Source organism: Pseudokineococcus sp. 5B2Z-1 (genome assembly GCF_037482305.1).
In the GTDB taxonomy this organism is placed as follows: Bacteria; Actinomycetota; Actinomycetes; order Actinomycetales; family Quadrisphaeraceae; genus Pseudokineococcus.
Genome location: NZ_JBBHZG010000002.1, coordinates 808,162 through 864,012, shown reverse-complemented (window position 1 = coordinate 864,012; position 55,851 = coordinate 808,162). Strand labels below are relative to the sequence as shown.

The window sequence follows — 55,851 nt, the reverse complement described above, 5'->3', positions numbered from 1 at the left end:
TCGTCGATGACGGTCCGCAGCGTGGACGGGTCCACGGGGCCCAGGAACCGCGCGGCGACGCGGCCCTGCGGGTCGAGGACGAGCGTCGTCGGGGTGGCCGACGGCGGCAGCTGGCCGCGCAGCGCGAGGACGCCCTCGCCGTCGCGGTCGAGCAGCGAGGGGTAGGTGATGCCGAACTGCTCCTCGAAGGCGATGCCCTGGGCGGCCCCGTCGCTCGTGTTGAGGCCGAGGAAGCGCACGCCCTCGTCGGCCGTCTCGGCGGAGACCTTCGCGAGGTCGGGCGCCTCGAGGCGGCAGGGGCCGCAGGCGGCGAACCACGTGTTGAGGACCACGGGGGCGCCGCGCCAGTCCGCGACGTCGACCGCCTCGCCCTGCAGCGTCGTGCCCGCGAGCTCGACCGGCTCGCCGCGCTCGTCCGGCGCGAGCTGGACGAGGCTGCCGTCGCCCGCCACGTAGCCCTGGTCGACGACGGACGGCTGGGCGTCGCTCGTCGTGCACCCCGCGAGACCGGCCGCGCCGACGAGCGCGGCGGCCGCGAGGGCGCCCCGGGCCGCGCGCCCCGCGCGCGCCCGGCTGCCCGTGCTGGCCTGTGCTCCCACAGCCTCCAGGGTTCCACACCGAGCCTGGCAGGAGGCTGGGAGCCGGACGCGGCCCGTGGACCGGTGGTGGAGCCCCGCTCAGGCCCCCGGGACGGGGTTCGCCCCCGGCAGCAGGTCGGCGGCCGGCTCGCGGTAGGTGACGCCCTCGAGGCGGTGGCCCACGAAGTGCAGCGACGTCAGGCTCGCCAGCGAGCACTCGCGGCGGCGGGGGTCGTGGACGTAGCGACGCCCCTCGACGGACAGCCGGGTGACCCAGATGGGCAGCTGGTGGCTGACGAGGAGCGCGTGGCGGCCCTCCGCGCGCACCCGGGCCTCGTCGGCGGCGGCCCGCATGCGGGCGGCCTGCTCGACGTACGGCTCGCCCCAGCTGGGCGTGAACGGGTTGCGCAGCTTCCACCAGTGCTCGGGCCGGCGCAGGGCGCCGTCCCCCACGCCCACGGTGAGGCCCTGGAACTGGTTGCCGGCCTCGACGAGCCGCTCGTCGACGCCGACCTCGAGGCCGAGGGCGTCCGCCGAGGCGCGCGCCGTCTCCTGGGCCCGCTCCAGCGGCGAGGCGACGACGAGGGCGACGTCGTGGCCCGCGTCGACGAGGTGCTCGGCGACCCGCTGCGCCATCGCCCGCCCGCGCTCGGACAGGTGGTAGCCCGGCAGCCGTCCGTAGAGCACGCCCTCGGGGTTGTGGACCTCGCCGTGGCGCAGGAGGTGCACCACCGTCCGCACCGACGGGTCGGGCAGGCGGGCGGGGTCGCGGGGCCCGGGAGAGGACGCGGAGGANTCCACCTGCCGCCGAGCGCGTTCGAGGCGTGGTTCGTCTCCGCCGCGCTCGACGACGAGGCGGTCGGCCGCGTCCTCGAGGCCCTGCCGCGCGCGGCGCAGGCGGCGGCGCGGTCCCAGAGCAGCGTCGCCGGCCAGACCGGCACCTGATCCGTCGGAGCGCGGGCGCTCGACGACCGACGAGCGACCTGTTCGTCGGAGGTGACCGTGCACGGTCACCTCCGACGAACAGGTCGCTCGTCGGTCGTCGAGCGCCCGCGCTCCGACGGATCAGGTGCCGGTCTGGCCGGCGACGCTGCTCTGGGACCGCGCCGCCGCCTGCGCCGCGCGCGGCAGGGCCTCGAGGACGCGGCCGACCGCCTCGTCGTCGAGCGCGGCGGAGACGAACCACGCCTCGAACGCGCTCGGCGGCAGGTGGACGCCGGAGGCGAGCATCGACTGGAAGAAGGCCGCGTAGGCCTGCACGTCCTGGCTGCGGGCGCCCGCGTAGTCGTGGACGACGTCGGGGCCGAAGAAGACGGTGAACATCGACCCGGCGTTCGAGACGGTGTGCGGCACACCGGCGTCGGCCAGGGCCGCGGACGCCGCGGACGACAGGCGCTCCGCCGTCGCGTCGAGGTGGGCGTAGACCTCGGGCGTGCAGCGCTGCAGGGTGGCGAGCCCGGCCGCCGTCGCCACGGGGTTCCCGGACAGCGTGCCCGCCTGGTAGACGGGGCCGTTCGGGGCGAGCTGGGCCATGACGTCGGCGCGGCCGCCGAAGGCCGCGGCCGGGAAGCCGCCGCCCATGACCTTGCCGAAGGTCATGAGGTCCGGGGCGCCGGCGTGCACGCCCTCGGCGCCGTCGGCCCCCTCCCCCGCTCCCTGGGGGCCCTCGAGCCCGTACCAGCCCGCCGCGGTGAGGCGGAAGCCCGTCATCACCTCGTCGCTGACGAGCAGGGCGCCGTGCTCGCGCGTGAGCCGGCGCATGAGCGCGGTGAAGCCGGGGCGCGGCGGGACGACGCCCATGTTGCCGGCAGCGGCCTCGGTGACGAGGGCGGCGACGCGGTCGCCGTGCTCGGCGAAGACGGCCTCGAGCGCCTCCGGGTCGTTGTAGGGCACGACGAGCGTGTCGGCGGTGGTCGCGCCGGTGACGCCCGGGGTGTCGGGCAGCGCGAAGGTCGCGAGGCCCGAGCCCGCCGAGGCCAGCAGCGCGTCGACGTGGCCGTGGTAGTGGCCGGCGAACTTCACGACGAGCGGCCGCCCGGTCGCGCCGCGCGCCAGCCGGACGGCGCTCATGACGGCCTCGGTGCCCGAGCTGACCAGCCGCACCTGCTCCACGGGCTCGACGCGCCGCACGATCTCCTCGGCGAGCTCGACCTCGCGCGGGGTGGGCGTGCCGTAGGAGAAGCCCTGCGACGCCGCCGCGGTGACGGCCTCGAGGACCTCCGGGTGGGCGTGCCCGAGGATCATCGGCCCCCAGGAGCAGACGAGGTCGACGTACTCGCGGCCGTCGGCGTCCACGAGGTAGGGCCCGTGGGCCGACGTCATGAAGCGCGGCGTCCCGCCGACGGCGCCGAAGGCGCGCACGGGCGAGTTGACGCCGCCGGGGGTGACGGCGCGGGCCCGGGCGAAGAGCTCCTCGGACGCCGGGGCCTCGAAGGGGTAGGGCGTCCGGGGGCGGTCCGTCGCGGGGACGTCGGGCGGCGTCGCGGCAGTGCTCATGCCGCCATCCTGCCGCCCGCCGCGCCCGGCAGCCCGAGGGGGACGGCGCAGGCCGCCTCACCCGCGGAGGTTCGCCGCCACCTTCTCCAGCGCGCTGCCCAGCGCGTCGACCTCGGCGGGCTCGAGGAGGTCGAAGAGCGCGGCCCGGACGCTCGCGACGTGCGCGGGCGCGTGCCGCTCGAGGGCCGCCCGCCCCTCGTCGGTGACGACGCACAGGACGCCGCGACCGTCGTCGGGGCAGGCACGCCGCTCGACGAGCCCGCGCGCCTCCATGCGCCCCACCGTGTGCGTGAGGCGGCTGCGGGAGTGCACGAGGGCGTGCGCGAGCTCGGACATCCGCAGGGACCCGCCGGGCGTCTCCGACAGGCGCACGAGGACCTCGTACTCCTGCAGGGGCACGTCCCCGTCGGCGTCGAGGACGGCGCCCAGGTGCTCCCAGAGCCGCTGCGTCCCCTCGAGGTAGCTGCGCCAGACCCGCTGCTCGTGCTCGTCGAGCCAGGGCGCGCCCCCGGGCCGGCCGTCCCGCGCCGGTCCCCCGTCGACGTCGGCAGCTGCAGACATGGGCGGACCCTACTGCGCGTGCGCGCCCGCCACGGTCCGTCCGGCCCGTCGGCCACCCGGTCGGCGGCCCTCCGGACGCCGTCCGCCCGGTCGGCGGCCGCTCAGCCCTCGCGCAGCCAGCGGGCGGCCTCGACGGCCCAGTAGGTGAGGACGGCGTCGGCGCCGGCGCGCTGCACCGACGCCAGCGTCTCGAGGATCGTCCGCTCGCGGTCCAGCCACCCGCGCGCGGCCGCGGCCTCGACCATCGCCAGCTCGCCGGAGACCTGGTAGGCCCACACCGGCACGTCGACCGCCTGCGCGACGTCGGACAGGACGTCGAGGTAGGGCAGCGCCGGCTTCACCATGACGACGTCGGCGCCCTCCTCGACGTCGAGGCGCACCTCCCGCAGCGCCTCGCGGCGGTTGGCCGAGTCCTGCTGATAGGCGCGCCGGTCCCCGACGAGCGTGGACTCGACGGCCTCGCGGAAGGGCCCGTAGAAGGCCGAGGCGTACTTCGCCGCGTAGGCGAGGAGCACGACGTCGTCGCGGCCCGCCTCGTCGAGGGCGGCGCGCACGACGCCGACCTGGCCGTCCATCATCCCCGAGAGCCCGAGCACGGTGGCCCCCGCGTCGGCCTGGGCCAGCGCCATGGAGACGTAGCGGGCGAGCGTGGCGTCGTTGTCGACCGTCCCGGCGCGGGGCCCGTCGGGGACGAGGACGCCGCAGTGGCCGTGGTCGGTGAACTCGTCGAGGCACAGGTCGGCCATGACGACCGTCCGGTTCCCCACCGCCTCCGCCAGGTCGCGCAGCCCGAGGTTGAGGATCCCGTCCGGGTCGTCGGCGCCGCTGCCCCGCGCGTCCCGCTCGGCCGGGACGCCGAAGAGCATGAGCCCGCCGACGCCCGCCTCGACGGCCTCGTGGGCGGCGTCGACGAGCGAGGCCCGCGAGTGCTGGACGACGCCGGGCAGGCTCGTCACCTCGCGCGGGGCGTCGAGGCCCTCCTTGACGAACATCGGCAGGACGAGCTGCGAGGGGTGCAGGCGCTGCTCGCGCACGAGCGCGCGCAGGGCGGGGGTGGCGCGCAGGCGGCGCGGGCGCTCGATGGGGAAGGGCACGGCGGGTCCTCTCGGGCGGGCCCGCCGGCGCCTGGCCGGGCGGGCCCTCGGGCGCGTCGGCCGGCCCTCCCCGCAGGGGCGGGCCGGCCGACGGCGGTGGGTGGGTCAGCGCGCCCGTCGGCGCGCCGGGACGCGGCGCTCGCTCGGGCGCTGGAGCGGCTCGCCGGCCTCGGCGGCCGCCGCGGCGAGCGCCGCGCCGTGGTCGGCGAGCGCCGCCACGAGCGAGGCCGCGCTGGGCTCGGGCGCCAGCACGTCGACGCGCAGCCCGTGCTCGACGGCCGTCTGCGCCGTCGCCGGGCCGATGCACGCCACGACGGTGCTCGGGTTCGGCTTGCCGGCGATCCCGACGAGGTTGCGGACCGTGGAGGACGACGTGAAGACGACGGCGTCGAAGGCGCCGTTCTTGATGGCGTCCCGCACGTCGGCGGCCGGCGGCGCGGCCCGGACGGTGCGGTAGGCCGTGACGTCGTCCACCTCCCAGCCGAGCTCGGTGAGCCCCGCGACGAGGGTGTCCGTGGCGATGTCGGCGCGCGGGAGCAGGACCCGGTTGATCGGGTCCAGCACGTCGTCGTAGGCCGGCCAGTCGGCGAGCAGCCCCTTGGCGGACTCCTCGCCCGTGGGCACGAGGTCGGGCTCGATGCCCCAGTCGCGCAGGGCCTGCGCCGTCACGCCGCCGACCGCGGCCACCTTGAGCCCCGCGAAGGCGCGGGCGTCGAGCCCGTACTCGGCGAACTTCTCGCGGACGGCCCGCACCGCGTTGGCGGACGTGAAGCCGATCCACTCGTAGCGGCCGGTGACGAGGCCGGTGACGGCCTTCTCCATCTGGTGCGGGGTCCGCGGCGGCTCCACGGAGATCGTCGGGACGACCTCGCCGGTGGCGCCCGCCTCGGCGAGCAGGGCGCTCATGCCCCCCGCCTGCGCCTGCGTGCGCGGCACCAGCACGCGCCAGCCGAAGAGCGGCCGGTTCTCGTACCAGGAGGTGCGCTCGCGCAGCGCGACGCCGGGGCCGGTGACGGCCACGAGCGGGCTCGGCCAGGCGTCCTCCCCGCTGCTCTCGAGGAGGCCGGGCAGCTCGGCGAGCGAGGCCGTGGCGGTGCGCTGGGACGTCGTCGTGCCGCCGGAGGTGACGGCGACGGGCGACGAGGCGCTGCGCCCCGCCGCGACGAGGGCCCGCGCGGCGGCCGCGAGGCCCTCGCGCCCGCCGAGGAGCACGACGGTCTCCTTGGCCGCGGCGAGGCCCGCCGCGTCCGGGGGCTCGGTCGTCGTGTCGACGACGTGCACCCGGTCGACGCCCGCCGTCGTGACGGGCACGCCCGCGTAGACGGGGACGGCGACGGCGGGTGAGACCCCGGGCACGACCTCGAAGGGCACCGACGCGCGGTGGCACGCCAGCAGCTCCTCCGCCAGCCCCTCGAACGTCGCCGCGTCGCCCGGCAGCACGCGCACGACGCGGCGCCCGGCCCGCGCGGCGCGCGTGATGAGCCGGGTGGTGGCCCGCGCCCGCGCCGACGGCGTCGGGTCGCTGGCCTCCTGGACCGCCCGGGCGTCGAGCACCTCGGCGCCGCCGGGCGAGAGCCGGCCGACGAGCGCGGCGCCGACCGGGCCGTCGACCACGACGACCTCGGCCCGGTCCACCAGCTCGGCGGCGCGGACGGTGAGGAGCCCCGGGTCGCCCGGGCCGGCGCCCACGAAGGACACCGAGCCCAGGGGGGCGGCGGGGCGGCGGCGGGAGCCCGCGCTGGCGGCGGGGGCCTCCCCCGCGCGGGGGGAGGCCGGGCCGGCGTCGGGCAGGGCGCCGTCGGGCAGGGCGCCGTCGGGCAGGGCCGTGCCGTCGACGGGAGCGGTGGTGTCCACCCCGCCCGCGGCGGGGCGCTCGTCGAGCTGGAGGTCGGTGCGCGCGGTCACGCTTCACTCTCCTGGGAGCTGGCCGGCCGCCGGTGGGCGGACGGACCGGTCGGTGCGGTCACGGGGGACGTCCGGGCGTCCTCGGACGGCTGCGCCCCGGGCGTCGGCCCCGCGCCGGGCGCGGGGCGGTCCGAGGACGGGGAGCCGGCGGGGGGCAGGGCCGGGGACGGCGCCGGGGTCGACGCGGTGGGGTCCGGGACGTCGGGCCGGGGGCTCGACGGGGAGCCCGCGGACGGGGTCGAGGAGGGGGACGCGGCGCCCGGCCCGGTGGGGTCGGCGCCGGGCAGGGGCAGCTGCTCGTCGCGCGGGCCCGCGCCGGGGGCGGCGGGGCCGACGTCGGCGAGGTCGGCCGCCCCCTGCGCCAGGAGGTCGGCCGCGAGGCGGCGCCCCAGGCCGACGGGGTCGGCGTCGTCGCCGCGGGCGGAGCAGCGCAGCACCCGCGAGCCGTCGTGCGAGGCCGCGACGGCGGTCAGCACCATCTCGCCCCCGCCCTCGCCGCCGTCGGTCCGCGCGAGCGCCCCGACGGGGGCGCTGCAGCCGGCCTCGAGGGCGCCGAGGAGGGCGCGCTCGGCCGTGGTGGCCGACCGGGCCAGCGGGTCGTCGAGCGCCGCGCAGGCCAGCGCCGTCGCCTCGTCGTCGGCGCGGCACTCGAGCGCCAGGGCCCCCTGCGCGGGGGCGGGCAGCACCTGCTCGACGTCGAGGACGTCGGTGACCTCGCCGGAGCGGCCCAGGCGGGCGAGCCCGGCCGCCGCGAGGACGACGGCGTCGAGGCGCCCGGAGGTGACCATGCCGACGCGGGTGTCCACGTTGCCGCGGACGTCGACGACGTCGAGCCCGAGCCCGAGGGCCCGCAGCTGCGCGGCCCGGCGCGGCGACCCGGTGCCCACCCGCGCGCCGGGCGGGAGGTCGGCGAGACCCGCTCCCCCGGAGGCCACGAGGACGTCGCGCGGGTCCTCGCGCGGGGGGACCGCCGCGAGGACGAGCCCGTCGGCGGGGGCGGTGGGCAGGTCCTTCATCGAGTGCACGGCGAGGTCGACGCGGCCCTCGAGCAGGGCCTCGCGCAGGGCGGTGACGAACACGCCGGTGCCGCCGATCTGGCGCAGCGGGGCGCGGTCGACGTCGCCGCGCGTGGTGACCTCGACGAGGACGACCTCGCGCCCGCTCGTCTCCCGCAGCCGCTCGGCGACCATCTCGGACTGCGCGCGCGCCAGGGCGCTGCGGCGGGTCCCCAGGCGCAGCGGGGTCGCGCCGACGGCCGGCGCCGCGACGGCGCTCACCGCGGGCCCCCGTCGTCGTGGCCCGCCGCGGGGTCCGGGAGGCCCGGGAGGTGGCTCGGCACGGCCCGAGGCGCGCCGGCGAGCAGCGCGCGCAGGGCGTCCGCCCCCGCGCGCTCGGGCGCCGCCTCGGCGCGCGCCTCCGGGACCGCGCGCAGCGCCTGCGCCGCGGCGCCCGGCTCGCGGGTGCCGGCGGCGTCGAGGTCGAAGAGCTCGCGCACCGCCTCGACGTAGGCGGGGCCGCTCGAGGCGTCGGCCGCCAGGTGCTTCATGCGGACGGTCGGCGTGTGGAGGAGCGTGGAGACGACGCGGTGGAGGGTCTGGGCGACCTCGGCGCCCACGCGCTCGTCCATCGCCGGGCCGAGGCGGTGGCGCAGCCGCGCGAGCTCGGCGTCCGCGACCTCGCGCGCCTGGGTGCGCAGGGCCACCACGGTGGGGGCCACGGCGGCGGCGCGGCGCTCGGCGAGGTAGGACGACGCCTCCTCGGCGACGATGGCCCGCGCGTCGCGCAGGTCGGCGGCGACGCCGGTGCCCGCGCCGTCGGCCTCGGCGGCCAGCTGGGCGCCGAGCTCGGCGAGGCCGAGGACGACCACGCCGGGCAGGCGGCCCACCTCGGGCGCCACGTCGCGGGGCAGGGCCAGGTCTACGACGAGCTGGGGCGCGGCGGCGCCGGAGCAGCCCGGGGCGCCGCCGCCGCGGACGGCGCGCGCGGCGCCGACCGTCGCGGCGTCGACGACGTGCCCGACGGCGCCGGTGCAGGACAGCACGACGTCGGCCTCGGCGAGGGCGCGCTCGAGGGCGCCCTCCTCGCCGAGCGCGCCCCAGCTCCCGCCGACCGCCTCGGCGAGGCGCTGGGCGCGCGCCCGCGTGCGGTTGAGCACGGTGATGTCGCGGGCGCCGAGCCGGTGGGCCGTCGTCGCCGCGAGCGCGCTCATGGCGCCGGCGCCGACGACGAGCACTCTCGCTCCGGCCAGCGGCCCGACGACCTCGTCGGCGTGCGCGAGGCCCGCCTCCACGAGGGAGTGCCCGGCGTGGTCGAGGCCCGTCTCGGAGTGGGCGCGCTTACCGACCCGCAGGGCGCGCTGCAGCAGCCCGTCGAGGGCGGTGCCGACGCTGCCGTCCTCCTGCCCGCGGCGCAGCGCCGAGCGCACCTGCCCGAGCACCTGCGACTCCCCCACGGCCATGGAGTCGAGGCCGCAGACGACGGTGAAGAGGTGCTCGACGGCCCGGTCCGCGTAGTGCACGTAGAGGTGGTCGGTGAGCTCGACGAGCGGCACGCCGGTGGCCTCGACGAGCGCCGCGCCCACCTGAGCGAGCCCGCCGTGGAACGTGGCGACCTCGCTGTAGACCTCGAGCCGGTTGCACGTCGAGAGCACGACGGCCTCGGCGACGTCTTCCGCCCCGCACGCGCGGACGGCGAGGGCGCGGGCGGCGCCCGCGTCGAGGGTCGCGCGCTCGAGGACGGCGAGGGGCGCGGTGCGGTGGGACAGGCCCACGACGAGGGCGGTCACCGGGCCGCCCCCACCCGGCGGCGCGCGGACCGGGCGACGGCGCGCGCGCCCCCGCCCGACGGCGCGGCGGCGCGGACGGCGTCGGCCGCCTTGCGCTGCTCGTGGAACGCCAGGATCTGCAGCTCGCTGGCCAGGTCGACCTTGCGCACGTCCACTCCCTCGGGCACCGACAGCACGGCCGGCGCGAACGTCAGGACCCCGGTCACGCCGGCGGCGACGAGCTCGTCGCAGGCGCCCTGGGCGGCGGCCGCCGGGGTGGCGAGGACGCCGATGACGACCCCCTCGGCCCGCACCACGGCGGCGAGCTCGGACATCGGGCGGACCACGAGGCCCGCCACCTCGCGGCCGACGACGGCGGGGTCGGCGTCGAAGAGGGCCGCCACGCCCATGCCGCGCTCGGCGAAGCCGCCGTAGCTGGCGAGCGCCCGCCCGAGGTTGCCGAGGCCCACGATGACGACGCGCCACGCCTGGGTCAGGCCGAGCTCGCGCGAGATGTGCGCCACGAGGGGGCTGACCTCGTAGCCGACGCCGCGGACGCCGTAGGAGCCCAGGTGGCTGAGGTCCTTGCGCAGCTTGGCCGACCCGACACCCGCCGCGGCCGCGAGCTCCTCGGAGGAGACGGTGGGGACGCCGCGCTCGACGAGGGCCGTGAGCGCCCGGAGGTAGACGGGCAGCCGGCCGACGGTCGCCTCGGGGATGCCGCGCTCGGAGATGAGCCGCGCGGCCGCGGGGCCCGGGTCGCCGGCCGGCCCGGTCGCCACCAGCGGGTCGCCCACCGGGCGCGCGGGGCCCGCGGCGCGCTCGGGCGCGCGGCCCGGGGGGCGCCCGGTGTCGTGTCGGGAGGTGCTCACGGCGTCGGCCGGCTCCTTCGCGTGCGACGGCGGTGGGTGCGCGCGCGGGGGCCAGGGCGCTGCGAACTGCCTCCAGCGTAGGCGCTTGTGAAGGCGCGCACAAAGTCGAGCGGACCGCACCCGCGGCCGGAGCGGGCCCTCAGGCGGGCGGTCGGCGCAGGGCCGCCTCGAGGCGACCCGCGTCCACGTGGTAGACGGCGTGCTGGACGCCGTCGACGACGACGACCGGGACGAGCTCGCCGTAGCGCTCGGCGAGGGCGCCGGGGCGCCCGCCGGGCTCGTCGGCCGGCTCGGGCGCGTCGACGTCGACCTCCCGCACGCCGGCGCCGACGCGGCCGGCGACGGCCGTGACGACGGCGCGGGCGTCCGCGCACAGGTGGCAGCCGGCCCGGCCGTAGAGGACGACCCGCTCCTCGCCGGGGCCGAGCGCACCGGGACCGGGCGCACCTAGACCGGGCGCACCAGGGCCGGTCGGGGCCTCCTCGCGTCCGCGGCGCCCGCCGAGGGCGCGCAGGAGCCCTCGCGCACTCCCCCGCGACGCCCGCCGGCTCACCGCCACACCGACCGCCGGTGCAGCAGGAGCTCGTGCAGGCTCGCCTGGATGGTCTCGCGCACCTGGTCGGCGAGGTCGAGGACGGCGGCGGGGTCGTCGGCCGTGGCGGGCGGCGCGAGGTCGGTCCGCACGGGCTCGCCGAGCTCGACGACCCAGCGGCTCGGCAGCGGCACGAGCCCGAGGGGCCCGAGCAGGGGGAAGAAGGGCGTCACCGGCACGTAGGGCAGGCCGAGGAGGCGGGCGAGCGGTGCGACGTCGCCGATCTTCGGGTAGACCTCCTCGGCTCCGACGATGGCGCACGGCACGATCGGCACGCCGGCGCGCAGCGCCGAGGCCACGAAGCCCCCGCGGCCGAAGCGCTGCAGGCGGTAGCGGTCGCGGAAGTGCTTGCCGACGCCCTTGTAGCCCTCGGGCCAGACCCCGACGAGCTCGCCGGCCCGGAGCAGCCGCTCGGCGTCGTCGGGCGAGGCCAGCGTGATGCCGGCGCGGCGCGCCAGGTCGCCGAGCACGGGCGCGGCGAGCACGAGGTCGGCGGCGAGGACGCGCAGGTGGCGCCCGCCCGGTGCGTCGTCGTGGACGGCGACCATCGTCATGAGGGCGTCGATGCCCACCGTCCCCGAGTGGTTGGCCACGAGGAGGGCGCCGCCGCGCCGCGGCAGGTGCTCGGCGCCGCGCAGCTCGACCCGGAACCACCGCCGGTGCAGCGGCCGCAGGAGGTCCAGCAGGACGGCCTCGGTGAGCTCGCGGTCGAAGCCGAGCTCGTCGACCTCGTAGTCCCCGGTGACGCGGCGCGCGAGGACGTCGGTGGCGCGGCGGGCCCGCCGGCCGAGGTCGGCCGCGGGGCCCCGTGCCGCGCGAGCGGCGTCCCGAGCGGCCCGCACCGCGGCCCGGGCGGCCTCGAGGGCGGCGTCCCGGGCGGACGACGCCGGGTCGGCGCGTCCCTCCCCCGTCGCGGCGCCGCCCCCTTCGCCGGAGCTCCCCGGCGCGGGCCCGGCCGTGGACCCGGACGGGCGCCCGGGCCGTCGCAGCGGCACGACGACGCCGTCCTCCCGCGCCGCTCCCCCGCCGCTCACGTCCGCCTCCGCACCGCTCGCCCGTCCTGCTGCCCGCCCGACCTGCTGCCCGCCCGACCGGTCGCTTGGTCGCCCGCCCGGTCCAGTGTGCCGCCGGTCGGGGTGCGCCGGGAGGCCCCGCGAGCCCCGCCGGCGCTCACGGCGCCACGAGGCCGCGCAGCCGCTGCCACGCCCCGGCCGCCGTCCCCGCGACGGCGCGGCGCACGTCGGGCGAGAGCGGGCCGACGAGGCCGCGGCCCCGCGCCAGGTCCTCGACGGCGGCCCGGCTCGACCACCGCGGCTCGAGGCCGAGCTCCTCGCGCATGCGGCGCAGGTCGACCACGCGGCCGGAGCGCAGGACGCGGTCGGCGTCGCCCCACGGCGCCGCGACGGCACGGCCGACGAGGGCCCGGGCGCTGGCCCCCAGGGCGGCCGCCGGCACGGGCAGCAGCGGGCGCCCGCAGAGGGCCGCCGCCTGCGAGAGGGCGAGCACCCCGTCGCCCGCCACGTTGACGACCCCGTCGGCGCGGCCCCGGGCGGCGAGCAGCAGCGCGGCGACGGCGTCGTCGGCGTGCAGCACCTGCAGGCGGGGGTCGTGGCCCCACAGGCAGGGCACGGCGGGCAGCTCGAGCCAGTCGCCGAGGGGCGTGCGCAGCCCGGGGCCGACGACCTCGGCGAGGCGCAGGACGAGGACGGCGACGTCCTCGCGGCGGCGGGCGAGCGCCCGCACGGCCGCCTCGGCCTCGGCGGCGGCCCGCTCGGCCCCGCCGGCGGGCGTCGCCAGCTCCGAGCCCTCGGTGCGGACCGACGGCGCCCGCGGGCTCGCGCCGTAGACCCCCGTCGAGCTCGCGAGCACGAGCCGCCGGACGGCCGGGCAGCGCTGCACGGCGGAGGCGACGTCGAGCGACGCCGGCGGCCCGGCGTCGCGCCCCGGCCGGGCCCCGGCGAGGGACCCGCCGGGCAGGAGGGTGGCGTCGACGACGACCCGCACGCCCTCGGCCGCGAGCACGCGCGCCAGCGAGGGGCCCCGCAGGTCGACCCGCAACCGGCGCGCGGCGCCGAGGTCCTCGGCCGGCGTGCGCGGGTCCAGGGCCAGGACGAGCGGCGGCTCCGGACGTCCGCCCTGGCCGACCCCCTCCTCGGCCCCCTCCTCGCCCGCGGCCAGACGGCGGGCGAGCGCGGCGGCCAGCGGGTGGGCCGCGCCGACGACGGCGACGACGTCGCGGCCCGGTGCCGGGCCCGCGCCGGGGCCCTCCGTCACGACGACGTCCCGTGCAGCAGGTCGCCCCGGGACGCACGACGCCCGCCACCGCGGGGCGGGGCGGGCGTCGTGGGGCGGTCGGTGCCGGCGCGGGGCGCGCGGGACCGGCCGCCGGTGCTCATGTGCTCAGCGGTCCTGCTGGGTCACTTCTTGTTGCGGCGCTGGTGGCGCGTCTTGCGGAGGAGCTTGCGGTGCTTCTTCTTCGCCATCCGCTTGCGGCGCTTCTTGATGACCGAACCCATGGGGCCTGCCTGTCGTCTCGGGTGCTGCGACCGCGTCCGGTGCGAGCCGACGTGGTCCTGGTCCGGGGGTGAGCCTACCGGGGCGCTCAGGCGCCGTCGGCTCGCCGCTGCTCGGCGGCCGCGGGGGGCGCGGTGCGCGCCGCGGCGAGGAAGGCCGACGCGGCGCCCTCGGGCACGCGGTAGGAGCGCCCGACGCGCACGGCGGGGAGCTCGCCGGAGTGCACGAGGCGGTAGACGGTCATGCGCGAGACGCGCAGCGCCTCGGCCACCTCGGCGACCGTGAGCAGGCGCCCGTCGGTGAGCCCGCCGCCCGCGGCGCCCGTGCCGGGGCCGCCGCTCCCGGCGTCCCCGCCGGCCGCGTCCGCCGCTGCTCGCCCGTCCGTCGGCACGCCGGCCCCCTCGTCCTGGTGGCGGCCCAGCGGCCGCCGCGTCGGGCGCTGCGGCCCCTCGGGGCAGACCCTAGGGGAACCCGGGCCTCCGCGTCCCCGCCCTCGCCCGGCCGGACCACGGTCCCCCGGCGCCCGGTCTCCGTCGAACCACTGGTCTCAGTCGAACCAGGGGTCGAGGCCCTGCGCGGGGAAGACGGCGCTGCGGGTGGCGAGCACGGCGCGGTCGACGGCGTCCTCGGGGTCGTGGCCGCTGGACCAGGGGCGGTACCAGGGCGGGCGGTCGCCCTCCGGCTCGCCGGGCCCGGCGTCGCCCATGAGCAGCGGCGCCTCGCGGCGGTAGGTGCGGCGCACGTGGTCGCGCCACGGCTCGGGCACCGGCGTCGACGGGCGGATGGGCGCGTGCGCCGCGACGGCGACGACGTGGGACCAGGTGCGCGGGACGACGTCGACGACGGCGTACCCGCCGCCGCCCGTGGCGAGCCACCGGCCGTCGCAGACCTCGTGCGCCAGCTCGTGGAGGCTGTCCGCGGCGGCGCGCTGGGCGTCGACGGAGACGGCGAGGTCGGCCAGCGGGTCGAGCTGGTGGCTGTCGCAGCCGTGCTGGGTGACGAGCACGTCGGGCTCGAAGGCCCGCACCAGCGGGTGCGCCACGGCGTGCAGCGCCCGCAGCCAGGCGGCGTCCCGCGTGCCGGGCGGCAGCGCGACGTTGGCCGCGGAGCCCTCGGCGCCCGGCCCGCCGACCTCGTCGGGGAAGCCGGTGCCGGGGAAGAGGGTCCGGCCGCTCTGGTGGAGGGAGACGGTGAGGACGCGCGGGTCGTCCCAGAAGGCGGCCTGGACGCCGTCGCCGTGGTGGACGTCGACGTCGACGTAGGCGACCCGCCGGGCGCCGGCGTCGAGCAGGCGGCGGATCGCGGCGGCGACGTCGTTGTAGACGCAGAAGCCGCTGGCGCGCCCGGCCATGGCGTGGTGGAGCCCGCCGGTGAAGTTGACGGCGTGGGCGGCGTCGCCGCGCCAGACCTCCTCGGCGCACTCGACGCTGGCCGCGAGGATGCGCGCGCTCGCCTCGTGCATGCCGGCGAAGGCCGGGTCGTCCTCGGTGCCGAGGCCGCGCTCGACGTCGACGCGCCGGGGGTCCTCCGAGACGCGGCGCACGGCCTCGACGTACTCGGGCAGGTGGACGGTGTGCAGGAGGGCGTCGTCGGCGACGCCGGAGCCGCGCACGTCGAGCCCCGGGCGGTCGAGCACGCCGAGCTCGCGCAGCAGGCGCACCGTCAGCTCCAGGCGCATCGGGCTCATCGGGTGGTCCGGGCCGAAGTCGTACGCCGTGAAGACCGGGTCCCACACGACCCGGGTGCTGCTGGTCATGCCGCGACGCTAGCGTCCCCCCTGCGCCGCCCGGTCGGGCGCGCAGGCCGGCGCCCCCGCCGGGCCGCCCCGCCGGGGGGCGCCGGGGCCCGGCGGACCGGGAGCCGTACCCGGTCCGGGAGGGCGCGCGGTGGACCTGGAGACGCCCCCGCGCACGCGGGGCGCCGTCCGCGGCGGCCTCGCCGGCTTCGTCCGCCGCTCCCCCGCCCGGCTCGCCGTCCTGGCGTTCGTGTCGGTGATCGGCGTCTTCACGGCGCTCCTCAGCCTCCCCGGGGCCACGAGCTCGGGCGAGCGAGCCCCCTTCGCCGACGCCCTCTTCACCGCCGTCTCCGCGGTGTGCGTGACGGGCCTCGTGACGGTGGACACGGCCACCTTCTGGTCCGACCTCGGCGAGGCGATCATCCTCGCGGGCATCGCCGTGGGCGGCTTCGGCGTCCTCGTCCTCGCGAGCCTGCTGGGCCTGCTCGTGTCCCGGCGGCTCGGGCTGTCCCAGCGCCTGCTCGCGCAGAACGAGACGAAGGCGCTGCGGCTCGGCGAGGTGGGCCTGCTGGTCCGCACCGTCATCCTCGCGTCGGTGGCCGTCGAGGTGGTCCTCGCCCTCGTGCTGCTGCCGCGCTTCCTCGTCGCGGGCGAGTCGCTGCCCGCCGCGGCCTGGCACGCCCTCTTCTACGGCGTCTCGTCCTTCAACAACGCCGGCTTCGTCTCGCACGCCGGCGGCCTGCCCGCGCTCGACGGGACGTCGCCCGCCGGCGACTGGTGGCTCTGCCTGCCGATCATGGTCGGCGTCGTCCTCGGCAGCCTCGGCTTCCCCGTGCTCCTCGTGCTGCGCGACCGCTGGCGCCACCCGCGCCGGTGGGGCCTGCACGCGCAGATGACCGTGGCCGGCACGGCCGTGCTGCTCGTCGTCGGCGCCGTCCTCATCGGGGCGATGGAGTGGGGCAACGCGCGCACGCTCGGCGCCCTGCCGTGGCCCGACCGCCTCCTCGCCACGGGCTTCGCCTCGGTGATGCCGCGCTCGGGCGGCTTCTCGACGCTCGACCTCACGGAGATGTCGACGGCGACCTGGCTCGTGCAGGACGCGCTCATGTTCGTCGGCGGCGGCAGCGCGTCGACGGCGGGCGGCATCCGCGTGACCACGCTGCTCGTCCTCGTCCTGGCCGTCGTCGCCGAGGCCCGCGGCGACCGCGACGCCGAGGTCTTCGGGCGCCGCGTGCCGCAGGCCTCCCTGCGCCTCGCCGTCGCCGTCGGCCTCGTCGGCACCTCGACCGTCCTCGTCGGCACGGTGGCGATGCTCGCCATCACCGGTGACAGCCTCGACGTCGTGCTCTTCGAGGTGATCTCGGCGTTCGCGACCGTCGGCCTGTCCGTCGGCGGCACCGCCGACCTGCCCGACGCCGGCAAGTACGTCCTCTCGGCGCTCATGGTCGTCGGGCGCACGGGCACCATGACCCTGGCCGCCGCCCTCGCCCTGCGCGAGAGCGGCCGGCTGTTCCGTCTCCCGGAGGAGAGGCCCATCGTTGGCTGACAGGACACGCGACGACGCCGTGCTCGTCATCGGGCTCGGCCGCTTCGGCAGCGCCATGGCCGCGGGCCTGGACCGCATGGGCCACGACGTGCTCGCCGTCGAGCGCGACCCCGAGCTCGTGCAGGAGTGGTCCGGCCGCCTCACGCACGTCGTCGAGGCCGACGCGACGAACGGCGACGCCCTCGCCCAGCTCGGCGCCCAGGACTTCCGCGTCGCGGTCGTCGGCATCGGAACCTCGCTCGAGGCGAGCGTGCTGACGACGTCGACCCTCGTGGACATGGGCGTGCCGCAGATCTGGGCGAAGGCCATCACGCCCTCCCACGGGCGGATCCTCACGCGCCTGGGCGCCCACCACGTCGTCTACCCGGAGGCGGACGCCGGCGAGCGCGTCGCCCACCTCGTCGGCGGGCGGCTGCTGGACTTCATCGAGTTCGACGACGGCTTCGCCATCGTCAAGATGCGCCCGCCGCGCGAGTGCCAGGGCTTCACCCTCGGGCAGAGCAAGGTGCGCGAGAAGTACGGCGTCACCGTCGTCGGGGTGAAGAGCCCCGGCGAGGACTTCCACTACGCCCAGCCCGACACGCGGGTGCGCGAGCGCGACCTCCTCATCGTCTCGGGGCGCACGAGCCTCATCGAGAAGTTCGCGGGGCGGCCGTGAGCGAGGGCGCCCCCGACCGGGCGACCGACCGGGCGACCGAGCGCGAGCTCGGCTACATCGCCATGCGGCTGCACGTGCTCGAGGCGCTGGCCCTCGCCGTCGAGCGGCGCGCCGAGCTCGTCGACCTCGTGGCCGACGCCCCCGACGTCACCGCGGCCGCCGACGCGCTGGGCGCGTGGGGGCTGGACGACGCCCAGGCGCGCGCGGTCCTCGACCTCCAGGTGCGCCGCCTCGCCGGGCGCGAGCGCGAGCGGCTGGACGCCGAGCGCGAGCGGCTGGTGGCGCGGCGCGCCGAGCTCGGCGGCTGAGACCGGCTCAGAGCCCTGCGGCGAAGGCGACCAGCAGCTGCCGGCCCTGGTCCCAGGCCCCCAGGCCGCTGTCGGCGTTGACGTGCCCCAGCCCGTCCAGCGCCACTGCGCCGGCGCCCCACGCCGTCGCCAGCGAGGCCGACGACGACGGGCTGGTGTGCGGGTCGTCGTCGCTGCTGACGAGCAGCACCGGGACTCCCGGTCGGACGGCGTCGGCGTGGTCGAAGCCGACGACGCCCGCGCGCGCCCTCCCCGCGCGGTCCGGCGGCGCGACGCAGAAGAGGCCCGCCACGCGCTCGGGAGCCCGCGCGGCCCACAGCACCGCGGCGTGGCACCCGAGGCTGTGGGCGACCACCAGCACCCGGTGCGCGCCCACCTCCCCCGCGGCGAGGACGCCGCCCGCCGCCCGGTCGGCGGCCCGGTCGAGGGCCTCGACCCAGTCGTCGGGCTCCGGCTCGTCCCACGAGCCGGGGGCGGTGCGGACGGCGCCGGCCAGCTCGCGCTCCCACAGGCTCTGCCAGTGGGACGGGCCCGAGCCTCCCAGCCCGGGCGCGACCACCACGGGAGCGGTCCTGACGTCCACGACACCCCCCGTCCGGCGGTGCACCGCGCACCGTGCAGGGCGGACGGTAGACCCGGGCTCAGCCGAGGACGGCCGTGGCCTCGAGCTCGACGAGCACGTCGGGCTCGAAGAGCAGGGAGACGCCGACGAGGGACGCTGGTGGCATCGGCGTCGGCAGCCCCACCTCCTCGGCCGCTGCCTCGACCCCGGCGGCGCGTCGTCGTCCGGACGGCGACTCGACGCCCGCGTGTCCCCGACGCTCCGTACCCTCGCGCCGGCGAAGCGGGTGCTGGTCCTCGGCCGCGGGGCAGCTGGCAAGTCGACCACGGCGCGGGCCCTGGCCGAGGTCACCGGCCTGCCGCTCCTCGAGCTCGACCAGCACTTCTGGGTCGACGGGGCGCGACCGCTGCGCGGCGAGGAGTGGATCAGCGTCCAGGAACGCCTGGCCAGCTGCGACCGGTGGGTCATGGACGGAGACCTCGGGCCCTACGACGTCCCAGGGCCTCGACTGCGCCGAGCCGACACCGTCGTCGTCCTCGACCTGCCCCTGGCCCGCTGCGCCTGGCGTGCCGCGCGTCGCTCCCGCGAGCGGGCCGACTTCTGGTGGTGGGTCATCACCTGGCGCCGCCTCAGCCGCCCCCGCGTGATGGACGCCATCACCGTCCACGCCCCTCGAGCGCAGGTCCACCTGCTGCGCAGCCCGGCCCAGGTGCGCCGCTTCCTCGCTGCCGCCTCGACCGACGCCCGCTGACGACTCCCGGTCGACGACCGCTCGACCCTCACCGTCCCCGCAAGGCGTCGCTGCGCTCACCGGGCCGTCGGCGACCGGTCCTGCCGGGGCTCCATGTACGCCACGGCGATGCCGTGACGCTCGGCGTGCTTGATCTCGCTCCGCGTGCTCCGGCCGACGTGACCACCCACGTTCACGACGTGGATCCGCTGGCTCAGGTCGATCTCGCGCTTGTGCAGCTCTCCGAGGTCGACGCCGTCGGCCGCCGGCGCGGCCGCGCCCCTCGGTTGCTCGAAGAAGCCGAGGCTGATGACGATGCGGCCTTCCAGGGTCAGGCGGCGCTGCTCCCGCTCGAAGACGTCGCGGAGGCGGCTCGACCCGCAGAGGCTCACCACCTCGGGCACGACTGCCGTCACGGCTCTCCCACCTCCAGCCTCGACGCACCCACCCCGCGCGCGACCACTCGCCTCAGCACCGCGCTGGTCCTCGATAAGACCCTGCCATGGCCCAGGGCCCGTCGTCGGTGCCCCAGTCACGATCGTCAACCGCGAGTAAGCCCTCCTCGACGGAGCCGGCTGCCTACCAAGTGGTTGACGCCAGAGGTACTCTCCGACCATGTCGACGCAGATCGCGATCCGCCTCGAAGCGCCCGAGCTCGCAGCCCTCGACGCCGAGGTCGCCGCAGGTCGCGCCGCCAATCGCTCCGAAGCCGTCCGACGCAGCATCGCCCGCCTCCAGCGCGAGCAGCGCTACCGCGCCGAGGAGACCCTCCTGCTCGACCTCGCCCGCCGCGGCGAACCGCTCTACCCGGACCTGCACCCAGCACCCGAGGGCACCACCCACCCCGAGCTCGACTGAGCGCCCCCGGACCGTGCGCACCATCGCCGTCGTCCAGCTCGACAAGCGACGACCAGCCCTGATCCTGACCCGCCACTCGAAGCTCCACCTGCTGCGGTGGGTCACCGTCGCGCCCATCACCAGCACCGTCCGCGGCATCACCAGCGAAGTTCCCGTCGGCCCCCGCAACGGGCTCGACCACGCGAGCGTGGTCAGCTGCGACAACATCGCCACCATCCCCGCGGGGGCCGTCGGGCACTCCGTCGGGCTTTTCTTCGACGATCAGGAACCCGAACTCGCCCGGGCCATCAGCGACGCCTTCGACCTGTTCATCACCAGACCGGAGTCCCCGTCTCCGGTCTGACACCACAATCGGCCAGGGCCACCCAGCCGTCCCGCAGCCGATCGTCATCTGACACGCCACGGGCACCCGCCGTCCGTTGGATTACTTCGCGCCAGTCCAGCCGACGGCGAGTCGCCAGCGGAGGCCGTCGCTGCCGCGCCATTCCGAAGGGCTTGTTGCGCACCTTGCCTTTCGGATCTACGGTCCGCGGCATGGCAGCCCGGCAGCCGAATCGCCGGCTCGACGACGTCCAGGACCTGCGGGTGATGGCGCACCCGCTGCGGGTGCGCCTGTACTACGCAATGATCGCGCTGGAGGCCGCGACGGCCTCGCGGCTGGCGGAGTCGGTCAACGAGTCACCGGCGCTGGTCAGCTATCACCTGCGTCAGCTGCGCGAGCACGGGTTCGTCGAGGAAGCCCCGGACCTGGTCAGCGACCGCCGGGAGCGGTGGTGGCGCCCGGCGACCGACGGGTTTCGCTTCGCCCTGCCCGAGGCCGACGACGTCCCCGAGGCCCGCGCCGCGGCGGTCGCGCTACAGCGCACCGCCCTGGCCAACCAGCTCGAGCGGCTGGAGTCCTGGCGCGACGAGCAGCCCTCCTGGGGCACGGAGTGGTCGCAGGCAGCGGTCTCCTCCGACGTCATGCTGCGGCTGACCGCGGCCGAGCTCGCCGCGATGAACGACGAGCTGCACGCGGTCCTGCGCGCCTACCGCGAACGTGCCCGCGACGACGCCCGGGCAGCCACCGACCCGGCCACCCGCAGCGGTCCCCCGACCGAGGAGCACCCCGCGCCCGGTGAGAGCGCGGACGCGGCCGACGGGCGCGAGCACGTCTTCCTCTTCCTGCACGCCTTCCCGTTCAGGCCGTGACCGTGACCGCCACCGCATCGCCGACCAGGGCGGCCTACCGCGACCTGAACGTGCTGCGGTGGATGGCCGGGCTGTTCCTCAGCCTGCTCGGCGACCAGGTCTTCTTCATCGCCCTGGCCTGGACCGCGACCCAGGTCGCCTCCCCCGCGGTCGCCGGGCTCGTTGTGGCCGCCGGCGCCGTCCCCCGCGCCGCCCTGATGCTCGGCGGCGGCGCCCTGGCCGACCGGGCCGGGCCCCGCCGCGCCGCCCTGGTCAGCGACGCCGCCCGGACCGCGGTGATGCTCGCCGTCGCCGCCCTGCTGCTGCTCGAGCAGCCCTCCGCCGCCGTGCTCATCACCCTGGCCGTCGCCTTCGGGATCGTTGACGCCGTCTTCATCCCCGCCGTCGGCGCGATGCCCGCCGTCCTCGTCGCCCCCGACGAGCTGACCCGTGTCACCGCGATGCGCCAGGTCGTCCACCGGGCGACCGCCGTCGCCGGCGCCCCGCTGGCCGGGTGGCTGATCGCCACGACCAGCCTGTCGGTCGTCTACCTCGTCTGCGCCGGGCTCTTCGCCGTCTCCGTCGCCGCCCTGACCGCCACCCGCACCCGCCCACGCCCGTCCCCGACCACTGGCCCGGTCGCGACCGAGGACGTCGGACAGCACGAGCGACCCGCCGGGCACGAGCCCGAGGCGGCGTCCCCGACCGGCGCCCGGCCCACCGCCCGACAGCTGGTCGACGACGTCACCGCCGGCCTGCGCTACGTCCGCGGGCACCAACTGCTGCTGCCTCTGCTCGTCCTGACCGCCGTCGCCGAGCTCGGCTTCGCCGGCGCCATCAACGTCGGCCTGCCGCTGCTGGCCGACGCCTCCGGCTGGGGCCCCCAGGGCGTCGGCTGGACCCTCGGCGCCTGGGGCGCCGCCGCCGCCCTCGCCTCGGTGGTCCTGACCCTCACCGGCTCACCCCGGCGCGCCGGCCTCGCCGGCCTCTGCTGCCTACCCGTCATGGGCCTGGCCCTCGCCGGCATCGCCCTCGCCCCCGACCTGGAGACCGCCGTCGTGGCCGCCGCCTTCCTCGGCCTCGGCTCCGGGATCATCGCCCCCGTCTTCGGCGGCCTCACCCTCGCCGCCGCCGACCCCGACCAGGTAGGACGCGTCATGTCCGTCGCCAGCCTCGCCAGCCTCGGCGGCGCCCCCCTGGCCTACGCCGCCACCGGAGTCCTCGTCGACCTCACCACCCCAGCCACGCCCTTCCTCCTCGGCGGCGCCTTCGTCACCGCCACCGGCCTCGCGGCCCTCGGCTCGCGCGCCATACGCACCGCTCGGCGCGACGCCGCCACCACATGACCTCCTCGACCAAGGACAACCCCGTCCCACGGACGATCACTGGCCGGACAGCGTCCCGCTGTCGCTCACTGGCCGGACAGCGTCCCGCTGTCGCTCACTGGCCGGACAGCGTCCCGCTGTCGCTCACTGTCCGGCCAGCGTCCCGCTGTCGCTCACTGTCCGGCCAGCGTCCCGCTGTCGCTCACTGTCCGGCCAGCGTCCCGCTGTCGCTCACTGTCCGGCCAGCGTCCCGCTGTCGCTCACTGGCCGGACAGCGTCCCGCTGTCGCTCACTGGCCGGACAGCGTCCCGCTGTCGCTCGCTGGCCGGACAGCGTCCCGCTGTCGATTGTTGACTGGACGGTTTCGGCGCCGGGCTGCCTGGCCCCGTCCGCGCTCAGCTCCGAGCGTCCGGGTGGGACAAGTAGCCGAACATGAAGACGCTGGTCGTCCCAGCGCACGCCTCGCGGGTAGCTGCGTCGGCCTCCTGGTCACCACCGGCGAAGTCGATAACCTCGCCGGCCTCGATGGTCCGGCCCGTCGGCAGGCGCACCCCCACCCGGTCCTCCAACGGTCGACTACCCCGGGGCCACGACACGACCATGCCGGTGCCGTCGACGATGCCCAGGCACCCACCAACGACGCCGACGGTGCCGCTGGCCGAGGCCTCCATCGCCGAGTCGACCGGTGAGGTGGCCACCACAGCCGCCCCATGGGCGCCGACCAACACCCGCGCCGGCGTGCCACTGCCCGGAGGGTGACCCATCAAGTAGATCCCCCCGGCCAGGCCGCCGACCAGGGCGACCGCCGTGACGTAGCCGGCCAGGGCGCCAGGCCGCTTCGACCGGAGCACCGCCGAGATGGGCACCACACGAGCCTGGCACCACGCCTGAGCGGCGCGCCCACCTTTCGCCATAGACGTCGCCAACTCGTCATCCCGCTGACGATCGCTGGCCGGACAGCGTCCCGCTGTTGATCGTGATCCGGGACGGACGTCAGCCGCGTACGTCCACCTGGACAGCTCTGCGGGTCGCAGACTGAAGCCGTGGACCAGTGGCGCACCGTCCTGACCCTCGAGATCGGCCCACGCACCTGCCGCGCCTCGCTCGTCGAGCAGCAGCACCCCGCCCACGTCTCCGCAGTAGCGACCGGCCACCCCGTGCCCACCGGCGACTACGCCGCCGTCGTCAGCTACCGAGGCACCTACGACCCGCCCGAGCTCACCCACACCACCTTCACCCGCACCACCACGAGACCAGCCCCCACGGCACCGGGTGACGTCCGCGCCCTGCTCGACCTCGCGCTGGCCGTCCCCGGACGCCACCACGACGACGCCGAAGCCGTCGCAGCAGTGGCCATCTGCCGCCCCTGCCCCGGCACCGACGCCGAGGACCTGCTCGCCGCCCTTCTCCCCGAGGTGCCCGTGGTCGGCGTCGATGCCCTCGACGTCCTCGCCCGCGGCGCCGTCATCGGCGACGTCCTCCTGACCCTCGACGCCGGTACCGACGACCACGGCGACCCGCTGGTGCACTCGGCTGTCTACGACGACCTCGGCGGACGCCTCAGCGACCCCCGCACCGACACGGCGGACGAGCTGGCCGCCCTCGTCCGCCAAGACACCCGCCTCGGCTGCCCCGCCAGCACGGGCATCCACCACGTCCTCGGCGACGCCGCCACCACCGTCGCCGCCCGCTTGCACGGCACCCGCATCACCGAGGGCCCCTACGCCGGCGACCGCATCACGTCCTCACCACCGCACCACCCCGACCCCGCAGCGGCCGTCGCAGCCGCCGCGACGCGCCTCTCATGGCCACGCTGACCGCAGCAGCTCACCCAACGCCGATCGCTGACCGGACAGCGTCCCGCTGTCGATCGCCTCCGGACACGGCCGCGGATGGACCTGTGACTGGTCAGCTCCCGCTGTCGTCGAAGCGGATCGTCAGCGTGCTGCTGTAGGCCCCGTCCTGGTCCGGGCCGTCGTGATCGACCGGTTCTACGCCGGTCGGCCACGCCCGCAGCGCGCGGTAGCTGTAGCCGTCCTCGTCGGCCGGCTCCCACTCGAGCTCGACGTCCTGGCCCGGCGCCAGGTTGCGGAAGCCGTCGACGGCGATGCTCGACCAGTGCGTCCAGCACCCGCCGGGCGTCTCGGGCGCGTCGAGAACGCCCCAGCCTTCAGCCTCGTCCCACTCGCGCACTACCGCCGTGACCGCCACGGGCCCATCGTGCCCACGCCGGGAGGCGTCGGGGTCCAGCTGCACCGGATGACGATCGGCTACCGGCATGCTCGGCGAGCCCATCGTCTGCTGGGATTAGCTAGACGCCGGATCGATGGGCCGTCCGTACAGACGAGGAGTGGGGGCCGGTGGTGGCTGAGGACGCCCAGACCCTCGTCGATGCTGGTTGCGACGCCTCGGACCAGGGCCGACACCGGGAGGCCGAGGGGCTCTTCCGCCGCGCCGTCGACCTCGGGGAGGAGTGGGTCTGGTTCAACATCGGCAACGAGCTCAGGGCTCAGGGTCGACTGACCGACGCGGTCAAGGCCTACCAACGCGCGCTGGCCGCCGGCGAGACCGACGCCTGGCTCAACCTCGGCGCCTGCCTGGACGACCTCGGCGACCTCGTCGCCGCGATGGACGCCTATCGCGGCGCCGCCGCGGCTGGCGACCTGACCGGCTACGTCCAGCTCGCCCACCTGCTGCGTGAGCACGACGAGGGTGAACTGGCCGTCGAGGCCCTGTCCACCGCCGCCGAGGAGGGCAGCGACCTGGCCGCCGCCGTTCTGGCCTGCTGGGAGTGGGACCGGACGCTCGACCCCACTCTTGAGTTGAGGCTGCGCGCCGGCGCCGAGCACTACAGCTCAGCGCGAGCCGACCTGGCGGACCTCCTGCGCAGCACCGGGCGCCCCGAGGAGGCCCGCGCCGAGCTCGAGCGCGGCTGCGCCGCGGGACAGCGCGACTGCTGGCTGCCGCTGGGCAACCACCTCGCCGACCACGCCGGTGACCCCGTCGCCGCAGAAGCCGCCTACCGGGCCGGTATCGACGCCGGCGACTCGAACTGCCACCACAACCTCGCCATCCTGCTCCTCGACCTCGGCCGCACCCACGACGCCATCACGCACCTACGGGCTGGCGCCGACGCGGGCGACGCCCTCGCGGCTCGTGCCCTGCGCGATGTCCTCGACGAGCGAGACGACACCTGAGCCCTCCACCCCGCAGGGGATCGCTGGCCGGACAGCGTCCCGCTGACGATCGCTATCCGGCACGCAGACGAGACCATGTGGCCATGGACGGACGTGGCGCGCTCGATGTGGTCGAGGTGCGGCCCGGTGACCCGCAGCGGGTACTGACGCTGCTACCTGGCCGCGGGTACACCCCGCAGGCCCCGCTGCTGCACTTCACCAGCTCTCTGCTGCTCGAGCGCGGATGGACGGTGCGGGAGGTGTGGTGGGGCCGGCTGCCGCCGACCGGGGACCCGGAGACCGACGCCCGGCAGGCGCTGGTCGAGGGCGAGCGGGCGCTGCGCGCCGTGCAGGCACGCGAGCACGTGGTGGTGGCGAAGTCGCTAGGGACACGGCTGCTGCCGGTCGCCCGCGAGCTCGGGCTACCCGGGGTGTGGCTGACGCCGCTGCTGCGCGAGGACGTCGTCCGCGGCGCGCTGGGCGCCCCGGACAAGCCCTCACTGTTGGTCGGCGGCACCGCGGACAACGCCGCCTGGGACCCCGAGGTCGCCGAGCAGGCCCGCCTCGACGGCTGGGACGTGCTGGAGGTGCCCGGTGCCGACCACTCCCTCGAGCTGCCCGGGGACGCCCGCGGGTCCCTGCGCGTGCTCGAGCAGGTCCTGGACCGGGTCGAGGGCCTGATCGGCCGGCTGCAGCGATGACCGTCGACGCCGAAGGGCGGGACGGTGAGGCACCGACGACCGTGGTGGTGCACGACCGGGTAGACGTCGACCGCGTAGACGAGCTGCCCGCTGCCCCGACGGGGCTGCGGTGGGTCGACTTCCTCGGCGGGACGCGGAACCTGCGCTGCTACCTCGTCGAGGGCGGCGTCGTACGGCACGAGCTGATGGCCGCCGTCGACGACCTGGACCGCGTCCACGACCCGGTCCTGGTCCATGCCGGAGTGACGGTGCGCCAGGACTCCTCCTACGCGCTGCCCGGCTTCTACGTCGTCGCCCTGGACGGGCACGTGCCTGCCCTCGACGGCGCCGGCGACGCGCAGACCGTCGCCCTCGCTCTGGCCGTGCGAGAGGTCCGCCGTGGCATGCGCGAGGCCTTAGGGATCGAGCTGGTGCACCTGCATTACGAGGAGAAGCCGCGCGCGTCCTCCCACGTGCACCAGTGGCTCGTACCGGTCCACGCCGAGCACGCGGCGGGCTCGACGTCGCTGATGCGCCTGGACCTGCACGCTTACCTGGCCTGCTTCGTCTTCCGCGAGCAGCGGGCGGCGATCCTGGCCGCCAACGAGAGCTTGCGTGCCCACTTCGACGCCACGGGCACCAGAGAGCGGCTCGACGCCGCGCTGGGCAGCCTGCGCGCCTGAAGCACCCGCACGCCGCGACGTCCACGCGGAAAGGGATCCTCCGCTGACGATCGCTGGCCGGACAGCGTCCCGCTGTCAATCGCTCAGCGGGGAACGCCGGCGTTGCTACATGGCCTCCGCCACCGCGGCGAGGTCGGCCAAAGTCTCGATGCGACTCGCCCCAGATGGCGTCCCCGCGCTGACGCGGTCCAGGTGGACGACGTGCAGGCCAGCAGCGGCAGCTCCCACCACGTCGACGGCGTGGTCGTCACCGACGTAGAGGACCTGCTGTGGCACCAGACCGAGGTACTCACAGAGGGCATGGAACGCGCCGATGGCGGGCTTAGCCACGCCCAGCGTCTCAGAGGTCAGCACCGGACCGACGCGCCCGAGCAGACCGATGTGAGCCAGCTTGTCGTTCTGCTGGGCGGTGTTGCCATTGGTCAGCACCGCCGTGGCCAACCCGGCCTGCTGCAACTCGTCCAGGGCAGGTTGGACGTCCGGGTAACCGCACCAGGCCCGCTGGTAGGCGGCCAGGTAGCCCTCGAAGACGGCGTCCAGCTCTTCGTCGTCACCGACCGGGTGGCCGATCAGTGGCAGCACATCGCGCAGCCGGCGGCGGCGCTGCTCGGCGAAGCTGATGTGGCCTTCGCGCCAGGCGGTGAAGTGGCGGGCCTCCGCGGTCGTCCAGGCGGTGGCCAGCTCTTCGTCCCAGGTGGCGCCGAGGTCCGAGGCCCAAGCCCGCAGCCCCTGCCGGGCGGCGGTCTGGTGGTCGAACAGGGTCCCGTCGAGATCGAAAGCGACTGCCGCCAGCACCACGACCGCCACCTTAAGGACGCCGCACCTGCATGTGGCGACAAGTCCACGATGTCACCGTTAGCCGACCGAGTGGCGGCACGGCCGCGGCCGCCGGAGGCCGGCGCCGCCACTCCCCCGTGGCCGTCCCACTCCGGATCCTCAACCGGAAGATGCGCGACGCTGTGGCGGTGGTGAGTGAGTCGGTCAGGAGCAACGACAGCACTCCTCGGGTAGCCGGCCGGGTGGTGCTCGTCCATCGGCCCACGGGGCGACTGCTGCTGCAGCTGCACGGGTGGCCGCACGAGCCGCACTGGGCCACCCCCGGGGGTGGCGTGGAGGACAGCGAGACACCACGGGACGCCGCGAGGCGGGAACTCACCGAGGAGACCGGCCGTCGCGACGAGCCGGGTGCAGAACTCTTCATCTGGGAGCACGACTACGTCTTCGCCGCCGCGCCCGTCCTCCAGCGCGAGACCTACTTCCTCGTCGAGACAGACGACGACACCGTGCCAGTACAGGTCCCGGACACCATGGACGGCATCGTGCGACGAGCCTGGGTCACGCTCGAGGACATCGGGGCGCTGGCCGAGCCGGTGTGGCCACTGGACCTGGTGGCCCGGGTCACCGACCTCGTCCCCCACTTGCGACGGCAGCCCATCAGCGGAAGCCAGGTCGAGACGTGGGAGTCGCGAGTCCGGGAGGTCTGGGCCTCCGCTGACGATCGTCCTGAGGCGGAGGTCCTCCAGTCCGTCGAGGAGCTCGCCGGCGAGCTCTTGTCGAGTGACCCGAAAGCTCTGTTCGAGCGGGCGTCGGCGCACGACTACGCCGGCCGGGAAGCAGAGGCCGAGCACCTGTACCGCCAAGCCCTGGATGCCGGGCTTTCGGGTGCACGACGCGCAGAGGCGGTCATCCAGCTCGCCAGCACCCTTCGACTCCTCGGCCGCCCCGCCGAGGCCGTCACCCTCCTGGACCACGAGAGGACCACGGCAGCAGCCGACGACCTCGACGGCGCCCGTACCGCCTTCCTCGCTCTCGCCCTCATCGACGCCGGCCAAGGGCGACGAGCTCTGGCGGAAGCGCTGAACGCCCTGGCCGACCACCTGCCCCGCTACCAGCGCGCGGTGCGGCACTACGCCGATGATCTGCGGTCGTTAGAGGAGTGACAGCGCGCGTCCGGAGACGATGGACATCCGGACGCCCCCAGGCCGCCGCAGCGTCGGGACTCCCGCACGCCGCAGCGCGTCCCGTTCGACTCGAGGTTTGCGCGGGCGACCGAGGCCGCACGTGCGGTCTCCGACCGAGCCGCCGTGGCAGGGTCCACACGTGGAACTCCATCGAGTCATGCAGCGCCTCGGCCTCGCCGAGAGGCCTGGCGGACCACCACCACTCCCCCAGCGTGTAGCGCTGACCTACCTCGGCGTCGTCCTGGCCGCGACCGGACTCATGTTCCTCGGCGTCTTGCTGTCCTTCGCCGCCGTCTCCGCCGCCGTCTACGTCTCGCTCTACCTACTCGGCGCCGCCGTCTTGGTGGTCAACGTCATCTGGATGCGTCGGTACCGGCGAAGCCGCGCCCCGAAGTAGACGCACCCGCCCTCCCGGCAAGCCATCGCTGGCCGGACAGCGTCCCGCTGTCGATCGCTGGTCGGTCAGCGTCCCGCTGACGATCGCTGCGCGGGAAGGGCGAGTGAAGGAGTCGGGGCGGCGAGAGGACGGGCACCCGCCCTACCAGTGGCAGCTCAACTTCGGTCGAGGGGTGAAGCGCCTGCTCTATGCGTCCAGAAGTGAGCCTTCGGATCGGTCCCTCTGAGCGTCGTCCAGCGCCGTTGCGAGGGCCTGGAGTGAGGCCACGCAGATCCGCAAAATGGCCATATTGGGAGAGTTCTCAGATAGTGCAAGTGTGCTCTCGCGTCCGCGTCCCGCGCCAGCCACGGTAGTGACATGTCGAGGCTCGCAGCTCCTACTACAAGCCGGACCGGTCGCCCACGCCCGCGAGAACCACAAGCACGGGCCGCCGCGGGGCCAAGGGGGGCAGCGCCAGTAGAAGCGCGACTAGACGGGGCCAGCCCACGTCAGGCACATCTCACGCGCCCACAGCATCCTCATCCTGCGGATCCTCGAGCCACTCCGGTGGGACTAACGCCCGCCCATCCTCCCACTCGTCCACAAGCGCGTCCCGGAACCACTGGTCCTCGAATGACACGTGATCCGTGACAATCAGCTGCATTTGGCCATCCTGCTGCATGCAGAAGTCGCGCATGAGCTCGTACAGACCGCGCACGGCGTCATCGTCGGTGCGGTCGGGTGCAGCCCTGCCACGGCGGGCCTCGCTTTGGTAATACGCCTGGCTCGGCTGGTCGAGTACGAGGAATCGAGGCACGGGTCGCCGCTCGAGCACGAAGTGTGCGTGCAAAGCCAGGTGCGCGACCAGGTGGTAACCGACCCAATTCTCTCCGCTGCCAATCCTCGCGAGTGGCACCGGCCCGGTCGCTGTGTCTGCCACGACCGTCAAGCGCTTGATGTCCAGGCGGATTTCGCGGTCGGCGTGCTCGAGCCCGAGCCGCCGCGCCATCTCCGCCATGGACGTGCCGACACTCCTGAGCCTGGAGGTCAGCTGCTCGCGCGCCTCGTCCGCGTCAAATCCCTCTTCGAGAAGCGCCAGCCTCTGGCCGGCTTCGGCCAGCGCGGCCCGGGTGGCAATCACCAGGCTCGGCCCGGTGCGGTCGACGCGGTCCAGAAATAGGTCGATGCGTCCTCTGGTGAATGTGGCGGCGTCCGTCGGACCGTCCGCAGCCCTCTCGGCCGCGTCCTCCGCGCGAACGAGCGCGTCTACGGCCGCCAGTTGGTCGCGGACCCGCGCGACGCGCCGGTCGAGCTCCTCCAAACGCGCGGCCCGCGCAGGTCGTGAGCTCTCGACATCCGCAAGCTGGCCGGCGAGGCCGGCGAGCCGGCCGTGCATCGCAGCGACGGTCGGGTCGGGCTCGGTGAGCTCGGCGTGACAGACCGGGCAACGCGTGGCGTCCCCGTCCGAGTCTCCCAGGAGTTGGACGGCACCCAGGCGCGCGGTTTCGACCCCGAGCGCGCGCTGGTAACCGTCGGCGCTGAGCGCGCTGTCCGCGAGCCAGTCGCGCTCCTCGGCCAGGCCGCGCAGCTCCCGGCGCAAGATGTCCCGCCGGCGCACCGACTCGGACCGTCCTCCGGGCGACGGGTCGGGGGCGGGAACGGCCGTGCGAGCGGCGTCGAGCGCGACGAGCGCGGTCTCGGTGTCGAGGTCCGGCGCGGCCGGGTCGACCGCCGTCAGTCCGTGTGCAAGGGCCTCGGCGAGCATCTGCCGGGTGCCTACGTCGACGTCGTCCTGGTCGCTGAGCAGACCCGCAAGCGTTCGGTCGAGACGCCGGACCGCCCGGGCCGCGTCGCGCAGTTCCTGTTGACGCCGGGCCTGGTCCTCGCCAACAGCACCCAAGAAGTACGGGAACAGCGTTTGCAGGTCCGCGAAGATGTTGCGGTCGCCGGTGCGGTGAAACAGCACGTCGTTGTTCGCCATCTCGGTCTGCACCTGCAGGCACAACCACGTCGCGTGCCCAACGTGCGGCTGTAGCGGCTCCCTCAGGCCCGCGCCGCGGTCCTGCGCGCCTTCACTGACACCAAGGCGGCGGGAGAGCTCGGCGCGGACCGACGCTCGGTCGCTGTTCACGCGCAAGGCCTCGTACGGCGGCGCCTGCAGGTCGGTGCCTAACTCGAGCATCGCAGCGGTCCCCGCGGTGGCGCCCTGCTGCCCGGGCCGCGCGATGAACGCTTCGGTGCCGTCCGAGAAGTGCACAATCAGGCCGTACCACGAGACCGCGCGGGTGATCTCCCCGACCGGGACGGCGTTCTCGCGACGCCCGAGGCAGTACTCAATGACGCGCAGGACGGCCGATTTACCGGTGCGGCTCGCGCCCCGAATCACGTTCAACTCGCCTAGGCGGAAGTCGAGCGTCCGAACGCGGCCTCGCCGGTCGTAGAGGACGATCTGCCGGATCTGCACACGCAGAGCGTGCACCACCCGTGACCGGGCGTGTGGTGGCCACGCCGCTCAGCTGCCGCCATGCTATGGACGCAGGCCTAGGAGTGCGAAGACCGTGGATGGCTGCTCGGACCGAGCCAGCCAGCGGCCGACGAGCGCCGCCGCCAGCTGCAGCTCGCGCAGGGCGCCGTCACCACGCCGTAGCCGAGCCGGGCCGGGGGCCAGCCGTCCGTCGTCGACGGTGACCAAACCGGTACGCAATGCGGTCCGCAGTCCCGCCCGGACGGGTGGCGCGAGCGAGCGAGCGCGATCAGGGAGCCCGATGAGCAGGTCCGGGTGTGCCCGGGCCCAGGCGGCGAGGTGCTGCGAAGACCTTTTGGGGAGGGCTCGCCGGGTTGGGCCGTGCAGCACCAACGGCGCGGCCGCGAAGGCGAGGGGCCAAGCCATCGGGTCCCGCCCGGCGGCGTAGCCAGTGGCGGTTTCTCCAAGCAGAACCGCGAGTAGTGACGGGTTGAGTAGATCAGCGGACAGGCTCGTGTTCGGGGACCAAGTCACGCGGGGCTACCCAGCAGCACTTGCTCCACCCGGCTGCGGAAGTCGGGGTGCCAGCCGATGCGCGAGTCGTCGGAGCGGTGGTTCGCGAGCGCATGCCGGGTGCCGCGTGCGAGGAACCCGTCGTGATAGCGGCTGCGCAGCAAGACACTGGCACTTTGCAACAGTTGGTCTGCTAGCGCGAAGCCAGCGGCGGACCGCTCCTGCTCGGTGCTGCCGGCGGGGAGCCGCGACACCGTCGCCTCGAAAGCGCGTTCCCACTCCTCGCGGAGGCGTTCCTCGAATAAGTCCAGTTCCCAGCGGCCCACGAGCTCGTCCTCGACCCACCGCGTCCGCTGCTCGTAGGCCCGGTAGAAGTCGATCAATGCCAGCTCGACATAGCGCGGCGACGCGCCGACCCACGATAACTGTTGCGCGAGCAACTGCCCGCCGCCGGCCGACGCAAGTTCACGAACGTCCGCTTCGTGCACGGTCGTGGGCAGCGAATCGGGACCGTAGTCCTGCAGGAGCCCGCTAACGCGTTCGTGCACGTCAAGTACACGCACCCACGGGGTGCGCTTCTGCAGCAGGTCCAAAACGACGCCGCCCCACCACCCAAGTAAGGAGTCGAGGAAGGAATCGACGGCCGTGGGGACCGCGTGCCCTAGCGCACGAATCAACTCTTCACGCATATTCTGCACCGGTAGGGCCCCGTCAAGGACACGTACGCGTGCCATAAGCAGCTCGCGTTGCTCCCGGCGCAGGCCGAGGAACCGCTCTCGGGCGGCGGCCGTTACTTGCGACCGTGATTCGCCGGCAACACGTTCCAGCCTTCCGAGCGCCTGCTCGACCGCCGGCGTGTAACCCTCGCCCGCGTCGCTGGCGCGCAGCAGCGCCATGGCGCTGCCTGGGCTCGCCACAGCCGTCGTCACCAATGTCAGGCGGGGCGCGCCGGGCGCCTCGGGGGGGCCGTGGTCGAGCCAGCTGGCGATGGTGCGCCAGACGTCGTCCTGGTGGTCGGTGAGTGCAGTGGTCCCGCCGTGGTGCTTGACCTGCGTCAGGTCCGTCGGGTGTGTCTCGTCCTCCCAGCCGACGTCATCAAGCTTCTCAAGCGACAGCCGGCGGTCCGGCTGATCCGGGTAGGCGCGGACGGCCTGAAGTAGCGCCCATTGGAACTGGTACAGGTATCCCGTCGCTGCGGCGGACGCGTCGTGCGTACTTGCGCCCATACCCACCTCCTTCCGCCGCGCGTACCACTGGCCATCCTGGCGGGACTTCCGTACGTCCGCTAGGGCGTCCTAGAGGTCGTGCGCCCGCCGGAACCGTAAGCGACCCGGCCGGACCGGACGGCGACACCCGTCACGTCCCGACGGAACGCAGCCAGCGCAGGTCGGCGACGTGAGCCGCGAGCGTGCTCGCCATCCCACTAGCCGACCCCTCACCGGGGAGGTCCCAGCTCAGCGGACGGTCCAGCACGCGCCTCGCGTGGCGTGTCCCGGTTGACCCGTCCGGATCGCCCGTCCCGCACAGGGGCGTCGTACGGGGCGCCACCACGGTCGGTCAGGGACGCCGCCAGCGCTGGGGCCGCCGCCGGGCGTGCTGCTCGCGTAGGTCGGGCAAGGCCGGCTCGTCTCGCCATGGCCGGTCCGCCTCCGGGTCGCCCCCGCTGAGCCTGCTGACGTCGGCGAGGACTCGCCCACGTCGTCGACAGGCGCGCGGCGCGTGATGTCGGCGTCCTGCGGCGCAGCCCCCAGCGCACCAGCACCTCCTGGACCTCGGCACGGACGGTCGTCGCGACACGCGCTCGAGGTCGTCACCGGTTGAGGATCCCCGGGTCTCGACGGTCCGGACCGTGAGCTCAACCACGACCGGCCTCCCAGTTCGCGGCGCCCGCGCAGGGGCTTTGTGCTCGCCCTCCGCCAGCACGGCCCGGTCGAGGGTGGTCCCGTCGGTCCCCGGTGGTTCGAGCGGCGCCGGCACCGCTCCCCCGGGGCGCCGCCGTGCCGGCACGATCGTCACTGCGACGACCGAACGAGGCCGTGGTCCTCCGCGACAGAGCTCCCCCGCCGGATGACGTGGCCGATCGACGTCCGGTGCTGCGCCAGGCCGGTCCGACGCAAGCCCTCTGCGGGGGAGCCCTCGGGCGCCCGCTGGGCACCTCTCGTCAGGTCCCCTTGCACCTCCTGCCCGGGTCGGGTATCGGGGACGGATGGAGCCCGCCACCGTCGATCGACCCGCCACCTCCGGCGGCACGGCGGGTCTCGCCCGTTTCGGCGCCCGGGCGCTCCTCAGCGGGGCGGCGCTGCTGCTGGGGGCCGTGCCGTTCCTCCTGCTGTGGCTGCTCGTCCAGCGCTCCTGGTCGCCGCTGGCAGCCCTGGACGGCGACGTCGCCGCGGACCTCAACGCCGCCGTCAGCGGTTCCCCCGCCGCGGTGGCGGCGCTGCGCGCGGTCACCAGCCTCGGCGACACCGGCACGGTCGTCCTCGCCCTCGTCCTGGCGACGGTCTTCCTGCTGGTCCGGCAGCAGCGGCGGCTCGCCGTCTTCGCCGCGACCACCGGCCTCGGCCTGGCCGTGCTCGTCCCGCTGACCAAGGCGGTCGTCGACCGGGCACGACCGGTCGTGGACTCCCCCGTGGTGCAGACCCCGTCGAACGCCAGCTTCCCCAGCGGACACGCCATGGGCTCGCTCGTCACCGCCACGGTCCTGCTCGCCCTGGTCCTGCCCGCGGCGCGCCGCCGCCTGCGGCCGTGGCTGGTGGCGGCCACCGCGCTCGTCGTCGTGGCCGTCGGGGCCTCGCGCTTGGCGCTCGGCGTGCACTACGTCTCCGACGTGCTCGCCGGCTGGGCGCTCGGGGCGTCGTGGGTGGCCCTGACGGCAGCGGCCTTCCGCGGCTGGCAGCACGACCGCGGCGTCGCGGCGCAGGAGCCGCTCGACCCGCTGGCCGTGGCACCGGACCGGGCCCCGCACGCGGCCCCGAGCGGCGAGCCGGTCCTGCCAAGGGGACGCGCGACGGCGCTGCGCCTGCTCGGCGTCGCGGTCGCGCTGACGGCCGCGCTCTCCGCCACCGGGCTGCTCGTCACCGGGGCGCTCGGCGGGACCTGGCTCGGCCGGCTCGACCGCAGCGCCACCGCCTGGGCGCTCGAGGCCCGCAGCCCCGCCCTGACGACGGCGACGGACGCGGTCGGCCGCCTCTCGGGCACCCCCGCGGTGGTCGGGCTCGGGCTGTCGCTCGCCGTCCTCGCCCTCGCCGTCACGCGCTCCTGGCGGCCGGTCGCCTTCGTCGTGCTCGCCCTCGGCGGGGAAGTGCTGATCTACCTCGTCACCTCGCAGCTGGTGGGCCGGGCCCGCCCGGAGGTGCCCGACCTCACCACCGGGCTGCCCGTGGCGGCGGCCTGGCCCTCCGGTCACGCCGCAGCCGCGGCCGCCCTCTACGGGGCCGTCGCCGCGGTCCACCTGGCCTACGGGCGCGGCCGCGGTCGGTGGCTCGTCCTCGTCCTCCCCCTCGTGCTCGCGCCCGCGGTCGGCGCCTCCCGCGTCTACGTGGCGGCGCACCACCTCACCGACGTCCTCGCCGGGCTGGCGCTCGGGGGCCTGTGGGTGCTGGCGTGCGCGCTCGTCCTGCTGCCCCGGGCGGGGCGGGACGCGGTGCACCCAGCAGGGCGCAGAGCGCGGTAGACGAAGGCGGCTCCGCCCGACCGGCTCCCCGGGCGGCGGCTCGGGGCGAGCGGCCAGGTCGCTCCGTACGCTCGCGCCGGTGGAGCGGGTGGTGGTCCTCGGCCGCGGCGGAGCCGGGAAGTCAACCCTGGCGCGAGCCCTGGGCGAGACCACCGGGCTGCCGGTCGTCGAGCTCGACCAGCACTTCTGGGTCGTCGGCGCTCGGCCGCTGAGCGGCGCCGAGTGGACCTCCGTGCAGGAGCGCCTGGCCGGGCGCGAGCGGTGGGTCATGGACGGCGACCTCGGGCCCCACGACGCACCGGCGCCTCGGCTGCGCCGAGCCGACACGGTCATCGTCCTCGACCTGCCCCTGGCCCTCTGCGCCTGGCGCGCCCTGCGGCGATCCCGCGAGCGGGCCGACTTCTGGTGGTGGGTCATCACCTGGCGACGGCGCAGCCAGCCCCGGGTGCTGGAGGCCGTCGCCACCCACGCGCCTCGAGCGCACGTGCACCGGCTGCGCAGCCGGGCGCAGGTGCGCCGCTTCCTCGCGGCCGTCCCGTCCGACGCCCGCTGACGAGCCGACCGACCGTGACTCGGCCCCAGGTGCCCGGCGCGGAGGTCGACACGGATGCGCCGGCGGCGCGGGAACACCCGGCTACGCTGGCCGTTGTACCCCCCGGGGTATTCAGCCCCAGCACCGCGGAGGAGACGACCATGGACGTGGACACCAGCCAGCTGACCGACGTGCTGGCGCGCTTGAAGAGGGCTCAGGGGCAGATCGGCGGCATCGTGCGGATGATCGAGGAGGGCCGAGACTGCGCCGACGTCGTCACCCAGCTCGCCGCGGTCTCCCGAGCCCTCGACCGGGCCGGTTTCAAGGTCATCGCCACGGGCATGCGCCAGTGCATGGTCGCCGAGCGGGACGGCACCGAGCGCCCCCTCAGCGACGCCGAGCTGGAGAAGCTCTTCCTCTCCCTCGCCTGACCCGCCGGCCGCCTGCCACGGGCACCGGTCCGGGGCAGGCGGCCCCGCCGCAGCAGGCACCACCGACCGCACCGCAGTGTCGACACCGCATACCCTACGGGGTAGGGAAGGACCGTCATGATCGACGTCGTCACCATCGAGACCACGAGCCTCGGCGACCGCAGCTACCTGGCCACCGACGGCACCACCGCCGTCGTCGTCGACCCGCAGCGCGACGTCGACCGGGTCCTCGACCTCGTCGAGCGCCTCGGCGTGCAGGTCTCCCTCGTGCTCGAGACCCACGTCCACAACGACTACGTCACCGGCGGGCTCGAGCTCGCGGCCACCACCGGCGCCCGCTACGTGCTGCCCGCCGGCAGCCACGTCGAGTTCGACCACACCCCGGCCGACGACGGCGACGTCCTGCGGGCCGGCGCCCTCGCCGTCCGGGCGATCCGCACGCCCGGGCACACCCACCACCACACCTCCTACGCCCTGCTGGGCGCCGAGGACGCCGTCGAGGCCGTCTTCACGGGCGGCTCCCTGCTCTTCGGCTCGACCGGTCGCACCGACCTCGTCTCCCCCGAGGACACCGTCGGGCTGACCCACGACCAGTACCGCTCCGCGCGGCGCCTGGCCGAGGAGCTGCCCGCCGAGACGGCCGTCTACCCCACCCACGGCTTCGGCAGCTTCTGCTCGGCCACCCCCACCACGGGGGACTCCTCCACCATCGGCGAGCAGGCCGCCACCAACCCGGCGCTGACGCAGGCCGAGGACGACTACGTCCGCACGCTGCTGGACGGCCTCAGCGCCTACCCCGCCTACTACGCGCACATGGGCCCGACCAACCGCCGCGGGCCCGCACCGGTCGACCTGTCGATGCCCGCCCCCGTCGAGCCCGACGAGGTCCGCCGACGCATCACCGACGGCCAGTGGGTCGTCGACCTGCGGGCCCGCACCGCCTTCGCCGCCGGCCACCTGGCCGGCTCCTACGGCTTCGAGCTGTCCGGCAGCTTCGTGACCTACCTCGGGTGGCTCTACCACTACGGCACCCCGCTGACCCTCATCGGCGAGACCGAGGACCAGGTCCTGGCCGCCCGCCGCGAGCTGGTGCGCATCGGCGTCGACCACCTCGCCGGCGCCGTCACCGGCGACATCGAGACCGTCGCCGGCGGGTCCGTCGCCGACGGGGCGCTGCGCTCCTACCGGGTCAGCGACTTCGCCGGCCTCGCCCGGCGCCTCGCCGACGCCGAGGAGAGCGGCGCTCCGCTGACGGTGCTCGACGCCCGTCGCCGCGACGAGCGCGCCGGCGGCGGGGTCCGCGGCTCCGTGCACCTCCCCCTCCACGAGCTCGCCGACCGGGTCGACGAGGTCCCGGGCGGCGAGGTCTGGGTCTACTGCGGCTCGGGGTACCGCGCCTCGGTCGCCGCCTCGGTGCTGGACCGCCCCGGCCGCGACGTCGTCCTCGTCGACGACGCCTTCTCCGCCGCGGCCGACGCCGGACTCGTCGTCGACCACCCCGACCAGGCCTGACGACCGGGCCTGACGACCGGGCTGACGACCGAGCCCTAACTCGCTCGACCCGGCGCAGCGGCCGCGCCGGCCGCTGCGCCGGGGCGCCCGCACGCCCCCGAGCATCCCTGACAGGAGGACCGTGACCACCGCCCCCGCACCCACCACCCTCGTAGGCGCCCCGAAGGGACCGGGCGGCCGCCTCGACGCCGCGACCGCGACGGCCTGGACCGCGGAGCAGGACGTCGTCGTCGTCGACGTCCGCAGCCCCGGCGAGCACGCCGGCACGCGCGTCACCGGCTCCACCAACATCCCGGTGGACCTGCTGGAGGCCCACTCCGAGCGGACCGCGGCCGCCCTGGCCGCCACCGGCGCCCCCGTCCTGCTGGTCTGCCAGTCGGGCGCCCGGTCCGCCCGTGCGCTCGAGCGCCTGCAGGCCGTCGGGCTGGACGACGTGCACGCCCTCGACGGCGGGGTGCCCGCCTACGCCGCCGCCGGCGGCCCCGTCGAGACGGGCTCGACCGGGACGAGCGGAGGGGACCGCCCCCGGTGGGCCATGGACCGCCAGGTCCGCCTGGCCGCCGGGTCCCTCGTCCTGGCCTCGGTGCTGGCGAGCCTCACCGCCCCGCGCGCCCGCTTCCTCGCCGGCGCCGTCGGCGCCGGGCTGACCTGGTCGGCGGTCTCCGACACCTGCGCCATGGCCCGTGCCCTCGGCGCCCTGCCGCACAACCGGGACCCGCAGGTCCCCGGCATCGACGAGGCCCTCGGCCGGCTGCCCACCGGCACCCGCGCCGCCGGCGGCACCGGCTCGTGAGCGCCGCCGCGCGCCGCCCCGCGACCAGCACGCGGGCCCGGCCCCCGCGCGCCCGCCGGGGCGGCGCGCGGTGACCGCCCTGCTCGTCGTCCTCGGCCTGGCCGTCGGGGTCCTGCTGGGCCTGCTCGGCAGCGGTGGGTCGATCCTCGCCGTCCCCGTCCTCGTCTACGTCGCCGGGCTCCCGCTGTCCCAGGCGATCCCCGTCTCCCTGGTCGTCGTCGGCGCCGCGTCGGCCACCGCCGTCCTCCCTCGGCTGCGGCGGGTCCAGTGGCGCATCGCCGCGGTGATGGGCGCCGCGGGCGCCGGCGCCGCCTACGGCGGCACCGCGCTCGGGCGCCTGCTGCCCGAGAGCGCCGTCCTCCTCGGCTTCGCCGCCGTCATGGTCGCCGCCGGCGCCCGCATGCTGCGGAGGACCGACGAGCACGCCGGCGGCTCGTGCGCCCTGCCCGGCGGCGGCGTCGACTGGCGCCACTGCCTCGTCCGCGCCGTCGGCGCCGGCGCGGCCGTCGGCTTCCTCACCGGGCTCTTCGGCGTCGGCGGCGGCTTCCTCCTCGTCCCCGCCCTCACCCTGCTGCTCGGCCTGCCGATGGTCGCCGCCGTGCCGACGTCGCTCGTCGTCGTCCTGCTCAACGCCGTCGTCGGCTTCGCCGCCCACGCCGGCGGCACCGACGTCGACTGGACCCGTGCCGCCGTCTTCGCCGGCGCCGCCGTGGCCGGGTCCCTCGCCGCCGGGCGGCTCGCCTCCCGCGTGGACGGCTCGCGGCTGCGGCGGGCCTTCGCCGTCGTGGTCCTCCTCGTGGCCGCCGCCGTCACCACCACGAGCCTGCTCGACCTCACCGGCTGACCGGCCTCCTCGCCCGGCGGCCCGGGCACGAGCGCGCTCAGCCGTCGGTGACCACCTCGCGGGCGAGCTCGACGAGCTCGTCCAGGACGAGGCGCACCAGCGGCCTCTCGGCCTTGTCGGGCCGCACGAGGGCGTCGACCAGCCGGCCGGCGCGGACGCCGGTCAGGGGGAGGAGGCGGACGCCCGGATGGGACCCGCACGTGTGGCGGGGCAGCAGGGAGAGCCCGTGGCCGGCCGCGACGAGGGCGAGGACGACGTGGAAGTCGTTGACGCGCTGCACGATGCGCGCGGGTCCGTGGCGGCCGGCGACGGCGTGCAGCACGGGCGCGACCGGGAAGCCCTCGCGCACGGCGATCCACGGCTCGTCGACGAGGTCGCGCGGGCTCACGGCGTCCCGGTCGGCCAGCGGGTGGTCGAGCGGCACGGCGACGTCGAGGGGCTCGCGCATCAGCGTCGTCGTCCGCACCTGCGCCGGACGGGCCGTCCAGGCGGGCTCGCCGTCGGGGCGGTGGGCGATGACGACGTCCAGGCGATCGGTCAGCGGGGCGAAGGCGTCGAGGGCGACGTCCTCGTCGGAGCACTGCACCTCGACGCCGGGGTGGCGACGCAGGCGCGCGAGCAGGCCCGGCAGCAGAAGCTCGGCGCCGCTGGCGAACGCCGAGACGCGGACGACGCCCGTCGGCCGGGCGAGCGCGGCCCCGGCCGCCGTGCGGGCCCGCTCGAGGGCGGCGGCGACGTCGACGGCAGCGTCGGCCAGCGCCTCGCCGGCGGGCGTGAGGTGCAGGCCCCGGCCGTCGCGCTCGGTCAGGGGCGTGCCCGCGGCGCGCGTGAGCGCCGCGAGCCGCTGCGACACGGCCGAGGGGCTCACGTGCAGCACGGCCGCGGCGCGGGTGACCCCGCCCTGGCTGCGCACGGCGGCCAGGGCCGCGAGGGCGTCGACGTCCACACGGGGAGCCTCGCACCGTTCAGCGCCGCTGAAAAGACGGTGCTCGAACATGAGATGGACTGCACGGTGCTGCGGGCCCCAGTCTGCGCGAGTGCCCCTTCGTGACCGGCTCCTGGCCTGCCTCGTGGCGGTGCTGTGGGGCCTCAACTTCCCGGCGACCGAGCTGGCCCTCCAGCACTTCCCCCCGCTGCTGCTGGTGGCGCTGCGCTTCGCCCTCGTCGCCGTGCCGACCGTCCTGCTCGTGCCCCGCCCGCCGGTGCCCCTGCGCTGGCTCGTCGGCTACGGCCTGGGCTTCGGCGTCCTGCAGTTCCTGTTCCTCTACCGGGCCATGGACCTCGGCATGCCCCCCGGTCTCGCGTCGATCGTCCTGCAGTCCTCCGCGCCCTTCACCGTCCTGCTGGGCGCGGTGCTGCTGCGCGAACGCCTCACCCGGCGGCGCGTCGTCGGCGTGCTCGTCGCGCTCGCCGGGCTGGCGGGCATCGCCGTGCACCGCGGCTTCGCGGCCGGGGGCGCGCCCCTCCTCGCCGTCCTGCTCGTGCTGGCCGGCGGGCTCGGCTGGGCGCTGGGCAACCTGTCGAGCCGGCTCGCCCGTCCGCCCCGCCCCCTCCACCTCGTGCTGTGGATGAGCGTCGTCCCGCCCCTGCCGATGGCGGGCGCCTCGCTCGTGGTCGAGGGCCCCGAGCGGGTGATGACCGCCCTCACCACGGCGGCCGGGAGCCGCACCGGGCTGCTAGCCGTGGCCGGGCTGGCCTACGTCGTCCTGCTCGCGACCCTCGTGGGGTCGGGCGTCTGGACGACGCTGCTGGCGCGGCACCCCTCCGGCGTCGTCGCCCCCTTCTCGATGCTCGTGCCCGTGGCCGGCGTGTCCTCCTCCTGGCTCCTGCTCGGCGACCGGACCGCACCGGTGGAGATCGCCCTCGGCGCCGTCGTCGTCGTCGGCGTCCTCGTCGGCGCCGCTCCGCCCCGCCGTCGTCCGACCACCCTCGACGCGGGAGCTCAGGCGCCGAGGGCGCGCGCCCGGTCGCGCGCCGCCTCCACGGCGTCGAGCAGAGCGGCGCGCAGCCCCCGCTCCTCGAGCCGGCGCAGCCCCGCGGCCGTCGTGCCGCCGGGCGAGGTGACGCGCTCGCGCAGCAGCGAGGGGTGCTCGCCGCTCTCACGGACGAGCGCCGCCGTGCCGGCGAGCGTCCCCGTCGCCAGGCGCGAGGCCGTCGCGCGCGGCAGACCCGCGTGGACGCCCGCCTCGACGAGCGACTCCAGCAGCAGCAGCACGTAGGCGGGCCCCGAGCCGGAGACGGCCGTCGCGGCGTCCTGCAGGGCCTCGGGCAGCACGACGACGTCGCCCGTGCCCCGCAGCAGCTCGCCGACGAGCGCCATCCGCTCCTCGTCCGCGCCGGGCCCCGCCGAGACCGCGGTGGTGCCGGCGCCGACGAGGGCGGGCGTGTTGGGCATCGCGCGGACGACGGCGACGCCGTCGGGCAGGGCGGCGGCGAGGCGCGCCGTCGGCACGCCCGCCGCGACCGAGAGCACGAGCGCCCCGGGGCGCACGTGCGGCGCGGCCGAGGCGAGCAGGTCGTCGAGCTGCTGCGGCTTCACGGCGACGACGAGGACGTCACGGGCGGCCCCCTCGGAGAGCGGCACGGACCGCACGCCGTACCGGTCGGCCAGCTCGGCGGCCCGCTCGTCGCGGCGCACGACGGCGACGACGTCGTCGGGCGCACAGCCCGAGCGCAGCACGCCCGCGAGGACGGCCTCGCCCATGGTGCCGACCCCGAGGACGGCGACGGAGGGGCGGCTCGGCGCGGCGGTGCTCATGGGCCGACCCTAGGACGGCGCACCCGCCCCACCGCTGCGCGCGGCGAGGCCGGGCGGTGCGGGGTCAGGGACGGCGCAGGTGCTGGCGGGCGAAGGCGAGGGTCTCGGCGAGGTCGCGCTGGCGCTCCCCCGGCGCCCGCGAGCGGCGGGTGTTGATCTCGGCGACGACGTGGCCGGTGAAGCCGCCGACCGCCAGGTCGGCGAGGAGCTCGGCGACCGGCTGCGAGCCCCGGCCCGGGACGAGGTGCTCGTCCTTGGCCGACCCGCTGCCGTCGGTGAGGTGGATGTGGCGCAGGCGGTCGGCGAGCTTGCGCGCCAGCTCCTGGGAGTCGCTGCCCGACGTCGCCGCGTGCGAGACGTCGAGGGTCACCTGGTCGTAGTCCTCGTCGACGACGTCCCAGCCCGGCGCGTAGGCCACGACCTCACGGGAGCCCGCGCGCCAGGGGAACATGTTCTCCACCGCCAGCGTGGTGCCCGTCCGCTGGGAGATCTCGCGCACCCCCTCGACGAAGCGGGCCGCGTAGGAGCGCTGCCAGCGGAACGGCGGGTGCACGACGACGACGTCGGCGCCCAGGTCCTGGGCCAGCTCGACGGACAGCTCGAGCTTCGTCCACGGGTCGCGCCCCCAGACCCCCTGCGTCAGCAGGAGCGTCGGCGCGTGCACGGACAGGACGGGGACGCCGTAGTGGTCGGCGAGCCGGCGCAGCGCCACCGCGTCGCGGCTCACCGGGTCGGTCCACACCATGACCTCGACGCCGTCGTAGCCCAGGCGCGCCGCCGTCTCGAAGGCGTCCGCGCAGGAGCCGGGGTAGACGGAGCTGGTCGAGAGGGTGACGGCGGGCCCGCGGCGGGCCGTCCCGTTCTCGCTCACGGCCCCCACAGTAGGCCCGCACCGCGCCGACGTCCCCGCGGGGCGCGCCCGCCCCTCCCTGCCCGGGCGGTCGGCCCCGGCGGGCGGTCAGCGCCCGAGGAGCGGCGCGAGGGCGTCGAGCCGCCGGAGGATGACGCCCTCCCGGAGCGCCCAGGGGCTGAGCTGCAGCCGCTCGACGTCGAGGACCCGCATCGCCTCGAGCGCGACGACGGCGCCGGCCACGACCTGGCCGGCGCGCGCCTCGGAGACGCCGGGCAGGCGGCGCCGGCCCGCGGGGCCGAGCGAGGCCAGGCGCGGCACGAGCTCGGCCAGCGCCTCGCGCTCCAGGGAGCGCGGCACGTGGGCGCCCTCGCGCGCCGGGGCCGCGCCGGTGAGGCGCCCGAGCGTGCGGAAGGTCTTGCTCGAGCCGACGGCGAGGTCGCAGGCGCCCTGATCGCGCAGGCGCCCGGTCGAGGCCTCGAGCACCGCGCGGGCGTGCTCGCGCAGCGGCGCGACGTCGCGCGGCCGCGCCGCCCCGCCCGCGAGGTGCGAGCGCGTCGTGCGCCCCGCGCCGAGCGGCACGCTGAGCGCGACGTCGGCGTCCTCGTCGCGGCCGACGGCCATCTCGAGCGAGCCGCCGCCGATGTCGAGGACCAGCAGGCGCCCCGCCGACCACCCGAACCAGCGCCGCACCGCGAAGAAGGTGAGCCGCGCCTCGGCGCCGCCGCTGAGCACCTCGAGCGCGACCCCGGTCTCCCGGCGGACCCGCTCGAGGACCTCCGCGCCGTTGGGCGCCTCCCGCAGGGCGCTGGTGGCGAAGCCCATGAGCTCCTCGACGCCCTCGGCGGTGGCTGCCTCCCGCGCCGCGCGGACGGCGTCGAGCAGGTCCGCCACGCCCTCCTCGCGGACGGCGCCCTCGGCGTCGAGCCGCTCGGCGAGCCGCAGCACGCGCCGGTGGGAGGCCGTGGGCACGGGCGAGGCGCCGGGGTGGGCGTCGACGACGAGCAGGTGCACGGTGTTCGACCCGACGTCGAGGACCCCCAGGCGCATGGGCGGAGAACCTAGCGCCGCCTACGCTCCGCGACGTGCCGCCCCTCCCCCTCCCCGACGAGGCCCGCCCCGGTGCAGACCTCGACGGGACGGCCCCCGACGGCACGGCCCCCGACGGGGCGGCCGGGGAGGACGTCCTGCCGGGCGTCAGGCCCAGCCCGAACGCCTGGTACCACCCCGACGCGTACGCGCTGGAGAACGCCCACGTGGACCCCGACCGCCGGGTGGACGCCGTCCTGCGCGAGGTGGCGGGCTGGGCGGGGCTCGACGTCGTCGACGTCGGCTGCGGGCTCGGCGTCATGCTCGGGCGGCTCGCGGGGCTCGACCCGGGGCCGGGCGAGGACGCGGCCGCCGCGGCGCGCGGCGCCGCCCGCTCGGTCGTCGGCGTCGAGCCCCACCCGCCGCTGCGCGAGCGGGCGCAGCGGCGCGCGCTCGCGCTCGACCCCGCGGGGGCGCGGGTGCGCGTCGTCGCGGGGACGGCGCAGGCGCTGCCGCTGCCGGACGCCTCCGTCGACGTCGTGCTCGCCCGCTGGGCCTACTTCTTCGGGCCCGGCTGCGAGCCGGGCCTCGCCGAGGCGGAGCGGGTGCTGCGCCCCGGCGGCGCCGTGGTCGTCGTCGACACCGACGCGAGCCGCTCGACCTTCGGCGGGTGGTTCTCCCGGGCCCGCCCCCGCCACGACGCCGCGGCCGTGCGCCGCTTCTGGCGGCGGCAGGGGTTCTCCGAGCGGGGCGTCGACGTGCGGTGGGCCTTCCCCGACCGCGCCTCCTTCGAGGCGGTCGTCCGCGTCGAGCTGCCGCCCGCCCTGGCCGACGAGGTGCTCGCCGCCCACCCGGGCACCGCGCTCGACGACGCCGTCGCCGTCCGCTGGCGGCGCACCCCCGGGCGGCCGGGGAGCGCGCCAGCAGACCCGGCGGCCGGCCCGGCCGACGACCCGGCGGGAGCCGCTGTCGGTGGGCGCGCCTAGCGTCCCCGCCATGGCCGCCAAGAGCTCCGCCCCCCGCGCCCCGCGCTCCGCCTACCGCTGCGCGGACTGCGGCTGGACCACGGCCAAGTGGGTCGGCCGCTGCGGGGAGTGCCAGGCCTGGGGCACCGTCGAGGAGGTCGCCGCCCCCTCCGGCCCGCGCACCGCGCCCGCCCGGGCCGTGCGGCGCGCCGCCCAGCCCATCGCCGAGGTCGACGCGCAGGAGGCCTCGGCGGCCCCCACCGGCGTCGACGAGCTCGACCGCGTGCTCGGCGGCGGCGTCGTGCCGGGCGCCGTCGTCCTCATGGCCGGCGAGCCCGGGGTGGGCAAGTCGACCCTCCTGCTCGAGGTCGCGGCCCGCACCGCCACCACCGGGAAGACCGTGCTCTACGTCACCGGCGAGGAGACGGCGGCCCAGGTGCGCCTGCGCGCCGAGCGCATCGGGGCGCTGCGCCCCCGGCTCTTCCTCGCGGCCGAGAACGACCTCGCGGCCGTCCTCGCCCACGTCGAGACCGTCTCCCCCGACCTCCTCGTCGTCGACTCCGTGCAGACCGTCGCCTCCGCCGCCGTCGAGGGCGCCGCCGGCGGCGTCACCCAGGTGCGGGAGGTGGCGGCCTCCGTCATCGCGACGGCCAAGGAGCGCGGCATGGCCACGCTGCTCGTCGGCCACGTCACCAAGGACGGGTCCGTCGCGGGCCCCCGCGTGCTCGAGCACCTCGTCGACGTCGTCTGCACCTTCGAGGGCGACCGCCACTCGCGCCTGCGCATGGTGCGGGCCGTGAAGAACCGCTACGGCCCAACCGACGAGGTCGGCTGCTTCGACCTGTCCGAGGGTGGCATCACGGGGCTCGTCGACCCGAGCGAGCTCTTCTTCTCGCGGACGACGACACCCGTCCCCGGCACCTGCGCCGCGGTGGCCCTCGAGGGGCGCCGCCCGCTGGTGCTCGAGGTGCAGGCGCTCGTCGCGCCGGCCGCGGGCGGCAGCCCGAAGACCCGCTCGACGGGGCTCGACGCCAGCCGGGTGGCCCTGGCCGTCGCCGTCCTCCAGGCGCGCGCCGGGCTGCTGCGCACGCCGAGCGACGTCTTCACGGCGACCGTGGGCGGCGTCCGCACCACCGAGCCCGGCGTCGACCTGGCCCTCGCCGTCGCCCTCGCCGGGGCCTGCTTCGACAGCGCGCTGCCGCCGGGCACGGTCGCCATCGGCGAGGTGGGGCTCTCCGGCGACGTGCGCGCCGTCCCCGGCACCGAGCGGCGGCTCGCCGAGGCCGCCCGGGTGGGCATGCAGCGCGCCGTCGTCCCCCGCGGCGCCCTCGGCGTGCAGCCGCCCGGCGCCACCCCGCCGTGGGGGTCGATGCGCGTCCTCGAGGTCGACGACGTCCGCTCCTGCGTGCTGCAGCTCTTCGCCGCCCACGACGGCGACCCGGGCCGGGGCCACCGGCCGCCCCCCGGCGAGCTGTGACCGGTGAGCCCCGGACGGTGAGCCCCGGACGGCGAGCCCCGAGCGGTGCGGTGAGCTGCACGGGGCCGGCGGCGGGAGCAGGCGGTGACGAGCGACGTGCGAGGTGCGGGCGCCGCGACGCCGCGGGTCACGGCTCGGCGACGACCGCCGTCGACGGCCCGGCGGCGGGCGAGCCGCCGGTAGCCTTCGCTGCGGCTCGCCGACCGGCGCGCCGCACCGCGCGGGGCTGAGGGAGACGATGGTCGAGCGCTCGCCCGAGGAGCTGCTCCTCGCGACCCTGGCCGCCGTCGCCCCCGGCACGGAGCTGCGCGACGGGCTCGAGCGCATCCTGCGGGGCCGCACCGGCGCGCTCGTCGTGCTGGGGCACGACAAGGTCGTCGAGTCCCTGTGCAGCGGCGGCTTCACCCTCGACGTCGACTTCTCGGCCACCCGGCTGCGCGAGCTGGCCAAGATGGACGGCGCCATCGTGCTCGACGCGGGCGCCAGCAAGATCCTGCGCGCGGCCGTGCAGCTCGTGCCCGACCCGACGATCGAGACCTCCGAGTCGGGCACCCGGCACCGCACGGCGGAGCGGGTGGCCAAGCAGACGCGCATGCCGGTGATCTCCGTGAGCGCCTCCATGCGCATCGTGGCGCTGTACGTCGCCGACCGGCGCTTCGTCCTCGAGGGCTCGGCGGCCATCCTCGGCCGCGCGGAGCAAGCGCTCGCGACGCTCGAGCGCTACAAGTCCCGCCTCGACGAGGTCGCGGGCACGCTGTCCGCGCTGGAGATCGAGGACCTCGTCACCGTCCGCGACGTCGCCGCCGTCGTCCAGCGCCAGGAGATGGTGCGGCGCATCTCCGAGGAGATCGCCGGGTACGTCGTCGAGCTCGGCTCCGACGGGCGCCTGCTGTCCCTGCAGCTCGAGGAGCTCATCGGCGGCATCGGCCCCGACCAGGAGCTCGTGCTGCGCGACTACACCGACCCCGAGCGCCTGGGGGCGTCCGTGCCGGAGGTGCTCGCCGACCTCGCGCGGCTGGAGTCCACCGAGCTCGTCGACCTCGCGCACGTCTCGCGGGCGCTGTCGCTCACGGGCGGCGGGGAGAACCTCGACAGCGCCATCAGCCCCCGGGGCTTCCGCCTGCTGCACAAGATCCCCCGCCTGCCGGGCGCCATCGTCGAGCGTCTCGTCCAGCACTTCGACGGGCTCCAGCAGCTGCTCGCCGCGGGCATCGACGACCTCATGGCCGTCGAGGGCGTCGGCGACCAGCGGGCGCGCGCCGTCCGCGAGGGCCTGTCCCGCCTGGCCGAGTCGAGCATCCTCGAGCGGTACGTCTGAGCACCGACGACCGACGCCCGGAGCAGGAGGGCACCGGGGACGGGGGCACCGAGCCGGTCGCGGTGGCGCCCGAGGAGCTCCACCGGCGGGTGCTCGCCTGGTACGACGTCGCCGCGCGCGACCTGCCGTGGCGCGCGGAGGACCGGGACGCCTGGGGCGTCCTCGTCAGCGAGGTGATGCTGCAGCAGACGCCGGTGGCGCGGGTCCTGCCCGCCTGGCGCCGGTGGCTCGAGCGCTGGCCCACCCCGGCGGCCCTGGCCGCCGACCCGCCCGGCGAGGCGGTGCGGGCGTGGGACCGGCTCGGCTACCCGCGGCGGGCGCTGCGCCTGCACGCCGCCGCGGTGGCCCTCGTCGAGCGGCACGGCGGCGAGGTGCCCGCCGAGGTGGACGACCTGCGCGCGCTGCCCGGCGTCGGCGCCTACACGGCGGCCGCGGTGGCGAGCTTCGCCCACGGGCGCCGCCACGCCGTCGTCGACACCAACGTGCGCCGCGTGCACGCCCGCCTCGTCGCCGGCGCGGCCCGCCCGGCCCCCGCGCTGACGGCCGCCGAGCACGCCCGCGCCGTCGCGCTCCTGCCCGAGGCCGACACCGAGGCCGCGCGCTGGGCCGTGGCCGTCATGGAGCTGGGCGCCCTGGTGTGCACGGCGCGCGCGCCGCGCTGCCCCGAGTGCCCGGTGGCCGACCTCTGCGCCTGGCGCCTCGCCGGGTCGCCCCCGGACGACGGCCCGCCCCGGCGCCCGCAGCGCTGGGAGGGCACCGACCGCCAGGTCCGCGGCCGCCTGCTGGCCGTGCTGCGCGATGCCGAGGGCGCCGTGGGCGCCGATGACCTCGCCGCGGCCTGGCCGCAGGACGAGCAGCGCGAGCGCTGCCTCGCCTCGCTGCTCGACGACGGCCTCGTCGTCCCGGCGGCCGGTGGCGCCTACGCGCTGCCGGGCGCTCCCGTGACGGACTGCCCGGCGGCGGGTCCCCCGTCGACCGGTCCGGCCCCGGACGCGGCGCCGCGCGCCGCGTCGAGCGCGCGGGCCGACTCCTCGAGGTAGCGGATCATGCGGGTGTTGCCGAGCGTGTTGGGCTTCACCCGGGCGAGGTCGAGGAACTCGGCGACGCCGTCGTCGTGGGAGCGCAGCAGCTCGGCGAAGACCTCGGGCGCCACGGGGGTGCCCTCGATCTCCTCGAAGCCGTGCGCGGCGAAGAAGCGGGTCTCGAAGGTGAGGCAGAAGACGCGCGCGACGCCGACGTCGCGAGCCCGCCGCAGCAGCTCGGCGAGCACGAGGCCGCCGACGCCGGCGCCGCGCGCCTCGTCCGCGACGGCGAGGGTGCGGACCTCAGCGAGGTCCTCCCAGAAGACGTGCAGCGCCCCGCAGCCGACGACGCGCCCGTCGAGCTCGGCCACGACGAGCTCCGGCAGGCCCTCGTAGTAGGCGACGGCCTCCTTGGCCACGAGCACCCGGCGCTCGGCGAGGGGCGCCGTGAGCGCGCGCACGGCGCGGACGTCGGAGGTGCGGGCAGGGCGGACGAGGACGGCGGCCGGGCGGGGGCCCTCGGGCGGCGTCACTCGTGCCGGCGCCAGACGACGGCGTCCGCGGCCGCCCGGTCCACGGTGCGCAGGCGCGTCGTCAGCAGGTCCTCGACGCGGGACAGCTCCTCGCTGTCGGGGGCGGTGCAGTCGACGACCACCGTCTCGGCGCCCGCCTGGAGGTGCGCGGACCCCACAGGGCCGTCCCCGACGGCCGAGGCGGGCGGCGGGAAGACGAGCGTGGTCCGGTCCTCGTTGGAGGCCACCTCCGCCGCGCCGTGCAGCGCCTGGACGAGCCGCTGCACGAGGACGTCGGGCGCGAGGGGGCTGGAGGAGGAGATCGTCGTCTGCGAGGTCGTGCCCATGGGCCGACCGTAGTGCGAGCCCCGGGCCACCGCCCGGCGCCCGCGGCCCTCCTCGGCGCTGCGCGCGGCGCCGCACCGGACCCCGGCCGCAGCGCCGCCCCGGACCGACGCTGCGGTCCGGGGCGGCGCGGTGCGGGCAGGAGGCGTCAGCCGCGGCGGCTGTCCCGCCAGGAGGTGTACGCGCCCTGCATCTGCGGGTTGAGCTGCCCGAGCTCGACGAGGCGCGCCTGGCTGAAGGCCGACCCCCGCAGCCGCAGGACGTCGAAGCCCTGCTGGATGTCGTTGGAGTAGATGCGGCCGTCGTAGAAGTACGCCGACCACGAGCCGCCGATGACCGGCGTCTCGGTCGACAGCGGGCCCCGGTCGAACCAGGCCACCTCGCGGGGCTCCGACGAGTCGGTGAAGTCGAACACCGAGATCCCGCCCTGGTACCACGCCTGGACCATGACGTCGCGGCCCTCGACGGGCAGGAGCGAGCCGTTGTGAGCGACGCAGTTCTCCGTCGCCGTCTGGTGGCGCGGGATCTTGTAGTAGCTCGCGAACTCGAGCTCGCCGTCCACGAGGTCGTAGATGGCGTTGGCGCCCCGCTCCGGGCCGATCTCCGCCGTGCACGTCGGCGCCCCGCCGCCGCCGAGCTCGTCGGTGAAGACGACCTTCGTGCCGTCGTTGTTGAAGGTCGCCGAGTGCCAGAAGGCGAAGTTCTCGTCCTGCACCCGCTCGGTGACGACGGGCGCCCGCGGGTCGCTGATGTCGAAGATGACGCCGTCGCCCATGCAGGCACCGGCGGCGATGTCCAGCTCGACGAAGGACGTGATGTCGTGGCACCCGCTCGTCGGGCGGCGGACCGTGCCCTCGACGCCCGCGAAGCCGCCGTCGGGGAAGATGACCGGGACGTCGACGACGGCGGCCTCCTCCATGGCGTCCAGCGGGATGTCGACGATCGAGATGGCGTCGTGCGGGGGCTGGCAGTTCGGCGCGGCCGCGCTGGGGCCGTAGCTGCTCACGTAGACGAGCAGCGAGCCGCTCTCCTCGTCGGGCACGAGCGTGTTGGTGTGCGAGCCGCACGTCGTCTTCACGGCGGCCACGTACTCCGGCGCCAGCGGGTCGCTGATGTCGAAGATCTTCAGTCCCTCCCAGACGTCGGCCGAGGCCGCCGGGACGGAGGTCGACGCGCAGGAGGCGTCGCTGCGGACGGAGTCGGTCGAGAGGACGAGCACGTCGCCGTAGACGGAGACGTCGTTCTGGGAGCCGAGGCACGTCACCTGGGTGACGAGCTCCGGGGCGTCCGGGCGGGAGAGGTCGTACACGGCGAAGCCGTTGTAGTTGCCCGCGTAGGCGTACTGCCCCTGGAAGGCCAGGTCGCTGTTGAGGGCGCTCGCCGAGGCGAAGCTGCCCTGCTTGGGGACGTTGGCCGTCAGGCGCAGGTTGGCGCTGGACGCCGTCTCCCCCACCCCGGTGGGCGCCTCGCCCGCCGGCACGGACGGCGCCGCCGGCGCCTGGTCGGGCGCGGCCAGGGCCGTCGCCGCCGACCCGGCGACGAGGGCCGCCGCGGCCGCCCCGGCCACCACCGCCCGCCCGGCCACGGACCCGACCGAACGCCCCGCCGCGCCCCCGGGGCCTCCTCGTCGACCTGTGCTCGTGCGCCTCGCCGCCATGCCCGCCCTGCCCTCCCGACCCACGCCCGGGTCGCTCTCCGACGGGCGCGTCCCTCACGCCGCGTCACTCCTGACCACCAGGAGTGGGCGAGCATGCCACCGGAGGTGGACATCGTGGGAGGATCCGTCGCAACTCGGCGGGACGACGACGACCCGCGGACGCCGCCCCCCTCGAGCGCCCCGGAGGTCCCGTGCTCGCTCCCGACGCCACCCGCCGGCGCCGCGCCGCCCTCGCGGCCGCGGCTCTCGCCGTCGTCGTCGGCGCGTCGGCCTGCAGCGCCGGCGAGGAGGCCGCCCCCGCGCCGTACGCGCCGCCCACGGCCGAGGCCTCCGTGCCGGTCCTGCAGCCGGGGCTCCCCGGGGAGCCGGCCCGGACGGTCGCGCCGGAGGACGCCGCACCGCCGACCGACGGCGACCGCTACACCGCGGCCGACGTCGCCTTCGTGCAGGGGATGGTGACCCACCACCGCCAGGCCGTGGAGATGAGCGGCCTGGCCCCCGGGCGCGCCGGGGACCCCGGCGTCGCCGCCCTCGCCGAGCGCATCCGCCTCGGCCAGGCGCCCGAGGTCGACGTCATGGTGGCGTGGCTCGAGCGGCGCGGCGCCGACGTGCCGCCCGAGCGCTCCTGGCTCAGCGGCCGGGGCGAGGTCACCGGCGGGGGCGAGGACGCCCACGCCGAGCACCACGGCGGCGGTGCCGACGGAGGAGCCGGCATGGCGAGCGCCGCGGAGGTCCGGGCGCTGGCCGACGCCGACGGCGACGCCTTCGACGCCCTCTTCGTCGAGCTCATGGTCCGCCACCACCGCGGTGCGCTCGCGATGGTCGACGAGCACGCCTCCGGCGGGGTCGACCTGCAGGTGCGGGAGATGGCCGACGAGATGACGGCGGTCCAGACGGCGGAGATCGCCCACCTCGAGGGCCTGCGCCCCGCCTGAGCCGCCGACGGGGACAGGGCGCCGGGTGCGCCGCCTCGCCACCGGAGGCGCGTCGGGCCCGGACGCGCCGGAGGGCGGGACGCGCGCGGCGTCCCGCCCTCCGGCGGTGGTGCGGCCCGGGCGCCCGAGGAGTGGTCGGGCGCCCGGTCGGGTCACTCGGTGCTGGCGGCCTCGACCACCGGCGCGTCGGGGACCTCGCCCTTCGGCGAGCCGGAGAAGGTCAGCGTGGCGGCCGGCCCCTCACCCTCGACGTCCACGAGGATGATCTCCCCCGAGGCGATCTCCCCGTAGAGGATCTTCTCGGAGAGGGCGTCCTCGATGTCGCGCTGGATGGTGCGGCGCAGCGGCCGGGCGCCCAGCACGGGGTCGTACCCACGGGTGGCGAGCAGCTGCTTCGCCGCCGGGGTGAGCTCGATGGCCATGTCCTGGTCGCGCAGCCGCGCGTCCAGCCGGGCCAGCATGAGGTCGACGATCTGGATGATCTCGTCCTGCGTGAGCTGCGGGAAGACGACGGTGTCGTCGACGCGGTTGAGGAACTCCGGGCGGAAGTGCTGCTTGAGCTCCTCGCCGACCTTGCGCTTCATCCGGTCGTAGTCGGTGGACAGGTCGCCCCCGGCCTGGAAGCCCATCTGCAGGCCCTTGGCGATGTCCCTCGTGCCGAGGTTCGTCGTCATGATGATCACGGTGTTCTTGAAGTCCACCGTGCGGCCCTGGCTGTCGGTGAGGCGGCCGTCCTCGAGGATCTGCAGCAGCGAGTTGAAGATGTCGGCGTGCGCCTTCTCCACCTCGTCGAACAGGACGACGGAGAACGGACGGCGACGGACCTTCTCGGTGAGCTGGCCGCCCTCCTCGTAGCCCACGTACCCGGGGGGCGAGCCGAAGAGCCGCGAGACCGTGTGCTTCTCGGAGAACTCGCTCATGTCGAGCTGGATGAGCGCGTCCTCGTCGCCGAAGAGGAACTCCGCGAGGGCCTTGGCGAGCTCGGTCTTGCCGACGCCGGTGGGGCCCGCGAAGATGAAGGAGCCGCCCGGGCGCTTGGGGTCCTTGAGGCCGGCGCGGGTGCGCCGGATCGCCTGGGAGAGCGCCTTGATGGCGTCCTCCTGGCCGATGACCCGCTTGTGGAGCTCGGCCTCCATGTTGAGCAGGCGGCTGGACTCCTCCTCGGTGAGCTTGACGATCGGGATGCCCGTGGCGATGGCCAGCACCTCGGCGACGAGCTCCTCGTCCACCTCGGCGACGACGTCCATGTCACCGGCCTTCCACTGCTTCTCGCGCTCGGCGCGTGCGGCGAGCAGCTTCTTCTCGTCGTCGCGCAGGGACGCGGCCTTCTCGAAGTCCTGCGCGTCGATCGCGGACTCCTTCTCCCGGCGGACGCCCGCGATCTTCTCGTCGAAGTCGCGCAGGTCCGGCGGCGCCGTCATCCGGCGGATGCGCAGGCGCGCGCCCGCCTCGTCGATGAGGTCGATCGCCTTGTCGGGCAGGAAACGGTCGTTGACGTAGCGGTCGGCGAGGTTCGCCGCCGCGACCAGCGCGCCGTCGGTGATGGAGACCCGGTGGTGCGCCTCGTAGCGGTCCCGCAGGCCCTTGAGGATCTCGATGGCCTGCGACAGCGTCGGCTCGGCCACCTGGATCGGCTGGAAGCGACGCTCGAGCGCCGAGTCCTTCTCGATGTGCTTGCGGTACTCGTCGAGCGTCGTGGCGCCGATGGTCTGCAGCTCGCCGCGCGCCAGCATCGGCTTGAGGATGCTCGCCGCGTCGATGGCGCCCTCGGCCGCGCCCGCCCCGACGAGGGTGTGGATCTCGTCGATGAACAGGACGATGTCGCCGCGGGTGCGGATCTCCTTGAGCACCTTCTTGAGGCGCTCCTCGAAGTCACCGCGGTAGCGGCTGCCCGCGACCAGGGCCCCGAGGTCGAGGGTGTAGAGCTGCTTGTCCTTGAGGGTCTCCGGCACCTCGCCCTTGTGGACGGCCTGCGCCAGGCCCTCCACGACGGCGGTCTTGCCGACGCCCGGCTCGCCGATGAGGACGGGGTTGTTCTTCGTGCGGCGCGACAGCACCTGCATGACGCGCTCGATCTCCTTGGCGCGCCCGATGACGGGGTCGAGCTTGCCCTCGCGCGCCGCCTGCGTGAGGTTGCGCCCGAACTGGTCGAGGACCAGGGAGCCCGACGGCGTGCCCTCGGCGGGGCCGCCGGCCGCGGCCGGCTCCTTGCCCTGGTAGCCGGACAGGAGCTGCAGCACCTGCTGCCGGACGCGGTTGAGGTCGGCGCCCAGCTTCACGAGGACCTGGGCGGCCACGCCCTCGCCCTCGCGGATGAGCCCGAGCAGGATGTGCTCGGTGCCGATGTAGTTGTGGCCGAGCTGCAGCGCCTCGCGCAGGCTCAGCTCGAGGACCTTCTTCGCGCGCGGCGTGAAGGGGATGTGGCCCGAGGGGGCCTGCTGGCCCTGGCCGATGATCTCCTGCACCTGCTCGCGGACGGAGTCCAGCGAGATGCCCAGCGACTCGAGGGCCTTGGCGGCGACGCCCTCGCCCTCGTGGATGAGGCCCAGGAGGATGTGCTCGGTGCCGATGTAGTTGTGGTTGAGCATCCGGGCCTCTTCCTGGGCCAGGACGACGACTCGACGAGCTCGGTCGGTGAACCTCTCGAACATGCAGCGCTCCTCGCGGACGATCTGGCGGCGGAGGGCGGTCCCCCTGCGAGTCGCTCGATGCTATCCCCGCAGCCCCCGCGGAGGTCGGCCACTCCGGTCGACCACCTGGGCGGGGCGCCCGCCCCGGACGGGCGCCCTCCTGCCGATGTGCCCAACGCCCCGCGGAGCCGGGGGTGTTCCGCCGCCGGCGTTCGCCGACGGCGGACGGGCCCGCTGGCCCGGACGGGTGACCTCAGGGGGCCTCGTCCGAGCCGCCGCCGGCGGTGCCCCCGCCGCGGCCCCGCGGGGCCGCCGTCCGCGCGCGCACGTAGCGCCGCCCGCTGGAGTCGACGACGACCTCGTACGCCGCGGCGTGCGCGTCCCGGTGCGCCTGCGCCGCCCGCCGGCGCTCCTCGTCCGGCTCGTCGGACCGGCCGAGCTGGGCCG

At 76.1% G+C, this 55,851-nt stretch carries 54 protein-coding genes and 6 pseudogenes (1 of these 60 only partly in view); 27 read left to right on the top strand and 33 right to left on the bottom strand.

Going from position 1 to position 55,851, the window contains the following annotated elements:
* Window positions 1–599, bottom strand: partial view of a TlpA family protein disulfide reductase gene (locus WDV85_RS08090; protein ID WP_339570146.1) — the 5' portion only. 22 nt of this gene lie to the left of the window's left edge; 599 of the gene's 621 nt are visible here — the first part of the coding sequence; the start codon lies at window positions 597–599; its stop codon lies off the left edge, out of view.
* A gap of 78 nt (window positions 600–677) precedes the next feature.
* Window positions 678–1,334, bottom strand: a complete 657-nt coding sequence (locus tag WDV85_RS08085) for a histidine phosphatase family protein (protein WP_445263265.1) — start codon at window positions 1,332–1,334, stop codon at window positions 678–680.
* Window positions 1,335–1,370: 36 nt separating this feature from the next.
* Between WDV85_RS08085 and WDV85_RS17120 the strand changes: the two are divergent.
* Window positions 1,371–1,523 (top strand): annotated as a pseudogene (locus WDV85_RS17120) (glutamate-1-semialdehyde 2,1-aminomutase); the annotation flags it as partial.
* A gap of 120 nt (window positions 1,524–1,643) precedes the next feature.
* Here the strand turns inward: WDV85_RS17120 and hemL are convergent.
* The 13 genes and pseudogenes from hemL to WDV85_RS08020 all read right to left on the bottom strand — a co-directional run bounded on the left by hemL (window position 1,644) and on the right by WDV85_RS08020 (window position 15,132).
* Window positions 1,644–3,074: a glutamate-1-semialdehyde 2,1-aminomutase gene (gene hemL / locus WDV85_RS08080; RefSeq protein ID WP_339570144.1), complete on the bottom strand. Its 1,431-nt coding sequence runs from the start codon at window positions 3,072–3,074 to the stop codon at window positions 1,644–1,646.
* A 57-nt stretch (window positions 3,075–3,131) separates the two neighbouring features.
* On the bottom strand, window positions 3,132–3,635 hold the full coding sequence (locus WDV85_RS08075; protein WP_339570143.1) for a MarR family winged helix-turn-helix transcriptional regulator: 504 nt from the start codon (window positions 3,633–3,635) through the stop codon (window positions 3,132–3,134).
* Between the two features lie 101 nt (window positions 3,636–3,736).
* The gene (gene hemB / locus WDV85_RS08070) at window positions 3,737–4,729 is read right to left on the bottom strand and encodes a porphobilinogen synthase (protein WP_339570142.1); all 993 of its coding nucleotides are present in this window, start codon (window positions 4,727–4,729) and stop codon (window positions 3,737–3,739) included.
* 105 nt (window positions 4,730–4,834) lie between these two features.
* On the bottom strand, window positions 4,835–6,427 hold the full coding sequence (locus WDV85_RS08065) for a bifunctional uroporphyrinogen-III C-methyltransferase/uroporphyrinogen-III synthase (RefSeq protein WP_363326069.1): 1,593 nt from the start codon (window positions 6,425–6,427) through the stop codon (window positions 4,835–4,837).
* 548 nt (window positions 6,428–6,975) lie between these two features.
* Window positions 6,976–7,911: pseudogene (gene hemC / locus WDV85_RS08060) on the bottom strand (hydroxymethylbilane synthase); the annotation flags it as partial.
* Window positions 7,908–9,419, bottom strand: a complete 1,512-nt coding sequence (locus WDV85_RS08055; RefSeq protein WP_339570139.1) for a glutamyl-tRNA reductase — start codon at window positions 9,417–9,419, stop codon at window positions 7,908–7,910. The pseudogene hemC and the gene WDV85_RS08055, both read right to left, overlap by 4 nt.
* The gene (locus WDV85_RS08050; RefSeq protein WP_445263264.1) at window positions 9,416–10,180 is read right to left on the bottom strand and encodes a redox-sensing transcriptional repressor Rex; all 765 of its coding nucleotides are present in this window, start codon (window positions 10,178–10,180) and stop codon (window positions 9,416–9,418) included. Before WDV85_RS08050 ends, WDV85_RS08055 begins: the two co-directional genes overlap by 4 nt.
* 229 nt (window positions 10,181–10,409) lie before the next feature.
* Entirely contained in the window at window positions 10,410–10,823 is a 414-nt protein-coding gene (locus WDV85_RS08045; RefSeq protein ID WP_339570137.1) for a glutaredoxin family protein, read from the bottom strand.
* A complete protein-coding gene (locus WDV85_RS08040; protein ID WP_339570136.1) occupies window positions 10,820–11,896 on the bottom strand; it encodes a lysophospholipid acyltransferase family protein in 1,077 nt (358 codons plus the stop codon). Before WDV85_RS08040 ends, WDV85_RS08045 begins: the two co-directional genes overlap by 4 nt.
* A gap of 136 nt (window positions 11,897–12,032) precedes the next feature.
* On the bottom strand, window positions 12,033–13,136 hold the full coding sequence (locus WDV85_RS08035; RefSeq protein WP_339570135.1) for an NAD-dependent epimerase/dehydratase family protein: 1,104 nt from the start codon (window positions 13,134–13,136) through the stop codon (window positions 12,033–12,035).
* 143 nt (window positions 13,137–13,279) lie between these two features.
* The gene (locus tag WDV85_RS08030; RefSeq protein WP_003792170.1) at window positions 13,280–13,378 is read right to left on the bottom strand and encodes a 30S ribosomal protein bS22; all 99 of its coding nucleotides are present in this window, start codon (window positions 13,376–13,378) and stop codon (window positions 13,280–13,282) included.
* Window positions 13,379–13,464: 86 nt separating this feature from the next.
* Window positions 13,465–13,665: a helix-turn-helix domain-containing protein gene (locus WDV85_RS08025; protein ID WP_212770999.1), complete on the bottom strand. Its 201-nt coding sequence runs from the start codon at window positions 13,663–13,665 to the stop codon at window positions 13,465–13,467.
* Between the two features lie 258 nt (window positions 13,666–13,923).
* The gene (locus WDV85_RS08020; RefSeq protein WP_171203654.1) at window positions 13,924–15,132 is read right to left on the bottom strand and encodes an acetoin utilization protein AcuC; all 1,209 of its coding nucleotides are present in this window, start codon (window positions 15,130–15,132) and stop codon (window positions 13,924–13,926) included.
* Window positions 15,133–15,268: 136 nt separating this feature from the next.
* Between WDV85_RS08020 and WDV85_RS08015 the strand changes: the two genes are divergently transcribed.
* The 3 genes from WDV85_RS08015 to WDV85_RS08005 are packed head-to-tail and all read left to right on the top strand — an operon-like array spanning window position 15,269 to window position 17,623.
* The gene (locus WDV85_RS08015) at window positions 15,269–16,657 is read left to right on the top strand and encodes a TrkH family potassium uptake protein (RefSeq protein WP_445263263.1); all 1,389 of its coding nucleotides are present in this window, start codon (window positions 15,269–15,271) and stop codon (window positions 16,655–16,657) included.
* Window positions 16,650–17,315, top strand: coding sequence for a potassium channel family protein (locus tag WDV85_RS08010; protein WP_171203653.1), 666 nt, complete (start codon window positions 16,650–16,652; stop codon window positions 17,313–17,315). Before WDV85_RS08015 ends, WDV85_RS08010 begins: the two co-directional genes overlap by 8 nt.
* Window positions 17,312–17,623: a hypothetical protein gene (locus tag WDV85_RS08005; RefSeq protein ID WP_339570132.1), complete on the top strand. Its 312-nt coding sequence runs from the start codon at window positions 17,312–17,314 to the stop codon at window positions 17,621–17,623. The genes WDV85_RS08010 and WDV85_RS08005 overlap by 4 nt, the downstream gene beginning before the upstream one ends.
* 7 nt (window positions 17,624–17,630) lie before the next feature.
* On the opposite strand, the gene WDV85_RS08000 is transcribed toward WDV85_RS08005, so the two are convergent.
* On the bottom strand, window positions 17,631–18,185 hold the full coding sequence (locus WDV85_RS08000) for an RBBP9/YdeN family alpha/beta hydrolase (protein WP_339570131.1): 555 nt from the start codon (window positions 18,183–18,185) through the stop codon (window positions 17,631–17,633).
* Window positions 18,186–18,264: 79 nt separating this feature from the next.
* Window positions 18,265–18,396 (bottom strand): annotated as a pseudogene (locus WDV85_RS17115) (RidA family protein); the annotation flags it as partial.
* 36 nt (window positions 18,397–18,432) lie between these two features.
* Here WDV85_RS17115 and WDV85_RS07995 point away from each other — a divergent pair.
* Complete coding sequence (locus tag WDV85_RS07995) at window positions 18,433–18,936, top strand: hypothetical protein (protein ID WP_339570130.1); 504 nt, start codon at window positions 18,433–18,435, stop codon at window positions 18,934–18,936.
* Window positions 18,937–18,992: 56 nt separating this feature from the next.
* On the opposite strand, the gene WDV85_RS07990 is transcribed toward WDV85_RS07995, so the two are convergent.
* Window positions 18,993–19,331, bottom strand: a complete 339-nt coding sequence (locus WDV85_RS07990; RefSeq protein WP_339570129.1) for a hypothetical protein — start codon at window positions 19,329–19,331, stop codon at window positions 18,993–18,995.
* A gap of 199 nt (window positions 19,332–19,530) precedes the next feature.
* On the opposite strand from WDV85_RS07990, the gene WDV85_RS07985 reads away from it, so the two are divergent.
* The 4 genes from WDV85_RS07985 to WDV85_RS07970 all read left to right on the top strand — a co-directional run bounded on the left by WDV85_RS07985 (window position 19,531) and on the right by WDV85_RS07970 (window position 22,289).
* Window positions 19,531–19,773, top strand: coding sequence for a ribbon-helix-helix domain-containing protein (locus WDV85_RS07985; protein WP_339570128.1), 243 nt, complete (start codon window positions 19,531–19,533; stop codon window positions 19,771–19,773).
* A gap of 13 nt (window positions 19,774–19,786) precedes the next feature.
* Entirely contained in the window at window positions 19,787–20,116 is a 330-nt protein-coding gene (locus tag WDV85_RS07980; protein WP_339570127.1) for a type II toxin-antitoxin system PemK/MazF family toxin, read from the top strand.
* Window positions 20,117–20,307: 191 nt separating this feature from the next.
* Window positions 20,308–20,964, top strand: coding sequence for a winged helix-turn-helix domain-containing protein (locus tag WDV85_RS07975; protein WP_339570126.1), 657 nt, complete (start codon window positions 20,308–20,310; stop codon window positions 20,962–20,964).
* 2 nt (window positions 20,965–20,966) lie between these two features.
* The gene (locus WDV85_RS07970; RefSeq protein ID WP_339570125.1) at window positions 20,967–22,289 is read left to right on the top strand and encodes an MFS transporter; all 1,323 of its coding nucleotides are present in this window, start codon (window positions 20,967–20,969) and stop codon (window positions 22,287–22,289) included.
* Between the two features lie 374 nt (window positions 22,290–22,663).
* On the opposite strand, the gene WDV85_RS07965 is transcribed toward WDV85_RS07970, so the two are convergent.
* Complete coding sequence (locus tag WDV85_RS07965) at window positions 22,664–23,134, bottom strand: hypothetical protein (protein ID WP_339570124.1); 471 nt, start codon at window positions 23,132–23,134, stop codon at window positions 22,664–22,666.
* A gap of 177 nt (window positions 23,135–23,311) precedes the next feature.
* Between WDV85_RS07965 and WDV85_RS07960 the strand changes: the two genes are divergently transcribed.
* Window positions 23,312–24,085, top strand: coding sequence for a hypothetical protein (locus WDV85_RS07960; protein WP_339570123.1), 774 nt, complete (start codon window positions 23,312–23,314; stop codon window positions 24,083–24,085).
* A gap of 91 nt (window positions 24,086–24,176) precedes the next feature.
* On the opposite strand, the gene WDV85_RS07955 is transcribed toward WDV85_RS07960, so the two are convergent.
* Window positions 24,177–24,479, bottom strand: a complete 303-nt coding sequence (locus WDV85_RS07955) for a hypothetical protein (protein ID WP_339570122.1) — start codon at window positions 24,477–24,479, stop codon at window positions 24,177–24,179.
* Window positions 24,480–24,631: 152 nt separating this feature from the next.
* Between WDV85_RS07955 and WDV85_RS07950 the strand changes: the two genes are divergently transcribed.
* The 3 genes from WDV85_RS07950 to WDV85_RS07940 all read left to right on the top strand — a co-directional run bounded on the left by WDV85_RS07950 (window position 24,632) and on the right by WDV85_RS07940 (window position 26,807).
* Window positions 24,632–25,465 carry a tetratricopeptide repeat protein gene (locus WDV85_RS07950; RefSeq protein ID WP_339570121.1) on the top strand — a complete coding sequence of 278 codons (834 nt, stop codon included), beginning with the start codon at window positions 24,632–24,634 and terminating at the stop codon, window positions 25,463–25,465.
* 83 nt (window positions 25,466–25,548) lie between these two features.
* Window positions 25,549–26,145, top strand: coding sequence for a hypothetical protein (locus WDV85_RS07945; protein ID WP_339570120.1), 597 nt, complete (start codon window positions 25,549–25,551; stop codon window positions 26,143–26,145).
* A gap of 47 nt (window positions 26,146–26,192) precedes the next feature.
* Window positions 26,193–26,807 carry a hypothetical protein gene (locus tag WDV85_RS07940; protein WP_339570119.1) on the top strand — a complete coding sequence of 205 codons (615 nt, stop codon included), beginning with the start codon at window positions 26,193–26,195 and terminating at the stop codon, window positions 26,805–26,807.
* A 105-nt stretch (window positions 26,808–26,912) separates the two neighbouring features.
* Here the strand turns inward: WDV85_RS07940 and WDV85_RS07935 are convergent, their stop codons facing one another.
* Complete coding sequence (locus WDV85_RS07935) at window positions 26,913–27,605, bottom strand: HAD family hydrolase (protein ID WP_339570118.1); 693 nt, start codon at window positions 27,603–27,605, stop codon at window positions 26,913–26,915.
* 29 nt (window positions 27,606–27,634) lie between these two features.
* Here WDV85_RS07935 and WDV85_RS07930 point away from each other — a divergent pair, with 29 nt between their 5' ends.
* Window positions 27,635–28,747, top strand: a complete 1,113-nt coding sequence (locus WDV85_RS07930) for a tetratricopeptide repeat protein (RefSeq protein WP_339570117.1) — start codon at window positions 27,635–27,637, stop codon at window positions 28,745–28,747.
* Between the two features lie 160 nt (window positions 28,748–28,907).
* A complete protein-coding gene (locus tag WDV85_RS07925; protein WP_339570116.1) occupies window positions 28,908–29,165 on the top strand; it encodes a hypothetical protein in 258 nt (85 codons plus the stop codon).
* Between the two features lie 499 nt (window positions 29,166–29,664).
* On the opposite strand, the gene WDV85_RS07920 is transcribed toward WDV85_RS07925, so the two are convergent.
* The 3 genes from WDV85_RS07920 to WDV85_RS07915 form a co-directional block, all read right to left on the bottom strand.
* Window positions 29,665–31,608, bottom strand: a complete 1,944-nt coding sequence (locus tag WDV85_RS07920; RefSeq protein WP_339570115.1) for a DUF3732 domain-containing protein — start codon at window positions 31,606–31,608, stop codon at window positions 29,665–29,667.
* 63 nt (window positions 31,609–31,671) lie between these two features.
* On the bottom strand, window positions 31,672–32,142 hold the full coding sequence (locus WDV85_RS17110) for a three component ABC system middle component (RefSeq protein ID WP_445263216.1): 471 nt from the start codon (window positions 32,140–32,142) through the stop codon (window positions 31,672–31,674).
* Window positions 32,139–33,347, bottom strand: coding sequence for an ABC-three component system protein (locus tag WDV85_RS07915; RefSeq protein ID WP_339570114.1), 1,209 nt, complete (start codon window positions 33,345–33,347; stop codon window positions 32,139–32,141). The genes WDV85_RS17110 and WDV85_RS07915 overlap by 4 nt, the downstream gene beginning before the upstream one ends.
* A 980-nt stretch (window positions 33,348–34,327) precedes the next feature.
* Here WDV85_RS07915 and WDV85_RS07910 point away from each other — a divergent pair.
* From WDV85_RS07910 to WDV85_RS07885, 6 genes are all read left to right on the top strand, one after another.
* Complete coding sequence (locus WDV85_RS07910; protein WP_339570113.1) at window positions 34,328–35,794, top strand: phosphatase PAP2 family protein; 1,467 nt, start codon at window positions 34,328–34,330, stop codon at window positions 35,792–35,794.
* Window positions 35,795–35,873: 79 nt separating this feature from the next.
* Window positions 35,874–36,347 (top strand): hypothetical protein, encoded by a 474-nt coding sequence (locus WDV85_RS07905; RefSeq protein WP_339570112.1) that lies wholly within the window; start codon window positions 35,874–35,876, stop codon window positions 36,345–36,347.
* 140 nt (window positions 36,348–36,487) lie between these two features.
* Window positions 36,488–36,757, top strand: coding sequence for a metal-sensitive transcriptional regulator (locus WDV85_RS07900; protein WP_298801289.1), 270 nt, complete (start codon window positions 36,488–36,490; stop codon window positions 36,755–36,757).
* 120 nt (window positions 36,758–36,877) lie between these two features.
* The gene (locus WDV85_RS07895; protein ID WP_445263262.1) at window positions 36,878–38,269 is read left to right on the top strand and encodes an MBL fold metallo-hydrolase; all 1,392 of its coding nucleotides are present in this window, start codon (window positions 36,878–36,880) and stop codon (window positions 38,267–38,269) included.
* A gap of 121 nt (window positions 38,270–38,390) precedes the next feature.
* Window positions 38,391–39,062 (top strand): rhodanese-like domain-containing protein, encoded by a 672-nt coding sequence (locus WDV85_RS07890; RefSeq protein WP_339570110.1) that lies wholly within the window; start codon window positions 38,391–38,393, stop codon window positions 39,060–39,062.
* 70 nt (window positions 39,063–39,132) lie between these two features.
* Complete coding sequence (locus tag WDV85_RS07885; RefSeq protein WP_339570109.1) at window positions 39,133–39,906, top strand: sulfite exporter TauE/SafE family protein; 774 nt, start codon at window positions 39,133–39,135, stop codon at window positions 39,904–39,906.
* Between the two features lie 37 nt (window positions 39,907–39,943).
* Here WDV85_RS07885 and WDV85_RS07880 read toward each other — a convergent pair whose 3' ends face one another.
* A complete protein-coding gene (locus tag WDV85_RS07880) occupies window positions 39,944–40,852 on the bottom strand; it encodes a LysR family transcriptional regulator (RefSeq protein WP_339570108.1) in 909 nt (302 codons plus the stop codon).
* 91 nt (window positions 40,853–40,943) lie between these two features.
* Here WDV85_RS07880 and WDV85_RS17105 point away from each other — a divergent pair.
* Window positions 40,944–41,954 (top strand): annotated as a pseudogene (locus WDV85_RS17105) (EamA family transporter); the annotation flags it as partial.
* Here WDV85_RS17105 and proC read toward each other — a convergent pair.
* The 3 genes from proC to WDV85_RS07860 form a co-directional block, all read right to left on the bottom strand.
* Window positions 41,849–42,664 carry a pyrroline-5-carboxylate reductase gene (gene proC, locus WDV85_RS07870; protein WP_339570107.1) on the bottom strand — a complete coding sequence of 272 codons (816 nt, stop codon included), beginning with the start codon at window positions 42,662–42,664 and terminating at the stop codon, window positions 41,849–41,851. The pseudogene WDV85_RS17105 and the gene proC overlap by 106 nt on opposite strands.
* A gap of 64 nt (window positions 42,665–42,728) precedes the next feature.
* A complete protein-coding gene (locus tag WDV85_RS07865; protein ID WP_339570106.1) occupies window positions 42,729–43,535 on the bottom strand; it encodes a sugar phosphate isomerase/epimerase family protein in 807 nt (268 codons plus the stop codon).
* An 87-nt stretch (window positions 43,536–43,622) separates the two neighbouring features.
* Window positions 43,623–44,564, bottom strand: coding sequence for a Ppx/GppA phosphatase family protein (locus WDV85_RS07860; protein WP_339570105.1), 942 nt, complete (start codon window positions 44,562–44,564; stop codon window positions 43,623–43,625).
* Between the two features lie 35 nt (window positions 44,565–44,599).
* Here WDV85_RS07860 and WDV85_RS07855 point away from each other — a divergent pair, with 35 nt between their 5' ends.
* The 4 genes from WDV85_RS07855 to WDV85_RS07840 all read left to right on the top strand — a co-directional run bounded on the left by WDV85_RS07855 (window position 44,600) and on the right by WDV85_RS07840 (window position 49,343).
* Complete coding sequence (locus WDV85_RS07855) at window positions 44,600–45,529, top strand: class I SAM-dependent methyltransferase (RefSeq protein WP_339570104.1); 930 nt, start codon at window positions 44,600–44,602, stop codon at window positions 45,527–45,529.
* 10 nt (window positions 45,530–45,539) lie between these two features.
* Window positions 45,540–46,985 (top strand): DNA repair protein RadA, encoded by a 1,446-nt coding sequence (gene radA, locus WDV85_RS07850; protein WP_339570103.1) that lies wholly within the window; start codon window positions 45,540–45,542, stop codon window positions 46,983–46,985.
* Window positions 46,986–47,223: 238 nt separating this feature from the next.
* The gene (gene disA, locus WDV85_RS07845) at window positions 47,224–48,303 is read left to right on the top strand and encodes a DNA integrity scanning diadenylate cyclase DisA (protein ID WP_171204361.1); all 1,080 of its coding nucleotides are present in this window, start codon (window positions 47,224–47,226) and stop codon (window positions 48,301–48,303) included.
* Between the two features lie 62 nt (window positions 48,304–48,365).
* Complete coding sequence (locus WDV85_RS07840; protein WP_339570102.1) at window positions 48,366–49,343, top strand: A/G-specific adenine glycosylase; 978 nt, start codon at window positions 48,366–48,368, stop codon at window positions 49,341–49,343.
* Here WDV85_RS07840 and WDV85_RS07835 read toward each other — a convergent pair.
* The 3 genes and pseudogenes from WDV85_RS07835 to WDV85_RS07825 all read right to left on the bottom strand — a co-directional run.
* A pseudogene (locus tag WDV85_RS07835) lies at window positions 49,337–49,858 on the bottom strand (amino-acid N-acetyltransferase); the annotation flags it as partial. The gene WDV85_RS07840 and the pseudogene WDV85_RS07835 overlap by 7 nt on opposite strands.
* Entirely contained in the window at window positions 49,855–50,184 is a 330-nt protein-coding gene (locus tag WDV85_RS07830; protein ID WP_339570101.1) for a hypothetical protein, read from the bottom strand. The pseudogene WDV85_RS07835 and the gene WDV85_RS07830, both read right to left, overlap by 4 nt.
* A 146-nt stretch (window positions 50,185–50,330) precedes the next feature.
* Window positions 50,331–51,839: an LVIVD repeat-containing protein gene (locus WDV85_RS07825; protein ID WP_445263215.1), complete on the bottom strand. Its 1,509-nt coding sequence runs from the start codon at window positions 51,837–51,839 to the stop codon at window positions 50,331–50,333.
* Between the two features lie 191 nt (window positions 51,840–52,030).
* On the opposite strand from WDV85_RS07825, the gene WDV85_RS07820 reads away from it, so the two are divergent.
* Window positions 52,031–52,774 carry a DUF305 domain-containing protein gene (locus WDV85_RS07820; RefSeq protein ID WP_339570099.1) on the top strand — a complete coding sequence of 248 codons (744 nt, stop codon included), beginning with the start codon at window positions 52,031–52,033 and terminating at the stop codon, window positions 52,772–52,774.
* Between the two features lie 152 nt (window positions 52,775–52,926).
* Here WDV85_RS07820 and WDV85_RS07815 read toward each other — a convergent pair whose 3' ends face one another.
* The gene (locus WDV85_RS07815) at window positions 52,927–55,425 is read right to left on the bottom strand and encodes an ATP-dependent Clp protease ATP-binding subunit (protein WP_339570098.1); all 2,499 of its coding nucleotides are present in this window, start codon (window positions 55,423–55,425) and stop codon (window positions 52,927–52,929) included.
* Between the two features lie 232 nt (window positions 55,426–55,657).
* Window positions 55,658–55,851, bottom strand: a pseudogene (locus WDV85_RS07810) (molecular chaperone DnaJ); the annotation flags it as partial.

What these genes read in the sequence shown, in the direction of transcription:
- WDV85_RS07985 (WP_339570128.1), top strand. Translation starts at nt 19,531, where the DNA reads ATGTCGACGCAGATCGCGATCCGCCTCGAAGCGCCCGAGCTCGCAGCC.
- WDV85_RS08030 (WP_003792170.1), bottom strand. Translation starts at nt 13,378, where the DNA reads ATGGGTTCGGTCATCAAGAAGCGCCGCAAGCGGATGGCGAAGAAGAAG.
- WDV85_RS07975 (WP_339570126.1), top strand. Translation starts at nt 20,308, where the DNA reads ATGGCAGCCCGGCAGCCGAATCGCCGGCTCGACGACGTCCAGGACCTG.
- WDV85_RS07910 (WP_339570113.1), top strand. Translation starts at nt 34,328, where the DNA reads ATGGAGCCCGCCACCGTCGATCGACCCGCCACCTCCGGCGGCACGGCG.
- proC (WP_339570107.1), bottom strand. Translation starts at nt 42,664, where the DNA reads ATGAGCACCGCCGCGCCGAGCCGCCCCTCCGTCGCCGTCCTCGGGGTC.
- WDV85_RS07945 (WP_339570120.1), top strand. Translation starts at nt 25,549, where the DNA reads ATGGACGGACGTGGCGCGCTCGATGTGGTCGAGGTGCGGCCCGGTGAC.
- WDV85_RS07860 (WP_339570105.1), bottom strand. Translation starts at nt 44,564, where the DNA reads ATGCGCCTGGGGGTCCTCGACGTCGGGTCGAACACCGTGCACCTGCTC.
- radA (WP_339570103.1), top strand. Translation starts at nt 45,540, where the DNA reads ATGGCCGCCAAGAGCTCCGCCCCCCGCGCCCCGCGCTCCGCCTACCGC.
- hemL (WP_339570144.1), bottom strand. Translation starts at nt 3,074, where the DNA reads ATGAGCACTGCCGCGACGCCGCCCGACGTCCCCGCGACGGACCGCCCC.
- WDV85_RS08020 (WP_171203654.1), bottom strand. Translation starts at nt 15,132, where the DNA reads ATGACCAGCAGCACCCGGGTCGTGTGGGACCCGGTCTTCACGGCGTAC.
- WDV85_RS07825 (WP_445263215.1), bottom strand. Translation starts at nt 51,839, where the DNA reads ATGGCGGCGAGGCGCACGAGCACAGGTCGACGAGGAGGCCCCGGGGGC.
- WDV85_RS07930 (WP_339570117.1), top strand. Translation starts at nt 27,635, where the DNA reads ATGTGGCGACAAGTCCACGATGTCACCGTTAGCCGACCGAGTGGCGGC.
- WDV85_RS07900 (WP_298801289.1), top strand. Translation starts at nt 36,488, where the DNA reads ATGGACGTGGACACCAGCCAGCTGACCGACGTGCTGGCGCGCTTGAAG.
- disA (WP_171204361.1), top strand. Translation starts at nt 47,224, where the DNA reads ATGGTCGAGCGCTCGCCCGAGGAGCTGCTCCTCGCGACCCTGGCCGCC.
- WDV85_RS07815 (WP_339570098.1), bottom strand. Translation starts at nt 55,425, where the DNA reads ATGTTCGAGAGGTTCACCGACCGAGCTCGTCGAGTCGTCGTCCTGGCC.
- WDV85_RS07915 (WP_339570114.1), bottom strand. Translation starts at nt 33,347, where the DNA reads ATGGGCGCAAGTACGCACGACGCGTCCGCCGCAGCGACGGGATACCTG.
- WDV85_RS07830 (WP_339570101.1), bottom strand. Translation starts at nt 50,184, where the DNA reads ATGGGCACGACCTCGCAGACGACGATCTCCTCCTCCAGCCCCCTCGCG.
- WDV85_RS08075 (WP_339570143.1), bottom strand. Translation starts at nt 3,635, where the DNA reads ATGTCTGCAGCTGCCGACGTCGACGGGGGACCGGCGCGGGACGGCCGG.